This window comes from Acinetobacter sp. TUM15071 (assembly GCF_008980925.1).
GTDB classification, from domain to species: Bacteria; Pseudomonadota; Gammaproteobacteria; order Pseudomonadales; family Moraxellaceae; genus Acinetobacter; species Acinetobacter dispersus.
Window position 1 is genome coordinate 57,672 of record NZ_BKGB01000012.1, and the last position, 57,671, is coordinate 115,342.

Genomic DNA, 57,671 nt, shown 5'->3' on the forward strand with positions numbered 1-57,671 from the left:
AGAGAGAGCTTTAATTGTTGGTTCATTTGATTATAGGCTAAAGAATATAAATCACCTTTTTTTACAGATTTGTACAGTTCAGTAATTTGGTTTAATACAGAGTCGTTAGCAAAATTGCTAATATTTTTTTTAAGATAATAGTTGGCTGCTTTTTTGAATGCCCATTCTGGAATATTTTGGTCGTAAGAAAAATCTAATTGAATATTTTGACGTTCCCAATTCTGATGGCAATTGTCCGCATAGTAGCTGACAGTGCCTACTGTTTTTGCAGTAACGACTAAAGGTGCTGTTTTACATTTCTGCATATTTGCATAGGCTGGATTAGAATTTAATATCAGTAATAAAAAAATACATCCCAATTGCATAAAATAATTATTCATTTTTTTCACCTAGATGCTAATGTTTAGTCAGTCTGTTTTATTTCTATATACAGAGTCATATTTAATAAGTGTAGAAGTTCAGACCACGTTCAATCCTTTGAATTTCATAGCTTGCATAGCCTAAATTGGTTTGAGTACGGTCTAAAATTGCATAGAGGAAAACACTATGGTTGGTTTCTAGTGGCGTAATAATGTGGTATTGATGATCCGTACTCATGAGCACACTTTCTAGAAAATCATGAGGACTAATTTCATCCATTAACTTTTTCTGGTAGTTGAATAGATTCACACCTTCAGACACCACGAAATCAAAATTAAAAAACTCTTCACCTATAGTTTCTAAAATAGAACCATCAAAAGCATCGACTAAGGCCAAGATAATTAAACCTTCAATCTTATTTAATTGTTCTAATAACGAAATATTGTTCATAGTTTATTCTGCACTTATTTGCGTAAATCTTAGACTATTTCTTAAAGGGGAGAAGCAAAGAATAGCCTGCTCCGATATATGGAACAGAGCGATATAAACCATTCGCTGGGTCCCAATAGTCTTGTTGAAATATGATGAGATGTTCAGCATTCACTTTGATTTGGCTAATGCCATAGGAAGACATTGTTTTTATTCGACCAAACATTTTAAAATCATAGGTCATTTGCCAATGAATATAAGCAGAGTCATTTTTATGGGTTGCACTAATTAATTTTACCGATACCTTACTGACATGTTTATTCATTCCCTCAAAATGCTTCATCAGCTCTTTTTTAGTTGAGAATTGAGAGAGTGTGTCATTTATGTATAAATTATCAGCATAGAGTTGGCTTGCATTTTTTACAAAATTTACTGTGCCCATACTATTAAATGCGGAAACAAAATCCTGACCAATCATTTGAGCTTGTGCATCACTTAAGGGGATTCCACGGATTTGTTGATTTGCTTTCTCATAATCAGCGGTATAACTCGATATGCTTTTACAAGCAACTAAGGAGAGTAAGCTCAGTGTTGAGATAGCCAGTGTTTTTATAACATTCATATTGATGATCTCACTCCTTTTAAAATTATAATAAAATTTGGAATGTGAACCAGATGTGAAATCACGCATTGATCTGGTATGAATAGCTTTTTTATTTTTCAAACAATAAAAAAGGAAATCATTAGATTTCCTTTTTTCAGTATCAATTTAAGAGCCTTATAGTTTGGCTTGACGTTGTGCAATGTATTTTTCGTTAAAGAAGCCACCAAATGGAATAAAGGCAAGCACAAATAATCGAAACAATTCTACGCCAGACCAAAGTGAAGCAGTACGGACTAAGTTCCAAAGATAGAATAAAAATGCCAGACCATGAATCGGCCCCATGATCTTTGTCGCTATCGGTAAATCAAATGCGTACTTGAGTGGAATCGCCACGAGGAATAGCAACAATAAAGTGACGGCTTCAAGCACAGAAGCAAACCGCATCTGTTGCAACTTCTTTGTCATTGCGCTCATAAAATAGCTCCAGGAGATTGATAAAAGAATAAAAATTAACGAAGCATATCATCTTTAAGAGCCAGCGCATTGATATTGTTGGTAACGATTCTTATTTGATGATATCGATAAAAGGGAGATCATATGGCAGCAAAAGAAAAGAATTTGCTACATATTCATGGCATGACCATGAGAGGCAAGAATCATTGCTGATTAAAATCAAGTTCGGTAAAAATATAATATATTGATATTTAATTAAATAATATGTTTTTCCCATTCAACTGCTTAGTCATTTTACTTACTAAGCAGTCGTGAATGTAAAGTTTATGCAACTTGTTGCATAAAAACTTTTATCTAGATATGATGAAGTGAATTTTAAAAAAGTGAAATGCTTCTTATTTCTAAAAAAGGCTTTATCTATTTGAAATAATGAGTATCTAAAGGATAAAATTAATGTCAAAAATTCCAGAATTAATGAAAAACCTGAGACTCCCTGTAATTGGTTCACCGTTATTTATTATTAGCACGCCCAAGTTGGTGCTGGCTCAATGTAAAGCAGGTGTCATTGGTTCGATGCCAGCATTGAATGCACGACCTGCCGAAAAGCTTGAAGAATGGTTAAAAGAGATTACCGAAGGTATCGCTGAACATAATGCCTTACACCCAGACCGACCGGCGGCACCTTTTGCAATCAACCAGATCGTGCATAAAAGCAATAATCGTCTGGAACATGACATGGAACTAATCGTCAAATACAAAGTACCGATTGTGATCACATCTCTAGGTGCACGGACAGAGATCAATGATGCGACACATAGTTATGGTGGTGTCGTTTTGCATGATGTCATCAATAATACCTTTGCCAAGAAAGCGATTGACAAAGGGGCAGATGGTTTGATTGCAGTGGCTGCAGGTGCTGGTGGTCATGCAGGCGTCAAAAGTCCATTTCCATTAATTCAGGAAATTCGTGAATGGTTTGATGGACCTTTGGCTTTGTCGGGTGCAATTTCTACTGGTGATGCAGTTCTTGCGGCACAGGCGATGGGAGCAGACTTTGCTTATATTGGTTCTGCATTTATTGCCACACATGAAGCCAATGCCGAGGATGCTTATAAGCAGGCGATTGTCGATCATAATTCAGATGAAATTGTCTATTCCAATCTATTTACAGGTGTACATGGTAACTATCTGGCACCAAGTATTCGTGCAGCGGGGCTTGATCCATCCAATTTACCCGAAGGTAATCTGAAAGATATGGATTTCAGTACACCGAATGAAGATGGTACACAGCATAAGGTCAAACCATGGCGTGACATCTGGGGATGTGGTCAAGGTTTAAATGCAATCAAAGCCACTACTTCAGTCGAAGAACTCGTGAGCCGACTTGAAAAAGAGTATCTCGCAGCAAGAAAACGTCTCATGCTTTAAGGTTTAAAATCAGGCCTTAATTTCTAAGGCCTGATGAGTTTTATGATGCTGTTTTTAACAATGAGTATTCACTTATTGAAACGTTTCCCTCAGAAAGTCGAGTTAAAAACAGAAGATTTTAAACCTGCTCAAAAGTAAGCCCAGCATGTTTTGTTAAACGTTGAATAAATCGATCATCAAACATGGTCGCAGGTGTCCAAAAGCCACCTTGAGCAGTCGATTTTTTGCCATCTTTGGCATGGTCAATGGCAAGACTCAGCGCTGCTTGTCCCAACATCTTTCCTGTAGAACCATAACCAGGATCACGATCACCAGTCACTTTGACTTTTAGACTTTGTCCTGCATCGGTTTTACCCACAAAACGTAAGTCAAATCGTCCTGCCAATTGTTGCTCTGGCGTAGGGCCTTCTCCCGGCTTTGGTAATAGGTAACGTTCCATCACTTGGCTAATCGGTTTACTGACCGCAGCGAGCATAAATGCCCCCAGACCAGAGACCACAGCTAAGGCTTTTAAACGTCCTTTGAACCCTTCACCTGTCAAAATCGCTTCGTTGTAGCGAAAGTTGTTGCCATAGGCATTACCCGATAAAGCATTAGAACGCTGTACCACACGTTCATTTACAGCAGCCATGACAAAAGGCGCAATCCATGCATTAAAATCAGGGTCGAATTTGGCGCTTTTGATATAAATCTGTCTTTGGGTATTGCCATGACCTGCGGGGCAGAGAATATATGGATTAAGTAGATCTTTACGCAATGCAGGATCAGCCGCAGCTTCTTGAATCACATTGATCAAACTCGCGACTGTACCGCCAGATGCACCACCTTTTAAGGTTTTAACCCGCATGGAAACTTGAGTGGCAGGTGCATTAAACTGCTGTTGGGCTTGTTGTTGCAGGTAATAAACGCCCATATCGGATGGAACTGAATCAAATCCACAGCAATGCACAATACGCGCACCTGATTGCTGTGCTTGCGCTTCATACTTGGTGATCATGTGTTTAATCCACTGGGTTTCTCCAGTTAGATCACAATAATCTGTTCCGTTATTCACACAGGCTTGAATTAGCGGTTCACCATACAAAGCATATGGACCAACCGTTGAGACGACCACACGTGTTTGTGTACAGAGCGCATCGAGTTCGGTTTGATTATTGGCATCGGCAACCAAGATCGGAACAGCCTGTCCAGCAGGGCCAAGCACATCTTTGACTTGTTGTAATTTCTGCTGGGAACGTCCAGCAATTGCCCAGCGGATCTGTTCTTTTTGAGTGGCAAAATATTTGGCCAAATACTGGGTTAGAATCTGGCCGACGAAGCTAGTCGCACCAAAGACCACAAGATCATAATTTAATTTTGTCATTACTTGTTTTTCCTTAACGATTTGATGAGTTGAATATTAAAGTGCTTTGGGCAAATGGAGAATAACTTGTGTGTCTTGAACCACGTCTAAAAGAAGAATCTTCGACGCACCAAGTTCATTTAATAATTGACTTAAAGGACCACCATGACGGACTAATTTGACTTTTCTAGGCAGAAGTTTTTGTCCAAAAGATAAGAGATTAGATTGAACCAAGGTTTGCTGCCATTTGCCATCCACCAGATGTAACATCATCGCTTGACTCATACGTGATTCAGATTTTACCTGCTTTAAGTGAGGTGTTGGTGCAATCAGGCTTAAATCGATTTTGCCCGTTGTATCCTTTAGGCTCGCATTCACGTCTTTGGAGCTGATATCGACCTTAATTTCAGTGAGCCATTTAGGAAGTTGGTAACCATAAACACCACGGACCCTCGCAATTTCTGTATCTACAGGTAGTGCTAAAACATGTGCGTAAAAATGGCGTTGACGAATCGAGTTGATGAGCTCTAAAGCATGAGAACCATGTGCATTAGGCTTACGGACCACAATTGTGACAGAGACTTCATTATATGGATCATTATCACAAACCGAGTATGTAAAGAAGGTAAGGGCGACCAGCCCATAGCCAGGAAAGGCCTGTAAAGGTTCTAAAGGCGCGGGTAATTTTTTCTTGAGCTGTTTAAGTGGGGCTAACATCAGCACTTGTACATTGCCACTACGATAATAAAAATTGGGTGCCCAAACAGGACCAACTCTCGATTCAACCCATTGTTTAGGCGTTTTACGGAAAAAATCAATATTGCCAGCGGCAGGATCCTGTGCAACTTGATCTAAATCGGGATTCATTCTAAACCGATCATAATATCCATCTTTGAGAACATTGACTTTATGTTGTCCAAACTCAACTTCAGTAAACTGTTTATTGCTTTGCATATTCGTAAACCTTTGATTGACCAAGTCATTCAAAATGCCTGCCAATGACAAGAACATTTCTTATATCTGAGTTCACTATAAGATTAAAGTGAACTTTAATGTCAAGCAGCAAAATTTGATATTTGATAAGTACAAAGCTGGTTCGTTGAAACAATGTAAAGAAAATAAGTGCTGAAAACATTTAACTTTGTGAAAAAAATCATTGATCTCAATGAGTAAGTCTATTGATCATTCGTTTATTTTTAATCATTAAATTACATTTTTATTATCAGAATAGGACTAAAAGCATTGACCTTAAAGCGAACTTTAATCTTAGTATAGAAGCACTATCCACACGGATGGTACTTAAAAAATGTAGTTATAAGTGAATTAATTAGAACATAGATCATGAATCGACAGTGTAAATCTTACACAGGAGAAACAAAGATGGCATTCGTTACGACAAAAGATGGTGTAGATATTTTTTATAAAGATTGGGGACCTCGCGATGCACAGGTCTTATTTTTTCATCATGGTTGGCCACTCAGCTCAGATGATTGGGATGCCCAACTATTATTCTTTTTAAATGAAGGTTTCCGTGTTGTCGCATATGACCGTCGCGGGCATGGTCGTTCCAGTCAAGTCTGGGATGGGCACGATATGGACCATTATGCAGATGATGTTGCAGCCGTGGTACAGCATCTTGGGATTAAAAACGCGATTCATATCGGCCATTCAACAGGTGGTGGTGAGGTGGCTCACTATATCGCACGTCATGGCGAAGCGAATGTTGCCAAGGCTGTTTTAGTGAGTGCGGTGCCACCTATTATGGTCAAAACAGCGAATAATCCTGATGGTCTGCCTAAAGAAGTGTTTGATGGCTTGCAAAATCAGTTATTTAAAAACCGCTCGCAATTTTACTATGATTTACCAGCGGGGCCTTTCTATGGTTTTAACCGTCCAGATGCAAATCCGTCTGAACCTGTGATCTGGAATTGGTGGCGTCAGGGCATGATGGGTGGCGCAAAAGCACATTATGATGGCATTGTGGCTTTTTCTCAGACCGATTTTACTGAAGACTTGAAAAAAATTTCAGTCCCTGTACTTGTTATGCATGGTGACGATGATCAGGTGGTACCGTATGAAAATTCTGGGGCACTATCTGCCAAATTAGTACAAAACGGGACTTTAAAAACCTATAAAGGTTTTTCTCATGGCATGTTAACCGTAAATGCAGATGTCATTAATCCAGACCTATTGGCATTTATTCGCTCATAAGCTGTATTGATTTGATTAAAAATCCTATTCAAGAATAGAGGCATATTTGCCTCTATTTTTTATTTAAGGATTTTTTTGATATTGGTATCACTTGTTAAGTTTATGATTTTATTTCGATGATTTGAAAATATTAATAAAGTGCAATCAAACCTATTGACATTAAAGTTTACTTTAATCTTAAAGTAAACCCATACTCAATGAGGTAATCAAAATGAAAGTCTTTGAACAATTATTTTTCCCGAATGGTTCACACATCCCCAATCGCATTGCAAAAGCAGCAATGGAAGAAAATATGGCAGACTTAAATCATGCGCCATCTGAAGAGCTGATGCGGTTATACCAAGCTTGGGCGGATGGAGGTGTAGGTTTGATTATCACAGGTAATGTCATGGTAGATCGTCGTGCCATGACAGGGCCAGGTGGGGTTGTACTGGAAGATGAAAAATATTTGGATACCTTCAAACGCTGGGCACAAATCGGTCGTTCGAAGGGTGCGCAAGTGTGGTTGCAAATCAATCACCCAGGCCGTCAAATGCAATCTAATTTAGGACAAGAGACTTGGGCACCATCAGCGGTCGCTTTAGATCTAGGCAAAATGTCAGATCGTTTTAATACCCCGATTGAAATGAACCAAGACATGATTAATGAAGTGATCCAACGTTTTGCCAACACCGCACGTCTAGGAGAAAAAGCAGGCTTTACTGGTGTTGAAATCCATGCGGCGCATGGTTATTTACTCAGTCAGTTTCTTTCGCCACTCAGTAATAAGCGCCAAGATCAATGGGGTGGCTCTTTGGAAAATCGTGCACGTATTTTGATTGAGATTGTTAAAGCGGTACGTGCTGTGGTTTCAGACAGATTTACAGTGGCGGTGAAGCTGAACTCGGCTGACTTCCAACGCGGTGGTTTTAGTGCTGAAGATGCACAGCAAGTGGTTATGATGCTTAACGAACTGGCTGTTGATCTGGTTGAGTTATCTGGCGGTAGCTATGAAGCACCAGCAATGCAAGGTCAGGCACGCGATGGACGTACCTTGGCGCGAGAAGCTTACTTCTTAGAGTTTGCTCAAGAAATTGGTAAAGTGGCCAAGATGCCTGTGATGGTGACGGGAGGAATCCGTCGCAAACAAGTGGCTGAACAGGTCATTGAAAGTGGTGTTGATATGGTTGGAATTGCTACAGCTTTGGCAATTGATCCAAATCTCCCAAATGAGTGGAAACAAGGGCAAAATACGGCACCAGAGTTGAAAGCAATTACTTGGGAAAATAAAACTTTAGCGTCGCTTGCCAATATGGCTATAGTGAAGTTCCAGTTACGTAAACTCAGTCTTGGTAAATCGACCAATCCAAAAGTTTCTCCGCTTTGGGCGTTGATTTTGCAACAATCAGCAATGACATGTCGTACACGCCAATATAAAAATCGGATGCGTACATATTCATTTGCATCTTAAGCTGAGCAACAAGTTGCCAATACTTAGCTAATAGATTGAACAACAGCCAATTGCAGAACAATCTGTAATTGGCTTTTTTATGGGCAAGCAATTAAAAACATTGGAAAGGAAAAAGTGGTTTCTGATCATAAAAAATCCGCTTTATTCAGAAAGCGGATTTTTTTCTCATATATCTATTTTGTATTTTCTTTAGCTTGATCTAATGCAGGAAAAGGAACGGGCATATTAAGTGCTAATTGAGCATCTTTTACTACATCTAAACGTAATATCTTGTTTGCACCTAAGTCATCAAGTAATTTGCTCAGCGGGCCGCCGCTGCGAACAAGTTGCACATTTTTAGGAAATAGCTTCTGTCCAAATGCAAGGGTATTCGATTCCACAGAAGTGCTGTGCCATTTACCATCAACCAACTGATACATAGTTTTGGTTTCAATTCGTGATTGCGGCTTTACCGTTTTTATTTTAGGTAGAGGCGCTGTCAGACTTAAATCAGGTTTGCCATCGGTATTAAAAATGTGGGCTTGCAGCTCATGGCTACCAATTTTCATATCAATTGGGGTTAACCACTTAGGTAGTTGATAACCATAAACGCCACGAACACGGGCGATTTCTGTATCAACAGGCAAGGCCAGTACATGTCCATAATAAGTATGATTTCGCATAGAGCTTAACAATTCAATGCTATTAAAGTGATGTGCACCAGGCTGACGAACCACAATGGCAACAGAAACCTCATCGTAGGGATCGACATCCCCCACGGCATAAGAGAAGAAAGTCAGTGAAACCAAGCCATAACCAGGAAGTGGCTGTAAAGGTTGAAGTGGAGCGGGGAGCTTAGCTTTTAATTTTGCAATAGGCGCTAACATCAATACTTGAAGATTACTGGTCCGATAATAAAAATTAGGTGACCAGACTTTACCTACTCGGGTATCAACCAGCTTTTTAGGAATTGTACGGAAGTAATCAATATTGCCTGCTGCAGGATCTTTTGCAACTTCATCTAAGTTTGGGTTCATACGGAAGCGATCATAATAGCCACCTTTAGGTACGGCGACTTTATAAGGTCCAAATTCAACGACAGTCGTTTGCTTTGCATTTGGAGCAGTAATATTACTCGTGGTGGCATTGATTGGGGCCTCAGCTGCATAGCTTGCTGTGCCGAGTAATAAGCCGATGGATATCGTAACGATGTTACGAGTTAAAGCAAAATTGTTGAACATGTTGATGTTCCTCCTATTAACCTACATGAAATGCTAAGATTAAAGCTAACTTTAAGGTCAAGCGTTTTCAGAGGAAGAAAATCAATCAACAGAGGAAGCTGAATGGATCAGATATTCAATTGAGGGCAAAAGAGGGTTTTAGGTCAATTTAATTTGATAAAAAGACCAGCTGTTTTGAGCTGGCTTTTTATTAACGATTTTAATTCAAAGTTTTTAACCGTTTGACAACAGCTTCAGCAATTTCTTTACTGGATTGTGGATTTTGCCCAGTGATAATTCGATCATCAGCGATCACAAAAGAAGTAAATGGAAAGAAAGCTCGTTTATATGTTGCTCCTCGTTGTACTAATCCATCTTGCAACGAGAAAGGCACTTGAGACTTAATTCCTGATAAAGTCTCTTCAATATTGGCAAAACCTGTAACAGTACGACCTGCAATGAGTGCTTTACCCGTTGGGGTTTGAAGCGGCAATAACCCACCTACACCGTGACATACTGCAGATACAACACCCCCTTGCTGATAAATCTTTTCGCTGATCTGCTTTAGGCCTTGGTTGTTGGGAAAATCCCACATGGTGCCATGTCCACCCGTGTAATAAATCGCTTTATAGTGGGAAGTATCAATAGCATTGGGTGCTAGTGTATTGCTTAAACGTTGCATGAATTGGGGATCAGCCAAGTGTTTTTTTGCTGATTGATCAACATAAATCGGCTTAAGACTACGTTCATCTAGCGGTACAGCACCACCTTGTGGACTGACAAAATCCATGTCATAGCCAGCCGCTTGCGCTACATCATAAAAATGGGTGAGTTCAGTCAGCCACAATCCTGTCGTATCTGATCGAGTTGGATAAGCTGAGTGGTTGGTCATCACCACCAAAATTTTGCCTTTTGGCTTGGCTTGTATATGTTGTTGAGCAGCTTCGGTTGCATAGGTCATATTACTGATGAATATGAGCATAAAAATGCCAATCAACCACTTTGCAAAGTTCCAAACTTTAAACATGACAGGTTCCTCATTTGATACCTGAAGTTGATGCTATGTTTAAAGTGAGGTTTAAGGTCAAGTACTTTTGCGCATTTCTTGATGAGTTGTCTTTGTGATTGCAACTTAAAAACTGATAATTGACGTATTAGACTTTGTCGTTGGTATAGTACAGATTGAGCAAACGCTGTGCATTTTCTTCGCAGGTAATTTCATCTGGTTTGCTATTGATCGCCACAATCATCATTTGCAGATTTTGCTTACTCACTGCCAGTTTTTGCTCTAGTTCTTCAATATCTTTGATCTTGCTTTCGAGCAAGCCAATGAGAATGTCATGATTCCATGAAGAGACATTCGATGGTAAGAACGCTTTAATTTCTGTCAGAGAAAAGCCGACTTGCTGTGCTTGTTGGATCAGGAATAGCTGTTTGAGATCATTTTCACTATATTCCCGATAGCCATTTGATTTGCGTTTAGCCTTCGGTAATAGCTTGATTTGCTCATAATAACGAATGGTTGGGGTGCTTAAACCACTTTGTTTAGATAATTCACTGATATTCATTACTGATTTTCTCTTGACATTAAAGCAAACTTTAAGCTTATAGTGATGCAAAAGCAAGATTAAAAATAAATCAAAAAGCAGAGGTGAAAGATGTCAAAACGTATTCTCCATGTGGTAACTAACATCTCTAAATATGAGGGTATTGATCGTCCAACTGGATTATGGTTAGGGGAACTGACGCATGCCTATGATGAGTTTGAAAAGCAACATTATATTCAAGATATTGTTAGCCCAAACGGAGGTTATTCGCCGATAGAACCAAAATCATTAGAGCGTTTTGTTGCCGATGCTTCTGTGCTTAAACGTAAAAATGATCCTGCTTTTATGCAGTTATTGGAAACCACCCAAAAGCCCTCTGAGATTAACTGGCAAGATTATGACGCCATCTATTACACTGGTGGGCATGGGGTCATGTGGGACTTCCTAGACAATGCTGAATTGCAGAACATCACCAAAAATATTTATGAACATGGTGGCATTGTTGCCAGTGTCTGTCATGGTTATTGTGGATTGCTCAATGTTCAGTTATCAAATGGACAATATTTAATTCAAGGGAAAAAGCTGACAGGTTTTACATGGTGTGAAGAAGTATTGGCTGGTGTGGCAAAGAAAGTACCTTATAACGCTGAAGAACTGGCAAAACAACGTGGCGCACTTTATCAAAGAAAATTCATTCCATTTCTACCCAATGTCGTGCGTGATGCGAACCTGATTACAGGACAGAATCCATTTTCTGCACGTGTTACCGCATTTGCGATAATTGATGCTTTAGAAGCTAAAGCATGAATTTTTCATTAGTGAAAAAAGTTAAAGAGAACATGGATAAAGTGATCTATAAGAATCACGCTATCCATTAATCTTCTACTTATTTTAGATGTCGAAATTATTCATATTCCATATGCAACGCGCTGTTCCGTTGCTGAAAAAGTGCTAGTTTTGTTGCGAGTGTTTCTGCTTGATTCAATGCATTGTCTAAAGATTTTTGATGTCTAATATCTGCAAATTCCTGATATTCAGATGCAATTTCATCAATATGCTCAACCCCTAAATATTTGCTTAAAGTACGTAAATGCGGCACAAGATGGCTTTGATTGGCACGAATACCATCGGCATCAAAACCAAATTCTCCACTTGACGTGATAATCACCAAGCGTTTACCTGACAGTAAAGGTTGGAGTGGAAAGTCTCCACGCGCAAGGTCAAAGTCAAAGGTTTTATTAATACGGATAATTTGATCAAACCACGCTTTTAATTGTGCAGGCATACCATAGTTATACATCGGTGATGAAATCACGATAAGATCGGCTGCTGCAACTTCGGCAATCAATTGATCAGATAAGGCTAAGATTTCCTTTTGCGCGGTTGTTCTTTTTTCTTCAGGGCTAAACACAGCACCAATCCAGTCTTGATTAATAAAAGCGGTTGGATTCATGCCTACATCACGATAAATATACTCATCTATCACTTGTTGCTGTTGTAAAGTCTCAATAAAGCGTTTTGCGATATTTTTGGAAATGGAATTATGACTTGGATTCGGATTGAAAGCTGCTCGAACACTGGCATCAATATGTAATAGGGTTGTCATGATGAGTCACTCTAGAAATTAAAAGATAAATTCATCTTAAGAGATCATAACTGGCTGGACAAACCAGTAAATTGCAGCTATGAATGAGTTAAATTCATCTATAAAACTTATTTATGGAGTGTTGAAAATGCAGGTTTCTTTACAAGCATTGAAAGCATTTGAATCTGCTGCTCGTTTAGGCAGTTTTAAATTGGCTGCGGAGGAATTGTCTTTGACACCAACTGCCATTTCTCATCACGTCAGCAATTTGGAAAGCCGCTTAAATGTGGATTTGTTTTATCGACAGGTTCGAAAAATCAGCTTAACAGAGACTGGCGAAAAATTAGCGATCGCAATATCTAAAGGATTTCGGACTATTGAAGATGCTTTAGAAGAGGTGAGTACCGCCAGCCGAGTGATTAAGATCACCACAACGTCATCCTTGGCAGCAATGATTTTGATTCCAGCCATGCAGACCTTTTCACAACTCCATCCAGAAATCGAGCTTGAGATCTCTACAGGTGAAAGTTTGGAAAATCATCTGTATGCACTGCCAATTCGCTATGGGGCTGTTGCATCGGTTTCCACTACAGACATTATTAAACATGAGTCATTTAATGTATTTGCAGCCGCAGAGCTATATACAGAGGATTGGGCTGAACAATCGATTACGCTGTTTAACACTGAATGGAAAAATAAGAATTTGCCTAAACCGCCATTGCAAACATGGCTTGAGAAAAATAGTTTTGAGGGCAAAAACATAACTGTGCATCACTTTGACCAAGAAATTTTTGGTATTCAAGAAGCCCTGATGGCCAATGGATTGGTATTTTGCTCAAACACATTGGTCAGTCGACTAATACAGGCAAAATTGATGCAATCATTAGCAACTGAAAGTGTGCAATCCGAATTATGTTATTACATTCCAGACAAAGAACAATTAAAGCGTAGAAATCGGCATATGAATGAACTGATTTTGTGGATAGAAGCACTGTTAAATCAATAAATTATTGCTTGTTACTGTATTCTAAGAGCAGTGGAATATTGAACTTGTGCTTATAAAAATAACAGTCAACTAAAGTTTGTGCGATTCTTTCTTGATTTTATAAATGATAATAATTATCATTTAATCACACTTTGTTTTGAGTCAAATGATTGTGAACAAAACCCCTATGCTTGTAGATCAGTTATACAGAAACCATAGAGGCTGGCTTCATCAATGGTTGAGACAAAAAATAGGCAACACTGAGCAAGCCGCTGATCTGGTGCAAGACACCTTTATCAAATTACTGCAAACACGGGATGAACTGCTGGGCATTAAAGAACCTCGCGCTTATCTTACTTCAATAGCAAAAAACTTACTCATCGACCAAGTCCGCCGCAAACGAATTGAACAGGCTTATTTAGATGGCTTGAGCCAGATGGAATACATGCTGGATACGGTTGCTTCGCCAGAAGATCAAATGCAGATTATTCAGGCGTTGGACCAGCTTTGTAAAGCCTTAGAAGATGTCTCTGCTAAAGCACAACAAGCATTTATATTGCATTACCTTGAAGGTTATACCCATAAGGAAACGGCCGAACGATTGGGTGTTTCAACCAAAATGATTCAGAAATATCTAGCAAACTGTCTGGCGCGCTGCTATCTGATTCGTTTAGAAATGGATGTCAGCATTTAAATGGCAATCGATAAACAAGATCATCATCAACTGGTTGAGGAGGCTGCATTATGGATTGTGCAGTTAAGTTCAGATGATGAGTCGACCCGAAAAAATGCACAATTGCAGTTTAATCAATGGAAACATAACAGCCAGCAACATCAAAAAATTGCAGCTGATATCGAGCAGTGTATTCGCTCAATCCAAAAAGTATCTCAAACGGCACAGCATAAAAAAGTGGTTCAATCAGCACTTAAAGCAGGTTTGGGGTCTGCAAAAGCATATAAGCATGTTCGTGCGGGGAGTGCATTTGCGATTGCATTCGTTATCATCAGTGGCAGTTTCCTTTATATGTCTGATACTTCTATGGCCTATATCAGCGCAGATATTCAAAGCGATTCGGCGCAGTGGACAACACAAACCTTACAAGATGGTTCGCGCTTAATTCTGCGCGGCAAGAGTGCAGTCAATATTGATTTTCAGGCAAAGCAAAGAGTAGTCGAATTGGTTCAAGGGCAGATTTATGTTGATGTTGCCAAAGACCCAAATCGCCCATTTTTAGTCAAAACCAAACATGGGCAGATTCAAGCGCTTGGAACGGCATTTAGTGTGACTTTTAGGCCTTCGGCAACAGAGTTAAAAATGTTGCATTCGCGAGTTCGTGTACAAGCCGCAGCGAATGAATATGCCAACCAGCAAGTGATTGTAAGCGCGGGACAAGCCGTCAGTATGAATCAAAATGGCGTACAGTCACTGCCCGCACTAAATATTTATAATGAACAACAAAAATGGAATAAGCATCAATTGATGGTAGAAGATTTACCGCTCGATCAGGTGTTAAAAGAATTAGATCAAAACTATAAAGGCAAAATCTTGTTTAATGGCGAAGCATTGCGAGATATCCAAGTAAATGCGGTGTTGCCATTAGACCAAACACAAGATGCACTTAAATTATTAGCAACAGTATTTCCCAACTTAAAGGTATATCAAATTACACCTTATCTCATTGTTATTTCATTAAAAAATAGTCGGTATATGCATGTCAAATGAACGCATTTTAAAAAAGTTTTTATTTTTTTAAAATTTAGGTTCCACTTTTTTTAAAGCTGTTCGTCATAGTAAGTAGAGGCAATAAATTTGGGATCATTTTATTCTAACAAGTTTAATGATTCTTATTTACATTTACTGGGGTGGCAAAATGAAGAACGTTGGAAAGGGTCAAATGCGTAATCGGAACTTATTTCGATTTTCAACACTCGCATTTGCAATACATACAGTTTGTATTGGTAGTCTGACTTTACCTTTACAATCGGCTTATGCAGAAACAGTTGGAACAAAAGCCTACAATATCCCAGCGGGAACCTTAGCCAATGTATTGAATCAATTTGCTGAACAATCTGGGACTTCAATTGCAATTGATGCACAACAATTAAAAGGTCAATACAGTTCTGGATTAAAAGGCAATTATGCATTAGAGCAAGGCTTTGAACATATATTAGTATCTTCAGCATTCTATGCAGTCAAAGTCGGACAGGGTTATACACTGACGAAAAAGACCACTCAAAATGCCAATACCGCGTCTGTTACTGCGAATGCAGTAGTGAACAAGACAGCATCTGCGCAGACTTTGGATGACGAAGTTTCAGTCCGTTTGACACCGCTTGTGGTCTATGGTCAACAAGATCGCGATACTCAGGGCAGCAATAGAGTTTATGATGCCAATCGGTCTTCTGTCTATGCAGGAAAAGACTATATTGAGCGCTTTAAAGGCACCAATCCAGCCGATGTTTTACAAGGGATGGTGGGTGTTTATAGTGGCGATGCCCGTAATAGTGGTGCTTTAGATCCAAGTGTTCGTGGCGTGCAGGGTGTAGGTCGAGTACCTTTAACCATCGATGGAACTGAACAGTCGATTGCAGTATGGCGTGGCTATAATGGCGTAAATAACCGAAACTATATCGATCTGAATCTGATCGCGGGCATTGAGGTCATTAAAGGGCCATCATTAGAAAGAAATACTACTACCTCAGTCGGCGGTGGTGTGGTGGTCAAGACTTTAGAAGCAGATGATATTGTTCGTCCAGGTCAAACCTTTGGTGCAGAATTAAAAGTAGAAGGCTCAACCAACTCTATTGATCCATCGTTACCAGATATGAGCAAGGTCGGCAAGAATTATAATGATACAACACCTTGGAATGATGTGGAGGGTAAAAAGTATGATCCCGACATATACAAGAAGAATCGAACTAAAAATGATAATTCTAACTTCTCGGGGGATGACCTAGCAGGTCGACTGGCGTTGGCAATGAAGCAGGATAAATTTGATTTATTGGCAGTTTATGCTGTTCGTGAACGTGGCAACTATTTTTCGGGTACACACGGTTCGGGCTATTATAAACGAGCAGAACCGAGCAATAGCCTCGATTTTATTCCTTATTTTGCGCATTCCTATAAACCTGGTGATGAAGTTCCGAATACCTCTAGTCAAATGGAGTCTTGGTTATTTAAAGCAAACTATCGACCAACTGATGAGCAAGCCCTAAAACTAACTTATCGAGACACCAAAAATAGATTTGGTGAGATCATGCCTTCACGGATTGAGTGGGGTTTGACACCTGAAATTGGTGTACCGCAGTGGCCTCTTAGTGATATTCGTTCCAAGGCCTATAGCTTGGAATATAAGTTCAAACCCGAAACTAATCAGTGGGTCGATTTCTACGCCAATATTTGGCAGACCGATACAGAAAGCCAGACCTATACACGCGGTGGTTGGCCAACGACCATCGATTTTCGAGACAATCGCATTATTAATACGGCCATTAGCCATTCTGACAACCGACGTCAAGGTATTAATATCAGCAATAAAGCCCTATTAACAGACCAACTTAATTTAACCTTGGGCGGAAGCTTCTTAAAAGAAAAACTGACCTCTGATGATGTCTATGGTGAATATGGCCCAATGTATAGCCTATTTCAGGCTTTACCGCGTGCAGGCCGCCGTGAAGAAAAAACCTTTGATTTTAATTTTAACTATCGACCAGCCTCTTGGCTAAGCTTTGATGCGGGTATGCGCTATCGCTCATACTGGGCTTTTGATGATTTCTTAAATAAATCTCTAAGAGATGGGGTCGATCCTGCATTAAACCCATTATTTACCAAGAAAAGTAAACTCAAAGAATATAGCTTTGAATATGTAACAATGCCTGAAAGTTACAATGCTCAGCAGCAGCGTATGTTAGATCGGTTCTCACAGCGCTATGCCACCAAAAATCCAGATTGGGATGGAAAGTTAGAAAGTGTTCCTGCATCGGAAACACAGTTGTATAACCTCATTTGGACACAGAAGAATACGCTCACCTGGAAAGCAGATGAAAATGGTCATTTGGCTTTGGCTGATAATGTATTAGATCGACTGAATGCCTTAGGTCAAAAATATGTAATTACTGGCAATGGCAATCTTAGCCCTGCGGTGATTGAACAGGTTCCAATTGAGTTAGCGCAGAAAGTAAGAGACAGTGGTTGGGCACCTCAACTCGGTGCATCCATTCACTTAACTGATAATAATCGGCTTTATGTCCGTTATGCAGAAGAGTATCGATTACCCAGCTTATTTGAAAGTACGGTCGGTTTCTCTGCGATGATGCCATATCAAGCGATTAAACCCGAACATGCGTTTAATTATGAAGTGGGTTATGTCTATGACATGCGTGATTGGTTAAGCTCAGCACGAAATGCCGATATTAAACTGGCGTATTACTACAACAAAACCAAAAACGTGATTGAGCGAAATCAAAATCTGATTTTCACCAATATGGATGAGCAAAAGCTTTCTGGTTTAGAACTGCAAAGCCGTTTTGATAATGGTGCTTTCTTTAGCGATTTGAGTTTGGCTTATAACCTCAAAAATGAAGTCTGTGATACCAATAGTGCTATCGATAAAATGATTAACAGTGGAACGGTACAAACGGATCAAGGCATCCAATTCCGTGATGCTTATCAACGGTGTGTTGATGATGGTTTTCCTAATGGTTATCTCGTCACCATGTCGACACCTGAACTCAGCGCACATGCATTATTGGGCGCACGTTTTCTAGATGAAAGACTGGAACTCGGCGCACGAGCAACATTCTACAAAGGCTACGAAAGCCCTCTACGTAAAAATAACGATGCGGGTATCAATAAAGGCTACTACCTCAACGTACCATTAGCTTGGGATGATACGTGGATTTTTGATGCTTATGCACGCTATCAAGTTGACACCTATAACACGGTTGAATTTGTCGGAAATAACCTTTCAAACCAATTCTATATCGATCCACTCACTCGGAGTGCAATGGCTGCACCAGGCCGCACACTGAAAGTCAGCTGGACCACTAAGTTTTAACACAGAATTTAATTTCCTCTTTTAAAAAGCGGGAATTAGATGGGCGTAAATAATTAATTTGAATGATTATTATTTACAAAACTAAAGAGCAGTTATAGATCCCAGCTGCTCATACAACTAAAAAGATAACGATATCGTTATCTTCATTGAAACAATAACTTAGTTTTAGAAAAATGGAGTAACAATAAATGAAAATCTCTCAACTGTTCATCGGTCTCGTTGCATGTTCTGCTGTATTTGCTCATGCAGGTATTGAAGGTGCTTCTAGCAATGAAGCAAATATCAAAGTCGGTGCGGCAGCAAGTACCAGTCATCCAGGTGGTGCAGCTGCAGTTTCTGTGCAGGCTGCAGGTGCGCCATATAACGCTTTTACAGGCTTTAGTTCACTAAAAGGTTTAGCGCAAGCATTTTCTGCGCAAGGCACAAGTAATACTAATGTCACTGTTGGTACCAAGACATTTAATATCTCCCATATTCCTGTATCTGCAATGCCGCCTTCACACAGTGCTTTAGGTAATTTTAATTTTGGTCAAGTCGGCACACAGGAAGTTTATTTCGGTGAATGGTGGAAAGCAGGTGATACACCTGCAAGCGCAAGCCATACGGTTTATTACGCTGGTGACAATACCAATACCACAGTACCAACTGCAGGTACTGCAACATATACCGTTGCAGGGATTAATGGCTCAGCAACTAATCTGCTAAGTGGTAATTTCACTGCGAACTTTGGTGCAGGTACTTTGGAAGGTTCATTAGCTGGAACAGGTACAACCGTTTCAAACGTAACACTTGATGGTGTGACGTTTAATCCAGGTTCAGCTGCATTTAGTGGATTTGCAATTGCAAATGGTACAGCTGGCTTGAATGACTCAGGTATTGTTCAGGGGCATTTCTTTGGTGCAAATGCGGCTGCTTTAGCAGGTATCGCGAAATTTGACAATATTTCTTATAACACTGCATTTGGCGGTGCGAAGAACTAATTATGGCAAAAGGAATCTACAACTGTAGATTCCTTTTTCTTGTTTAAGACTTGATGATTTTATTTTGTGTTTTACGGTTTTTATGAAAAGAACATTGCTGTGTTGTCTGATTTTTTTAGCTGGTTCATCACTCTATGCAGATGATGATACTCAACTTCGTCTGAATCAAAACTTAGATCAAAACGTATTACAACAACAGCATCAACTACAACAACAAGGGGCAATTCGGAGCACCGATGAACTACCCAATATTGTGATTAATGGTCAAGTATTTAAAGTTGAAAAAAATCAAGATGACCTCGCAAAGGCCTTATATTTGGCGGTTATGCAAAAACAATGGGGCAATGCTGCGGTTTATTTAAAACATTATCAGCAATATCAAGGCCATGATGAGGCTTTAACGGATTTTGCCGAAGGTGCGTTAGCACGTGCTCAGGGACAGCTCAAATTAGCAGAGCAAAAATTTCAAAGCAGTCTCAATAAACAACCGAATAATCTGATTTGTGAACTAGAGTTAGCGCGCGTGCTGTTTGAACAGCAGAAGAACAAACAAGCAGCACGCCTTTTTACATCAATTCAGAGCAAGCTAGGACAAAGCTATCGTGCGGTGATACCACCAGAAGTAGAACAAACAGTTAATCTGTTCGTCAAAGCACTGGATCAACGGGACTCATGGCAAGGCAGTGTTGCGATAGGTCCATCCTATGCCACGAATCTGAATAGTTCTTCTGAACAAAGCAAAACATGGACCTTGTATGGCATTGATGACAAGGGCAATGCGACCCCCATTCAAGAAATTAGACGTGGCAGCCCAAAAGCAGCATCAGCAACGGGTATGGATTATGAAGCCAGTTTGATCAAACGCTTTTCTCTCTATGGCAACCATGGCGTTTCCTTACGTGGTTTAGCCTATGGGCAATCCTACGATGATCATGCTGACTATAATGAATCCACCCTAAATATTAATGCAGGCTATAGTTTTTTCGATTTAAAAAATCAGATCAGTATTGCACCACTGTTTGAACATAAACGTTATGCCAATGATGGTTTATACAATGCATGGGGGGCACGTGCTGAATGGATGCGATTTATTGCTGCAGACAAAGCATTCAAGCTAGAAGCTGAAATCAAAGATCTGGACTATCAAAAATATAAAACGCTAGATGGTAAAGAAAGCTCAGCGATGTTCACGTTTTGGAAGATTCTACCTAAGCAATGGACATTATTTAGTGGACTGGATGTACTAGATCATGACACGCAAGAAAAATACATGGCGGCCTATCAACAACAAGGCATACGCTTCGGGTTGAGCAAGTCTTGGAATGCTGGGTTGAATACTACCTTGTTCAGTTCATATCGCTGGCGGCAGTTTGATCGGTATGCCGAAAGTCTAGAAGCCCGTCGTCATGATTTTGAACAAAATTATACATTCGTGGTGCAGATGCCCCGATTTAAATTTTATGGTGTGACGCCAAATCTGACTTATCGTTATAACCACAACAGTAGTAATGTTGACTGGCTGTATTCCTATGATAAACACAATGTCAGCTTAAAGCTTGAACATCGTTTTTAGGGGGATGACGATGAAATCAAAGCTCCAGTATCCACTTTATGAATTGATAGCAAAACCACCATCTATTGTGGTTTTTGCACATTCCCATCATAAGTCAGTCGTAGTATTGCTAGTCATTGTGCTTCATCTAGTTGGATTATGGTTTCTGAGTCATATTATTGAGCCTTATACTTTGGCCACTTCGCCGAAAGTAAATGCCCTTAAAGTACGCTTTGTATCATTAGCACCAGCAGAACATGTATCTCCCCAAACAACAGCCCAGAGTGCTATTACTCATCCCCCAAAACAACAGCCCTTACAAAAAGAATCTGAACTTTCTGCTTCACAACAAAGTGCTGAGACCATAGAGCAAAAGATATTCATCAGTCAAAATGCAACGAATACCGTACAACAAAAACAACCGAGTCAAAAAGATCACTCCGTCGCATCACAGCCAAACCAAACTGTTGCAACTCAATCTGTAGAAAAAAAAGAACCCAAAAAACAAATACAGGCTGATCAACAATCTACTGCTGTCAATGAAAACCAGCAAATGCAGAAAGAGCGATTTGGAGAAAACCAATCATTCTCTGGTGGCGTAAAAGTACCCGCAGCACAACAGGAACTAAGCCGAGCCCCTGAAAGTCAGGTTGAGCGTGATGAACCTGTTCAAGTCAGTAGTGTTGATGTGCTGAGTTTTGGAAAGTTTAGCTACGATGATCGGGAACTGAGACAACAAAATCGCATGGTGGAGTTGCGTTTACGTATCAATGAAAACGGGCAGCCTATCGATATCCAATTAAAACAAAGTTCAGGTATTTCCAGCTTAGATGAACGTGTTCTAAACGCAGCGCAACACTCCAAATTTAAACCCTACAAAGTCAATGGCCAAGCAGTGGCTATTGTCGTTGATTTCCCAGTGCAACTTAAACTCAGTCGGAGTCGATAGCCGATGAGTAATATTCTTTTTTAGGAGAATGATGATGAACGCAGCAACAGAACAAATGGTTGCCAATAGCCTTTCTCAACGCTTAAAGCAAGAAACGGCGGCGGAGCATGAAAGAATGCATCGCTTAATGGCACAGGCGGATGTATTTGCAAGCAAAGAAAAATATGCGCAATTCACTTTGTCTCAATACTATTTTCAACAGGAAATTGAGCATCTTTTTGAACAAGACGGTGTCTCTGGATTAATTCCTGATCTTGGTATCCGTGGTCGTTCTCAGCAAGCTTTTGCAGATTTACAAGATTTGGGCATTCAGCCAGCAGGACAACCGTTGCAAAGCACAGAGGTTAAATTACCTGAGGCATTGGGCTGGATTTATGTTTCTGAAGGATCAACCTTGGGGGCTGCTTTTTTATTTAAACAAGCTCAAAAAAGCTTAGGGTTCTCTGAAACATTTGCTGCACGTAACCTTGCTGCTTATCCAGAAGGACGAGCCAAGGTGTGGAAACGTTTCGTTGAAGCACTCGATGATGCTGCTTTTGATCAAGTCTTACAAGATCGCGTTGTGCAAGGTGCTTTAGATGCATTTGGTTATTTTGGTAAAGCATTAACTCAACTCGATGAGTTGAAATAATCCATTAAGCACGAAAGGCATAATTCGGTATGGAGGTCATTAATCGCATGGATAATGAGATGAAAACAGATATTTTGTCACAACCGCCACAGCCAGCAAGCAAATTAGCACGCTCAGTTTGGTGGCGATTCTTATTTATCTGCCTCGCCTGGTTATGCATTGGTCTCGGCATACTTGGAATTTTTATTCCAGGTTTACCAACTGTTGACTTTATTTTATTGGCTGTTTTCTTTGCTGCAAGAGGATCAGAAAAGCTGCATCAATGGTTTCTGAATCATCGTTTTATTGGCCCAATTATCAAAGAATGGCAAGAAAATAGACGTATTCCCAAAAAAGCAAAATACATGTCCACGCTCAGTATGAGTGTCGCTGCGGGGATTATGATCTGGACCATTCCACATCCTTGGGTCGTTTATCCTCTTGTGGCGTGTATGGCAGTCGTATTGATCTGGATGTGGATGAGAGATAAAGACTGAAAGTGATTTAACACCAAGATAACGATTATTGAGCAGGCCTAAACGGCTTGCTCTTTTATCTATCGGTATAATAAAATTATTTCACTATTTGCTTCGGTTGTAAGATTACTCAGATGTATAAGGCTATATTCTTTGATATTGACGATACTTTGCTTGATTTTAGCGTAGCCAACCGCTCTGCATTTGTTAAATCGTTTGGGCAATTTAACTTACAGCATGATGATTTGACTTATTCTACCTATAAAAATATTAATCATCAGCTATGGGAAAAACAGAAGTTAGGTCAAATTACAGTACAGAATGTGATTGATTATCGATTTAAAGAATTATTTTTGGCTTTGAATATTGAATTAGATCATGATCATTTTCGGGATACCTTCCAAGGCAATTTAGCCAAAGAGCATACCCTTGAAGATGGGGCAACTGAAGCAATTCAATACCTGAGCCAAAAATATAAGTTATTTGCGGCATCTAATAGTTTTCTGAATCAACAAAAATCACGTTTGGGCTTGGCTGGTCTGTTATCACATTTTTCTGATTTATATATTTCAGATGACATCGGCTATGAGAAGCCTGATCAACGTTTTTTCGAAACCTGTCTGCGTAGAAGTAACATTGCGAAAGAAGAAGTCTTATTCATTGGCGATAGCTTAGAAGCTGATATGAAAGGAGCTGCTTCCTGTGAAATTTCGACCTGTTGGTACAACCCTAAAAATTTACCCAATCAATTGCAATTAAATATCACACATACCATTCAGCATTTATCTGATTTAGTAAAGATTTTATAAATCGATGCTATCTGGCTGATGGGATTTTAGATGAATCAAAATCAGCCAGTAACAGACCGCTGGGATGAGAGCAATAAACAAGGAAAAAATATCCGCATAAACCAGCCACCATTGCTTTGGGAGTTGGCCTGTATGAGCCCAAGCTAAAAGAGTAAAAAAAGGTGCCGCAACGACGAATGAGCTTAAGCAGATTGTCAGAAAATTCAGATACTGATAGCGGTTTAAGACAAGCGAGAACATGAATGAAAATGGAACAGTTAAAAGGCAATAAGCCAAATAAACCAGAAGATGCCCGACAATAACTGCAAATATTGAACCGAGTTTAAACTCATTGTTCATGACACAGTACAGCCATAAAACAGAGTAAGGGAATTGGAGCCAATAGCAGCGATTTTAAAATGATCTTTTTCTGATATTTCAAATCAAATCCCTCAAACCACGAAATTATGAATTGCATAATTTTAATACATATTGCGTAACTATATTCGCTCTGCTAGTCTTTTTAGCGACTTTAAAGGATATTTAAATCTATATTTGGAATTTTAGATCGATAAACTGGAAGAATCAAAAAAGGGAAGATAACAATGTTAAAAGAGACCAATATAGAGGAAGGCACTTCAAAACAAGCAATCGTGATTACACTCATCCTATGTTTCATTTTTGCTATTATTGAAGGGTTTGATCTGCAATCTATGGGTGTTGCTGCGCCACGGATGAAAGCAGAAATGCTGTTAAACAGTACCGAGATGGGCTGGGTGTTCAGTGCTGCGGTTCTAGGCACATTGCCAGGTGCGTTGATCGCTGGACGAATTGCTGATTCGATTGGTCGCAAAAAAGTATTTATCACTTCGATTGCAATTTTTGGGCTGATGTCCTTACTGACGCCATTTACCAAAGATCTGAACTCCTTACTTTTAGTTCGCTTTCTGACTGGACTCGGTATGGGTGGAGCTTTACCCATCGTGATTACCATGGTTTCTGAAGCGGTACCTGAAAAGTATAAAGCGACGGCTGTCAGTGCGATGTATTGCGGTATGCCGATAGGCGGTGTTTTGACTTCCTTGGTTGCCTTGTCTTTGACAGCAGATCATGAATGGCGACATATCTTTTATATAGGCGGAATTGCGCCTTTAATTTTAGTTCCTATTCTTATTTTATTTTTACCTGAATCAAAAGCTTATTTAAATAAAATTCCTCAGGCCACTACACAAAAACCAAGTGTGTTAAACGTCCTTTTTGCCAAACCACGTGTCGTGGTGACGTCTAGTCTATGGCTCAGCTTTTTTGGTACCTTGTTGGTTTTAGCATTGTTTCAGAACTGGTTACCGACGTTAATCTCAGGACTAGGACTCGATAAGCAACAAGCCAGTTATATTCAGATTGGTTTTAATTTAGGTGGTTCGATTGGAGTATTGATTTTAGGTTTGATGTTGGATCGACTAAATAAATTCTTTATCGTTGCCAGTGTTTATACGGGCATTCTGGTTTCATTGATTGGTTTGGCCTATTCCAATAGCGCGTCGAGTTTTATCTTGTTTGCTACATGTTGTGGTATGTTCGTGATTGGTTGCCAGTCAATTTTATACACCTTGGCAGCCAAGTATTATCCTACTGAAATGCGAGGCACGGGAGTGGGGGCTGCGGTTGCTGTAGGACGCTTAGGTGCTTTTGCAGGGCCTTTAGTTGCAGGTTATCTACTCGGAACTGGGCAAAGTGAGATTGTTGTAATTGCCTCTAGTATTCCTATGATCTTATTGGCCGCAATCTCTGCATTAATTTTACTACGCAAGCCAGAGCATTCAATTACTCGAAAAGAACCTCTAGGCACAGTGACATCTTCACTTTAAACATAGCGTAAACCTTGACGGTAAGAACTAAACCGTCAAGGAGTGCATAAACAACATTAAAATTTTAGTTTTTTCAGACCACGGTTGATACCATTTTGTAGTGCCGCCTTAATAATTGGACCAATCAAAGGAACACGGCCTTTAAAGCTAATGGTGTAATCCAAGCGAGTGCGATCACCGCCTAAATCTGTAAATTTCATAACACCACGATGCGCTTTAATTGGACTAATGCCACTGGTAATCGCATATTCAATCAATTCATTTTCTTGGTAAACCAAGTTTGTTTCAACAAATGACGGAGCTAAGGGAATAGAAAGTTTACGCGCAGAGCCAACGCCGTTTCGAGCATCTTTACCATTATTAATGCGTGTGATTTTTGCGGGTGCAAATATTTTGTTGAGATTTTCATGTTCACTGAGAACTGCAAAGACCTTGTCTATCGGTGCATTGAATTCTTGTATTATCTTGACCTGTTGTGTTTTTAACATATTGGAACCCTTCCAAACAAATTGACATAATGAATTGTCAGTATTTGGATGTTAGCATGCTTTTTGTCCATTCTGAATTTACCTTTATCGGAAATTCACATGCTTTTTTATACAGCTCAGTCATGTCGATTTTCAGATTGAGCATAGTCGCAAGATTTTATTGGAATTGACTTGGCACGATAGCTGTCCAACGTTTATAAACTTGGGAAAACGTAGATAAATCAGAGAAACCAAATTGTTCTTTGAACTGTGTGAGACTAAATTTCCTGATGCCAATAAAAAACTATACCGAGGTATAGTTTTTTATTGGAAGAAAAAAGTTCAGCCTAATAAGCAAGTTTTAACAATACTCTAAAGAACATCGCGATCACCAATAAACCTAAAAAACCAGCGAGCCAAAGTACGATAAACCATTGTGTTTTAGACAGTTTCATTACATCGTCTCCTAGTGATAACCCGTATCTCCAACCCGTACTTTATCTCTAAATACCCAGTACGATAGGATGGTGTAGCCGATAATGATCGGGATCAGAATTACAGCCCCGACCAGTGCGAATTTCTGACTAGAATATGGTGCAGCAGCTTGCCAAATGGTGACAGAAGGCGGAATGATATTCGGCCAAAGGCTGATCACGAAACCCGTAAATGCCAAGAACACAAGTGCTAAGGTATAAATAAAGGGCTTTAATTCCTGACGTTGTTTACAAGCTTTTAAAATCAAAAATGTAAAGAGTAAGACCAAGATGGGTACAGGGCTAAAATACAGTAGATTTGGCAAACCAAACCAACGTGCTGCAATTTCAGGATGGGTCAGTGGGGTATAGAGACTGACACCAGCAAAGACCACAAATAGCAAGATGATCAGTTTAGGCATTAGTGCATACATTTGATCTTGTAGTTCATGATCGGTTTTCATAATCAGCCAACCACAACCTAATGCAGCATACATGGCAACCACGCCCAGTCCGGTAAATAAGGCGAAAGGAGTGAACCAATCTAAGCCTGAACCAGAGAAAATACCATTGGTGGTTTGGATGCCTTGAATATAAGCGCCTAAAATCACGCCTTGCAGAAAGCTGGATAGAATTGAACCCCAGATAAAGGCCTGATCCCATAAATGCTTGGTGCGATTCGCCTTAAAACGAAACTCAAAGGCAACACCACGAAAAATCAGTGCAATTACCATGAGGGTAATCGGCATATATAAGGCTGATAATACTGTTGAATAAACCAAAGGGAAAGCTGCAAATAAACCTGCACCACCAAGTACCATCCATGTTTCATTGCCATCCCAGACAGGCGCGACGGTATTCATCATCACGTCACGTTCTTCACGGCTTTTGATGAAAGGGAACAGAATTCCGATCCCTAAATCAAAGCCATCTAGAATGACATAGATCAGCACACCGAGACCGATAATACCGACCCAAATCAGAGATAAATCAATCATGGTGTTTCTCCTTATTTGGGTCTTGCTGATCAATGCTTTCATCGACCGCACTTAAAGGACGCATCGGCGTTTTGAAATGCCCATGGCCTGCTGGTTCAAGATCCACAGCTTCAACAAATTGCGGGCCTTTATGCATCAGTTTCAGCATGTAATAGATCCCGATTCCAAACACTACACAGTACACCACTACAAAGATAATCAAGGTAAGACCCACTTGTTCGGCTGAAACAGGAGAAAGTGCATCTTTGGTCCGCATCACGCCATAGACCACCCAAGGTTGACGACCAACTTCTGTCGTAAACCAACCTGCCAGTACCGCGATAAATCCTGATGGCCCCATGACTAAAGCAAAGCGGTGAAACCATTTGCTTTCAAAAAGCTTTCCAGTTTTTCTTAGCCAAGCACCGGCGAAGGCAAGTAAAAGCATGAGCATACCTAAGCCAACCATGACACGGAAACTCCAGAATACAATGGTAGAGTTTGGCCGATCTTCAGGTGCGAAGTCTTTTAAGCCTTTAACTGTACCATCCATAGAATGAGTCAAGATCAGACTACCAAGATTTGGAATCGCGATCGCATATTTGGTACGTTCTTCTTGCATATCAGGAACACCGAATAGGTAGAGTGGCATACCTTCATCATAATTGGTCTCCCAATGTCCCTCCATCGCGGCAAGTTTTGCTGGTTGATGCTCTAAAGTATTCAAACCATGTGCATCCCCAACAAAAACTTGTAAGGGTGCTAAGACAAGAATAAGCCACATCGCCATAGAGAATGAGGTCTTGACCAAGGCATCACGGCGACCCTTGAGCAAATGCCAGGCAGCAGTTGCCGCAACCAATAAAGCTGCAACCATAAAGGCTGCAATCGCCATATGTACCAGTCGATAAGGGAAAGATGGGTTAAAGACGATTGCCCACCAGTCTGTCGGTACAATAATGCCATTTTCAATGCTAAAACCTTGTGGCGTTTGCATCCAACTATTGGAAGACAGAATCCAGAACATGGAAATACAAGTACCAATTGCGACCATCAAGGTGGCAAAGAAATGGGCTTTGGGACTAACACGGCCCCAGCCAAACAGCATGATGCCTAAGAAACCCGCTTCCAAAAAGAATGCACTCAATACTTCATAGGTGAGTAGAGGACCTGTAACGCTCCCCGCGATTCGGGAAAACTCACTCCAGTTGGTTCCAAACTGATAGCTCATGACGACGCCGGAAACCACGCCCATACCAAAGGCCACAGCAAAGATTTTGACCCAATACTTAAACAGGTCCTTATAAATTGGATCTTTAGTCCGTAACCAACGCCACTCTAAAACAGCCAAGAAGCTGGCCAAACCGATAGAAATCGCAGGGAAAATAATATGGAAGGAGACGGTAAAAGCGAATTGTATTCTTGCCAATTCGAGTGCAGTAAAACCTAAAGTCATGACCGCACCTCATCTTGTTTTTGATGAGATAAACAGAGGGCTGATAAAGCCTCTACCCAACGAAGAGTATGATTAGAAATAGAAAACATGACTATAATCTCTTGAATATAAGTTTTTCAAAACTAAAAAGTTTTGAGCTTCAAGTCAGAATGATAGTAATAGTGGTGGTGCTCGACCTTGAGGAGTGAGAAAGAGTTGCTGAAGCTGAAAGAAAATATGAAAATAGTTTTCAATAAAAGCCAGAAAACGAACCTGAATCCTGACCAGAATGTGTTTTAGATCAACATCTGGTAAAGGTAGTACATGGCTATACACCACACAGTATTGACACTGATGGTTTGCATCATGGTGATGGTGGCTGGATGTCGTCTTCGCTTCAGTTGAAAGAGTTGGATGTTTATGCTCTATCACATCATGTTGTGGACTAAGCACATTATGGTGCGAAGTAGTCAAATGATGATCATGGAATGAAGAAGAGCTGTGAGGAGCTTGCAACAAAACTTGGGCAATAGTTTCACATACTGGAGAAACTTGATATTTCTCTGGCAGTAATGGCTGTAAGAACACAGCGATTTGTAAAAAGATTGCATAGAAGGCTAGCAATCTTCCAATCATCAACACCCGATTGATCTCTTTCTGGAAATCATTGGAGAAATACTATAACAAAGAAATCTCTTTTTTAAAGATATAATTAACGTTTTAATGAAAATACCTGTACTTGTGTACATTTTAAATACTTATCGAGAATATGATCTTAAATTTTTGTGTTTTACTCATACTTTAAAATTGAAATCAGAACCAGAGTTAAATACTCGAGAATAAATAACACAAATAATCTAGGTATGTTAGGCTGATGAGTTTTTCTTAAGAAACAGCTGCTATGACGTATGAACGGAAATCTAAGGCAGGGAAGTTTCAATGGTCATTTCTACGACCGAAATATTGGGCAATATGGGTCGCTTTAATTATTTTAATGATATTTTCAATCCTTCCATGGGCAATACAATGGAGAATTGCGGACATTCTGTCTAAATTGGCTTGGAAATCTCTCAAATCTAGACGTAAAACCACAATTAGAAACCTAGAAATCTGCTTTCCAGAAAAAAGTGAAGCCCAAATACAAAAAGAAGCGAAGCAGGTATTCTTTAATATGATGTTGGGCTTATTTGAAGCATTAAATGCTTGGTACAAACCACATTGGTTTAAAAATAGAATACACATCAAAGGTTTGGAACACCTTAAGACTTCAGAAGGCAAGGGAATAATACTTTTAGGCACACACACCACGCTATTAGATGCTGGCGGTTTTGTATGTGGTCGTTTTTTCGACTTAGATGTTGTTTACCGCCCTCAAAACAACCCGCTGCTTGATATGCTGATTTATAGATGTAGAGCTACAATTTATCAAAATCAGATTGCTAAAGATGATATGAAAGGATTAATTTCAAATCTAAAAAATAGACATGCAATTTGGTATAGCCCAGATCAAGATTTTGGGTTAAAGCAAGGGGTGATGGCACCTTTTTTTGGAATAGAGGCTGCAACAGTCACGGCCCACAGAAGATTGATTAAAATAACAAAAGCTTCGGCAATTCCTTTGTTTTTCTATCGTGATGGCGATATAAGAAACCCTCAATATCATGTTTTACTCGAACCGGCTTTAGAAAACTTTCCAAGTCTTGATGAAGTTGAAGATGCTACGCGAGTCAATTTAGCGATTGAAAATCAGATAAAAATGTACCCGACACAATATATGTGGTTCCATCGTCGTTTTAAAACGAGACCTGCTGGGTATGAAAAAATCTATTAAATCCGTCTTTGATAAATAACAGCCCTATTTTAAAAATCTATAATTATCTGAATGCATTAGCAAATAACGTATTGGTAGATCTAAGCAGTAATAGGGTTCACAAGTTAAGTTTAATCCGATCTTTGTGTCTGTTTTGAAGACACAAAGATCGGATTAATTGTGACTATTTTCTTTCTATTCTGTTTACATCCAAACTTTAAAAAAGCCAAAACCTGTAAAGTACGATCAAACTAAACAGGCATATCTAAATCATCAAAACTTTCTAAGGTTTTTCCTGCATCAAGATGTCTTTGATAATATTCGAGTCGGACTTCATCCAATACTGTACTGGAAAGACCGATGTTCCAATAACCAGTGACTTGTACATCTTTTTTAGGCAGCGATTTTTCTTCTATAAAAAACTGGCGAATTGCTCTGGCTTCATTGCGTTCACATGCAGCCCAAACGGTAATGTTATTCACCTGTTTTAATTGATAGGCCGCTTTAAGCAGCAGACCCATTTTCCCAGCTTGGTCTTGGCGTTCGCGGAGTAATAAATGTATCTGTACCTTTAAGCACTTAGGAAGGTATGCCAAGATCTGCGGCTCAGAACTCTCAATAAAAATATCTGCACTGCTCTCATCTGGCCAAAATTTTAGAATTGAATAAAGTGCTGGAAGGGCCGTTTCATCTGCAAACATGACAACATGTTTTTTCTCATTAAAATTTGGGACGAAGTGTGGTCTTGGCCCAATTAATTGAGTTTTTGTGCCTATTTTTGCCGTATGTACCCACTGCATAGCAGGACTTTCATCCTCATGTTCAATCAGATCTATTTCAACTTCATATTTGTCTCGATCAAATGAACGAATTGTATAAACACGGGTTAAGAGGGTGCTGTCAGCAGTTTGAGAAACTCCTAAGCGAACAGCTAAATTCGGCTTATCCCATAAATCAGGTTGATCAGTATCAATTTTTCCATGAACACGTAGGATGCTCGGGAACGGTCTTGATATGGCTGTAATGGTCATTTCAATCTGTTCCAGATTTCTCATATGGTCATTTTGTTTCAATATTTTTTTATCATTCGAGATCTGATTTTGCGTCGTCATTATCAATTTACTCAACATTATTAAGTGAAATTTCACTAATTATGCATGATAATGATAACTATTTGCAATTAAGTGATAAAAACAACTTAGAACTAGAGAACTTGTTTGTTCTCTAGCTCAAGTATGCAATCCGTTAAGACTAAAACTTTTCCCGTATCCAACCATATGCCGCAGCGAAGGGCAAAGCTGTTCTTGCTAAATAAGGAACATGCCAAAGTCCACCATGATTAGCATTTTCCATAATGAGCTCCAGAGGGTGATCCAATGGCTTTTCTGGATTGGTTGCGCTATCAGGATTGTTTAAGTCATGTACCCAGAGGGCGGCCATAATGGCATTGGTGGTTTCAGGGCTAAAAGTTTCGACCTTAAACAAATCCGCTCCAGAGAATGCTGCCTTAAGGATTGGATTTTTCACAACAGAATGGGTCGTGGTTGAAGGGGCGATATTAATCACCGTCTTTTGACCTCGTGCTCGTGTACTGATAGCAAACCACTGTTGTAGCCGCTTAGCCAATGCATAATTTGGCCCTTGTTCAATCACCATACAATCAGAAATACCGTACTGTTGACCATTATCTGATTCAATCAGCTGCTTGGTATTGGATTTGAAAAAATTGGATAAGGAAATATTGTGAATAGATCGGGTCAGTAACTTTTCTAAAATAGGACGTTGTTCAATTTTTTGTTGTATCGATTGCACCACAGCTTTGGGAATCGCATAGATATCTGTAGGTGTGAGCATGAACATAATGCTGCTGTCTGATTTTTTGCGACTCACTTGCTCCATGATGCTAATCATGGCGATCGAAACACGCACATGTTTTTCACCGTCTAAATATGCGATACCCGCTAAATCTAAAGTTTCAGTAAAGGTATTTAGCCAATTTGCAATCTCAGGTGTTTGAGTCAATAAATTCGCACCGAGCTGCTTTTCACCATTTGCCAAAGTGACTTGTGGCGCAATTAATGTGGCATTGCCTTGCTGAATGGTTTCAGTAATTTTGTCCCAGATTTTAGGTTGGGGTAAATCAATGGCAACAATATTGGCACGCCATTTTGCCAGCCAACTGAGTGGGCCTGCTTCAGATGCAGCACCGAATAGCACCATAGTCCGTGTAGATAGATCAAACCATTCTGGATGAGCTTGTAGCAACCGCAATGCTTTTGCATGGCTAGGCTCAATAATTCGTTGTGTTTCCCAACGATCGATTTGATCCAATAATGCTTGTCCCTGTAATTTTTTGCCATCAAAAGGAATGAACCATGGCTCAACAGTTGAAGGACCAGAACCTTTTAACACATAGTTTTCAAAAGGCTGATCAGTAATATTTAGCATCGCCTGTTCTAAAGAAGACTGTTGTGTCTCTCGATTGAACCTAAACAGTTCTTTCGCGCTAGCTAATCCATTTTGGGCAATCAATAAAGGGTGATGTACCGATGTAATTCCAGATTTAACCAACTCTTCAAAGTAAACTGGATATTTCTTTCTCCAATTTTTTTCAGCACTAAGTTGAGATGCATACGGAGAATCCACACTTTTAAGTGCGGCATATAAAATTTTCTTTGCTGTGTCCGTGGTACTAGGCTTATTTTTGCCAGATTTAATGGGGAATTGTATTCCATCAATTTTAGACTGTGATTTATTGCTCAATTCATTGCTCCCATTTTCTGAATAAAAAATTCAAAAACTAGCGTGGCTCTATGCTTTATTTAGTTTAAATTTCAGGATAAAGCGAAACAATGAAATACAAAATAGCGAAAAAACTGCAATTTTTAATGTTTTTAATATTGAGAGTAGGATATCAAAAAATGAGATAAATTATAAAAAACTAATAAATACAATTAACTATATTTTGTTTTTAGCTTTTCTTTCATTTTCCTAGATAGGTAAAATATTACTTCATGCACACTTAAGTTGTGTTAAACAAGCGTTATGACTCACGTAATAATGTCCATATAATTCTAAGTTTTTAGCAGCTAAAAACTTAAAATCAGTTTAAAGGATGATCCTTAAATAGCTGGACAATCCATTCAATAAAGACTTTTTGTCGTGGTGAAACCAGTGTCTTTGAAGGGTAGAGCAGAGAAACAGGCAGTGATGGCACAGCATAATTTTCAAGAATTTGACATAACGTTCCTTGCTTTAACTCTGGCGCTTGAGCGTATTGCGGGACTTGAATAATACCAAAATACTGTTTAGCTGCTGAGGTATACGTATGTGCTCCATTCACTTGAATCATATAAGGCAAATCATATAATTCGGTTTGCTGTTGAACAATGAATTCAAGTGGTAATGGTTTCTGTCGAGCTGTTGAGTAGAAGCCAATCATGAAATGATCTTTGAGTTCTGATAAAGATTGTGGTGTGCCATATTTTTCTAAATATTCTGGGCTTGCCAAGGTAATTTGTTCAATATCTCCAAGATGCCTGACAATTAAATCACTGTTGTTGAGATGTCCAATACGGATCACGCAATCAATTCCTTCTTTTATCACATCGACATAACGGTCGCTTTCAGTCAGTTGCAACTGTATTTGAGGAAACTCACTGAGAAATTCATGCAGTTTGGGGATAATAAAATAGCTGGCAAAAATACCATGTACTTCTATTTTTAACGTTCCTTTGGGTTTTGCATGTAGAAAATCATGATCCGATTCATTGATATAAGCGAGGATGTATTTACACCGCTCATAGTAAATTTCCCCTTCATCCGTGAGTCTAACCTGACGCGTAGTTCGAAATAACAAACGGGTATTCAACTGAATTTCTAATTGTTTAATGGCATCAGTTAAGGTAGAGCGAGGTGAATTCAGAATTTGAGCTGCCTTGGTAAAACTCTTCTGTTCTACAACCTGTATAAAAGCAGACATCGCATTTAATTTATCCATCACGCTTGCATCCTTTGTTCGGTTTATTCGGATAAAGATTTCAGAATTAGCTAGATTATCCAGACATATCTGAACAGTACCATACAACTCACTAGATGCTAAATTTCATTCAATGAGGCCATAAATGAGTACAACAGTTCATGCAAATCAGAAAAAAGTGATTTTAATTACCGGTGCTTCTCGAGGGATTGGTGCGTTTACTGCAAACCTATTAGCGCAGCAGGGTCATACCATCATCGTTAATTATGCCAATAATCATCAAGAGGCCAATGCTGTAGTCGCAAAGATCCTAGCATTTGATGGAACAGCATCTTGCTTTAAAGCAAATATCAGTCAATCAAATGAAGTGACAAGACTATTTGATTATGCAGTTCAAACTTATGGACGAGTAGATGTATTGATTAATAATGCAGGAATTATGCAATTAAATAGAATTGAGCAGATTGATGATGAAAGCATTGACCAAATTTTGGCAATCAATCTTAAAGGTCCTGTATATGCCATGCGAGAAGCTGCAAAGCGACTGACTCATGGCGGTAAAATTATTAATTTATCCAGTAGTGTTGTTGGAATGAAACTTGAAGGCTACGGCATGTATACCGCTTCAAAAGCAGCAATTGAATCGTTAACGGCTATTTTGGCCAAAGAGTTAAGGGGTAAAAATATTACTGTAAATGCAATTGCGCCTGGACCGACGGTAACAGAACTTTTTCTTGAAGGTAAAAGTGATGAGTTGCTTGCTCAACTGAGTAAAGCCGCACCGTTAGAACGTCTAGGTAGTGTGGAGGATATTGCTGCAGTTTTGGATTTTGCGGTCAACGAAGGAAGTAACTGGGTGAATGCCCAAGTGCTTCGAGTAAATGGTGGGATTATATAAATTGAATTCATTTAGCCGAAACTTAATGCTCTTATGCTTCGGCTAAATTATTTATTAGATGTATAAATCCGTCAATAGACGGAAGAATGGCGGCTAATCCATTATTTTAGAAGCAACAATAGCAGAGCTAGCTGCAATATTTATAGGAAAAAGAACAAGACAAGGCTCGAGTTAAAGAGCACTTCTCAAAATATAAAATAATGAAATGACACAATGCCTTTCCACAATGATGGGTTCAACTAAAAATATCGCAGATATGTTGTAGAAATGCTTGTTCAATCTGTGAAAATTGGGAATACTCAAGCCCGTAAAATTCGGACTGTAAAATTATCTTTTGGGGTTAGGCAACTATTGTGAAAACGTATCCATTTTCTCGTTTACAAAAAGCATTATTGGCGGTTGGTTCATTTTCATATTTAGGACTAAGTCCTGTATTTTTACATGCTGAGGAACCTCAAAGGCTTGAAACAATCACTGTAACCGCTGAAACCATACCAACGATCTATTATCAACCCCAAATAAACTTATCGGGTTTTACGCAACAACAGCTTGCTGACTTTCCAGCATCGATCAGCACAGTAACTGCTGCACGGATTGCAGATCAACATGCTAAAACATTAACGGACATTATCAAGAATGATGCAGCGGCAGGTGATGGCTATGCACCAATTGGTTATTACCCAAATATTGTCATGCGTGGTTTTGCCCTTAACTTGGGATCAAGTTATTTACTGAATGGTAACTTGCTGCGCGGTGAGCAAAATGTTGCGCTTGAAAACAAAGAACAAGTTGAAATTTTAAAAGGTATCAGCGCAATTCAAAGTGGTATGTCTACTCCGGGTGGTGTCGTCAACTATGTAAGCAAGCGACCAAAAGATATTCGTTCACTGACGCTTGAAGTAGACAGTCATGGTGGTAATCGCGTAGCAACCGACCTTGGCGGTTTATTTGGTGAAGATCAGCAGTATGGCTATCGTATCAATCTGGCCAATGAAGAAATCCATCCCTATGTTGAACATGCAGATGGAAAACGTTTGTTTGGTTCTTTGGCTTTAGATTGGAAAATTTCAGATCGTTCAAAACTCGAATTTGATCTCGAGTCTCAACGTCAACGCCAACGATCAGTACCGGGTTACCAGTTACTAGATGGTAAAACTGTGCCTACAGGTGTTGACTGGAATCGTTTGCTTGGTTATCAAAGCTGGAGCAAACCCGTCACCAATGAAAGCCTAAATGCAGGCTTAAAATATACCTATCAAATCAATAATAACTGGGCGACCAATCTCAGCGCTTCTCAAAGTCGAGTCGTGGTCGATGATTATTCTTCATTCGCATGGGGATGTTATACAGATGCATGCCAAACCAAAGGGAGTACTTTTGACGAAAATGGTAACTACGATATTTATGACTATATAAATCCTGACGATAGCTATTTAACCAACCAATTTAAAGCTGGACTAAATGGCACATTTAATACAGGAGCTTGGCAGCATAAGCTCATTTTAGAATTATCACATAGCTACAAACGTCATGCGCAATATGATGCTATATTCCGAGACCCGGAATTAACAGGAAATATTTATAATGATCCTGAATCATATACACCAAGTGAAAAAGCTTTAGGCAATCATTACACATCATTAAAGAGCCAACAAACGGCCTTAAATTTACTCGACCAAATTGATTTTAATCACGAATGGTCAGTTATTGCTGGTGGGAAATTACTGCATTTAAATGAAGATGCTTATGATGCTGAAGGGCATAAAATTAGAGATACTAATTTTAATCGCTTCTTGCCACAGTTTGCATTGATGTATCAACCTTGGGAACTTACGCATGTGTATGCATCTTACGCCAAAGGTTTAAGCGATGGAACTCAAGCACCTGCTTATGCTATAGGCAATCCTGATAAAGGGATTGAAGGCAATGCTTATGCAACTCTGGCTCCGTTGCATTCAACTCAGTATGAAATAGGGATTAAACAGCAGTGGAAAAATTTACTTTTCACGGCAGCCGTATTTGATTTAAAACAAGACAACCAATATACCAATTCAGATAATTACTATCTTACAGATGGCAAGCGACATAATCTTGGCTTAGAGCTTGGGGCACAGGGTCGTATAGGACAAAGTTTAGATATTACATCGACTTTAGCCCTCACACGATCACGTTTAAAAGATATACAGGTTAACGAATATCAAGGTCATCAAACTCAAAATACACCTGCTGTGCGTTTTGCGAGTTATCTGTCTTACCAACTTCCACAAGTTGATGGCTTACGTTTATTGGGGGGGATGCAATACAGCAGTAGTAAATATGCAGAGAAAACAGGCACCGTGAAAGTGTCTGGTTATACTGTATTTAATGTAGGTACGGCGTATAATTTCCGTGCTAATGGTTATGATAATACACTCAGACTGAACGTAGATAACTTATTTAATAAAAAATACTGGCGAGATGTTGGTAATTTTGCTGGGGATGATTACTTATTTCTTGGTGCACCTCGCACGGCACAGTTGTCATGGAGCGTTAATTTCTAACTTACTATAAAATATAGATATTCTCTTTATCTATTAAAGATAAACCGAATATTTTGAAAAGACCAGTTAAGCTATTAGCTGGTCTTTTTCTTTAATGCTATACAAAAATAATCTTTATCAGTGTTTCAATAAGTATGAAATATAACGTAAATTCAATATTTTTGTTTTATAAATAGAACAATTCGTCTTAATAATACTGCTGTGTTCCTTTTCTTAATTTGCAATATTAATCCTGTGTTCAGAAAACATCGATAAACAAGGAAATTCAATATGAGCCATTCAAATTTAGAACTATTGACTGCACAAAACTGCCAAATTATTTTTATCGACCATCAGCCGCAAATGGCATTCGGCGTACAGTCGATTGATCGTCAAGTACTAAAAAACAATACAGTTGGTTTAGCAAAGGCCGCTAAAGTTTTTAATATTCCAAGCATCATTACGACTGTTGAAACAGAAAGCTTTTCAGGCCATACCTATCCCGAACTCTTAGATGTATTTCCTCAAGCACCATTATTAGAACGTACTTCAATGAACTCTTGGGATGATCAGAAAGTGCGTGATGCCTTAGCAAATAATAAACGCAAAAAAGTAATTGTTTCAGGCTTATGGACAGAGGTATGTAATAACTCATTTGCTTTAAGTGCGATGCTCGAAGGAGGTTATGAAATTTACATGGTTGCAGATGCTTCGGGTGGTACCAGCAAAGAAGCACATGACTATGCAATGCAACGAATGATCCAAGCGGGTGTCATTCCAGTGACATGGCAACAAGTTTTACTTGAATGGCAACGTGATTGGGCAAAACGTGATACTTATAATGCAGTAATGGATATTGTTCGGGAACATTCAGGTGCCTACGGGATGGGTGTCGACTATGCATATACCATGGTACATAAAGCAGCAGAACGGACCACTTCACCACACGAAGTATTAGCGCCGATTGCAGCGAAATAATTAAAAATGGTGGAGGCATGATATGCCTCCACGACCTAAAACTGAAAATAATAAGGCTAGGCTCGGAGGGAATGACGGATGTCAGACGTTCAATTGATTTTAAGAAATGCCAAAATAACCACCCTTGATGAACAGAGTTCAGAGGCGCAAGCGATTGCAATTGCTGATGGAAAAGTTGTAAAAACGGGCAGTGATGATGACATCATGCGCTTATCAAACAGTACAACCAAAGTGATTGATTTAAATGGCCGTCGAGTAATTCCAGGTTTAAATGATAGCCACTTGCATATTATTAGAGGTGGTTTGAACTACAACATGGAGTTGCGTTGGGAAGGTGTTCCTTCACTTTCAGATGCATTAAGACTGTTAAAAGAGCAAGCAGAGAATACACCAGCACCACAATGGGTTAGAGTCGTGGGCGGTTGGACTGAATTTCAGTTTGTGGAAAAAAGAATGCCAACACTGGAAGAGTTGAATCGCGCAGCGCCAGATACCCCCGTATTTGTCTTACATCTTTATGCCAGCGCTATGTTGAATCGCGCAGCACTTGATGTGCTGGGCTTTAATAAAGATACACCAGACCCACCAGGTGGAAAAATTGAGAGAAATGAGAGGGGTGAGCCGACAGGACTACTTCTCGCGACACCATCCGCAATGATTCTCTATTCTACTTTAGGAAAGGCACCAAAACTGCCGCTTGAAGATCAGGTCAATTCTACACGTCATTTTATGCGTGAACTCAATCGTTTAGGCATTACCTCCGCAATTGATGCGGGAGGTGGTGGTCAAAATTATCCTGATGATTATGAAGTGATTCAGTCTCTGCATAATAATGATCAAATGACAGTTCGGATTGCTTATAACCTATTTGCGCAAAAAGCAGGAGAAGAACTTGATGATTATAAAAAATGGACGGAGATGACATTCCCTGGTGATGGCGATGAATTACTGAAGGTAAATGGCGCAGGGGAAAATCTGACATGGTCAGCAGGAGACTTTGAAAATTTCTATGAACCACGACCAGATTTACCTGAAAAGATGGAAGCTGAACTAGAAAGCATTGTTGAGTTGTTGGCTGAAAAGAAATGGCCATTTCGCATTCACGCCACCTATGATGAAAGTATTAATCGTTTATTGAATGTCTTCGAACGCGTCAACGGTAGACAGCCTTTTGCGACGCGTTTCATTATCGACCATGCTGAAACTGTTTCAGATCGAAATATTGAGCGGATTGGTGCTTTGGGTGGTGGTATTGCGATTCAACATCGTATGGCCTATCAAGGAGAGATCTTTGTTCAGCGTTATGGTTTGGACGCTGCAAAATCGACTCCACCTGTGAAAAGAATGCTGGAGTTAGGCGTGCCTGTTGGTGCAGGTACCGATGCTACACGTGTTGCTTCATATAATCCGTGGGTCTGTTTAAGTTGGTTAAGTACAGGCAAAACAGTGGGTGGTTTACCACTTTATGATGAACAAAATCTATTAGACAGAAAAACAGCGTTAAAGCTCTGGACCAAAGGCTCTGCATGGTTCTCTGGAGAACATCAGCATAAAGGTGCGTTAAGTTCAGGTGAGCTTGCCGACCTGATAGTGCTTTCAGATGACTACTTTGCTGTGGACGATGATGAAATTCAGTGGATTGAGTCTGTTATGACGGTGATGAATGGCAAAATTGTCTATGCAGGGGCAGAGTTTAAGGATCAAGATCCATCGATTCCACCAGCATCACCAGATTGGTCACCAGTCAAACGTTTTGGTGGGCAATGGCGACGGTCAGAAAATCGCAATGCACCTTCGTTATCACCGTTACAAAGTAGCTCGGCAGCGTGTGCGTGTTCTAGTAGTTGTGGTATGCATGGGCATAGCCATGCATGGATGCTGGATGTGCCCATTAATGACAAAGACAAAAAGTCTTTTTGGGGTGCATTGGGCTGCTCTTGTTTCGCTTTTTAACTTGGATCCGCAGATAGATTTCACTTTATTTTAAGTGAAATCTAGGGAAAAGCACGATGAAAATGTATTTGATCTCTTTAGCTGCTGGGCTTTTGGTCGGTGTCATATATTACTTGTTGAATGTTAAGTCACCAGCACCACCGTTAGTGGCATTGTGTGGCCTGTTAGGAATGGTGATCGGTGAACAATTACTTCCTGCGCTAAGAAATTTAATCAGTTGAAATTTAGCCGAATATAGGCTTGTTTTTTAGGAATTAGAAGATGGATGAGATTATAAAAAAACAGCCCTTGAGCTTATGGGATAGTTGTCGAGATCCTGTATTACTCACTGTCGTAGGCGGTGCAATCGATACCATAGGTTTTATTGCACTATTCGGCTTTTTCACTGCACATGTAACAGGAAACTTGGTACTGGCTGGGGCAGCATGGGTGAGTGGTGGGTCGGGTATCTGGATTAAACTTGCTGCGATCCCATTGTTCATTGTGACAGTGGCGATCACCAAATATTGTATCGATCGTAGTGCTCAAAAGAGTAAGACGCTGAGTTATCTATTTCTTGGTGAAGCCATTTTTTTAACGGGCTTTATGCTCTCTGGGCTTTATTTCGAGCCGTTCAACAATGCAAATAGTCTCACAGTCGCACTTACAGGCGGTCTGGGTTTAATTGCCTTGGCAATTCGAAACACATCAAGTAAAACGCTAATTAAACACATTAGTCCAAGTACAATGATGACAGGAAATACCACCCAGTTAGGGATCGATATTTCAAATTATATGAGACAGACCAGTCCTGAAAATAAACGGAAATTGTTGCAAAGTTTAAGCATTGTTGTTGGTTTTATTGTGGGTGCATTTTTGGGGGCGATTCTTTATGTTTACCTCGATTTTTGGAGTGTCGTTTTCTTTATCATTCCTGTGCTTTATTTGGCTTATCTTGCAGCTCATCATCGTTTTGTTCAACCTGAAACATAAACGGACAGAGTTAGATATATATTCAGTGCTTTGTTGTTGAATCGTGATGAATGAGGTTGTATCGCATGGTAATCAATAGAAAAACGCTAATAAAGGGCATTGTTTTGCTTTGTCTCTTTTACAGCTTATCTGCCTGTCAGCTCGTCAAACTTCAACAACGAAGCTTAAGTGCATCCTTAACCGATAAAACTCAAAGCATCTTAACGAGACCTCAATTAAGTGATTCCTCACAAAATACCTTGCTTCTGGCTGGTATTCCAGCCAATGAATGTATCAATCAGCCCGATAGATGTGTACAGACTTTAGAAAAAAAACTAACTGATAATAATGAACAACGTTATGCTGCAGCCAGTGAAGTGTATTTGGCTCAGGCTTTACGGTTAAGTGAAGAAAAAAAATGTCATGTATCGTTATTGGAAAGACAGCATTTAACGAAACAAAATCAGTGTTTAGATCAAGTACTGACTTTACTTGATCAAAGTATCCGTTTTAGCTATGCCTATTTATTCGAAACGCAACATACACCCCAACAACGTATTTTTGATCAGAGGCAAACGCAGGTTCGGCTTTTTTATAACGTGGCACTTTCACGATTGATCACGACGGCTTATTTACGCTATCAATTCACTCAGTTTCCAAAACAATTACTCATTAATCAGCATCGTTACTCTTTCAATTTCGATGATTATCCAGAATTAGCAACGACAGATATTCAATTACTGCAGTCGAGCTACAATATGCGTTTTTCTGGATTTTACAGTGTCAATCGTCGAGATGGCTTTGGTTCTGAATTTGTGTTGGTTGCAAAGAATAAGCAGCCATTCAACTCAGATTATGTTTATGATCCAGAAACCTTTTATGCCGCTCAGGAAAATCCATATATTCACACAGCAAGATATTTATCTGTTACTGCTGTAGCACAACCATTGAAACAGACCCAAGTTGAAGATTTACTTCGAGATGCCGCATTAGAAATCAAGCTGATTGATCCTTTTCGCCATGATGAGGTTCAGGTCGCGGGTGGGAATTATTTATTAACAGCGAATTATTCAGCACCATATGGTCTTTGGTTAGCAGAAAATAACTTAGGTGGTACAGGCTACAAGAGCTTGATCGATCGTAAAGAACAGTTGAGCATGCCACATTTATTCATGTTGGAGCCGTATCAAGCGAATAAAAAAATTATTATCTTTGTCCATGGCTTAGCAAGTAGTCCCGAAGCATGGATTACTCTGACGAATGATATTTTAGGGGATGATAACTTACGTAAGCAATATCAGGTTTGGCAGGTTTTCTACTCTACCAACATGCCGATTTTAGAAAGCCGTGCCCAGATTTATGCTTTGTTGAAACAGGCATTTTCAATGCATGATCCTAAAGATGCTGCAATGTCTGACGCTGTTCTGATTGGACATAGTATGGGTGGTATTATTAGTCGTCTGATCATGGGGCAGGGTGATATCCGTCAGCAGGCTGTTGAAGCCATCAATAATGATAAAGCACATGATTTTATTTTCTCACCTGCCGTCAGTAAGCGCTTTATCTTCCGTCCAATTGATCAAATTAACCGTGTGATTTTTATTGCAACACCGCATAAAGGTACTGCCTATGCAGATCGCTGGTTTACACTCGCGTTACGCAAAGTTATTCATTTACCCAGCAAGTTTTTAACTGCAGCCGAGGTTACGGTCAAAGAAAAGAAGATTGATTTACATCAGATGAAAAATAATCTTTCCTCAGGCATCATTGAAAATGGACCAAGTGATTTAAGCTATCAGTCCAAATTTATGAAAATGAGTCAGGATGTTCAACCAATAAAGGGTTTAGCGTACCATTCAATCATTGGTAATCTCACGCAAAGCCAAGACCCCAAAAAAATGACAGATGGGATTGTGCCATATACCAGCTCACATTTAGAGGGTGCATTATCTGAAAAAATTATCCAAGGTGGACATTCGATTCAGGAAAAACCAGAAGCGATTTTGGAGTTAAGACGAATTTTAAAATTACATGCGAAACAGCATCCCTTGCCACAATGATGATTTAGAGTCCAACAATTTGATGATGGGAACTGTAGTCTCTAAATTTTAGTTATCTCTTAAGATTGCTTCCCCTGTGCGCGGATTGGTGAGGGTCACATTTTCTAAAGCACGAATCAACCAAGATCCGTTCTGTTTGCATAGCACAGCAAGAATTAAAGTATCTACCTGATGTACACCAGCAGGGTGAGCTAGACCTGCTGTTAATCTGCTCCAAAAATGGATAATCACCACTTCATCGGTGATTGGACTCAACTCTATGATTTCATTCTGAAGCGTCGAATCTCGATAGATGGTTTCATGAATAGGACGATGTAAGGCAACAATTTCTTCTATACCTTTTACATAGTGCCCAAAGCGATTTACAAAACTTGCATCCTCACAAAATAGCGAGGCAAACCCAGCCATATCGTGCTCATTCCAAGCCATTTGAAATAAATATGGGATTTGTTCAGGGGCAGTTGCTTTAGTCATGATCTTTTCCTTAGCTCAATCCCTTGATCAACGCACTGATCGTCATTTCTTTTAAGATATTCGGATTTCCCCAAGGATATTCTGGAATACCAATCAGACTTAAGGTGATACCTAGCATACTACAGAGTAGAACGTTCTTGATTTCGTTCGCATCACCTGCATGTATTTCACCACGGGCTTGTGCTTCCTTAATCGCACGCGTGTAAATTTCTAATTGCGGAACTGCTTGTGAAGCATCGACAAAATAATGTTCCTCAGCATTTTGTGGATGATCTTCAATGAGGAAAATTGCTCTGCAATCATTTGGTCGATTTAACCAAAAATCAACTTGAGCAGTACACAGCTTTTCGAGTCGTTCTGATTCAGGACTGTTGTTGTAGCATTCTTCCAGCTCAAGCATTAAATCTAAAAAAATCACTTCCCAAATATGGTGCAGTAACTGTCTTTTACTCGGAAATAAGGTGTAGAGCGTTGCAGGTAAACAGTCTGCTTGGGCTGCAATTTTACGCATAGATACACCTTCGTATCCATGTGCTGCAAATAGGTCTCTGGCCGCCTGAATAATTACATTTCGATTGGCTTCGATTTGTTCCTGACTGCGCGGTGGACGTCCACGGCGGGGTGCTTTTATTTGATTATTTTCCATAGCTATTGATTTTAGTGAACGTGTTCCATAAAATCAAATTTAATTTTAATGAACGCGTTCATTAAAATATGGATGATAATTTTAAAAGTAGGAAATAATGATGGATACTCAAACAACTGAAAAAATGTGGGATGTAATTGTGGTCGGTGCTGGTTTAGCAGGTTTAAAAGCAGCATTGGAATTAAAGAAAGCGGGCAAAGATGTATTACTTTTAGAAGCGCGTGATCGTGTCGGTGGGCGCTCAAAAGCAGGTAAAATCTATGGAGAAACCATTGATCTAGGTGGGCAGTGGGTTGGTCCGCAACAAAAACTGTTATTGGCACAGGCACAAGAACTAGGTGTCAAAACCTATCCTCAATTTATCAAAGGCGCGAGCTTGGTTAGTCGTAATGGTTTAGTCAAATCATATCGCTCCAATATCCCCAAGCTCCCAATTGCTTCACTGCTTGAAATCGCACTACTTGAACGTCGCTGGAATAAAGAAGCTCAAACATTGCCGAATGGTGAACCTTGGTTAGCAGCACATGCAAAGCAATGGGATGCGGAGTCGGTTGAAAGTTGGTTGTTAAAGCATGTACGTACAGACGGTGCGCGAGAATTTATGCGAACCATCGTAGGGGCACTCTTCTGTTGTAATACCTCTCAATTGTCCTATCTGTTTTTCCTCGAATATTTTAGACAAGGGCATGGACTTGAAGTTCTTATTTCAACTGAAGGTGGGGCACAGCAAGATAAATTCATCGGTGGTGCATGGCAAATTTCCAGACTGATTGCAGATCAATTACAAGACCATTTAATCTTAAATTCACCCGTTTTAGCTGTTGAGCAGCATGTAGATCATGTAAAAGTTGTGTGTAAAACCCAAAGCTATAAGGCAAAAAATATCATCATTGCCACACCGCCTGTACTCGCATCCAAAATTCATTACACACCACCGCTACCTACAAAGCGTGAACGCTTATTACAAAGTATGACCATGGGTGCTGTGATCAAAGTCCATTTGGCCTATAGCAACGCTTTTTGGAAGCAACAAAACTTAAATGGTGCTGTGGTTGCGACAGATCGAGCTGTCAGCGTTGTGTTTGATCAATCTCCAGAAGGGGCAAATCATGGTGTTTTACTAGGCTTGATCGAAGGTGATTATGCAATTGAGTTAAGTTCGCTGGATGTTGAAGCACGTCGTCAACGGGTCATTGCAGATTTTGTTTATTACTTTGGTCAACAAGCAGCACATCCTTTGGAGTATATAGAACAAGACTGGCTCACCGAAGAGTGGTCTCAAGGGGGATATGTTGCACATATGCCACCAGGGGTGATGACCACTTATGGCGATTGTATCAGACAGCCTGTCGATCGAATTCATTGGGCGGGCACAGAAACAGCAACCGAATGGAGTGGCTATCTAGATGGTGCTTTACAGTCAGGTATACGCGCTGCCAAAGAAATTATTCACAAACAGACCTTAAGTCTGTGATTATTCAGTAGACACCTTGAATTACATGACCTTCATTCTGATGAGTAAGGAATAAATATGCGGTCTCAACAGTTTCTAAATGGAATTCACTATGAATTGCAAAATCGTGCTTTTGCGCTTAGCGCAATTGTACGTATCGCCAATCGCGTACAGGGAACACAAGAATATATTTTCTGGAGTGCCTATGAAAAGTTAGAACGATTCAATACACCACATTATTTTGCATATGCAGAGAAGTTAGGCCTCGATGCAACACCATCTTTTTTGACCAAGGCAAAAGCATCAATGATTAGTTCAACGCCATCATTCTTATTGGATGAATTACTTAAGCTGGTTTATGCAAAAACTAAAGTTTATATGGAGGATTTAAAACAAGTCCATGCTTTAGGAGCAGATGCAGATCGTGAGTTTCTAGACTATATGCTTGCACAAGAGCAAGTCCAAATTGAATTGATGGAACTAGCAATCAAGAAACAATATCGTAAAATTCCGCCTAAAATTGAGCAGTTTATCCAGCATTAGCGAGACAAGAAATTGGTTTAGAGCGTGTTTTATTCTTATGAATTGAAAGTAAATCGTCCTATAGCTGCATCGATATAGGACGATTAAACAAATAAAATGGCTAAGTCATTAAACGCACATAATTATTTAGATTCGGACTTTATCATATATCCTTTTCGCAGCTGATGTGATCGCTAACATATGAATAACCCCATGAATCATGCCTTCTAACAAATGGAAGTTCACATTAACGCCAACAGCTTGCAATCTCTCTGCGTACTTTTCACCATCATGTCGAAGTGGATCATATTCACAAACAAAAATTGTGGCATCAGGCAAGTCTTGTAATGAATGGGCAAGCAAAGGGCTGACAAGCTCATTTACTTTGTCTGCCTCAGCATTAACATATTGATCCCAACAATAAGCCATAGTTGCCGTCGTTAAGCCATAGCCCTGTGCATATGTTTGATAAGAAGCGTTACTCATGGTGGCATCTAATGCTGGGTAGAACAGCAGTTGATGAATGATTTTAATATCAGGATGTTGTTTTGCCAGTAGGCAGGCCGCTGCTGCAATATTTGCTCCAGCACTGTCTCCACCCACTGCAATACGATTTTTATCAAGACCAAATACCGAAGCATTTTCCTGAATATAAGACAGTGCCGTAAAAAAATCGGTTAATGGTATTGGGAATTTAACTTCTGGCGCTAAACGATAGTCGACGGAGAATATCACTTGCACCGTTGATTCAGCCAATAAACGACAAGCACGGTCCCATGCATCTAGGCTGCCAAGACACCATCCACCACCGTGAGCAAACACCATCGCTGGACGTTGTTGCACATGTTCTAAAACATAAGGAACATAAACACGAACTTCAATTTCTGCTTGATCCTCGGTCATCACCCTAAAACTATGTTGATAAGATGAGTCCCGTTCAACGCCTTGTTGTTGGATAATCGATTGATTTACCTGTGCTCTCAGTTCATCCAATGTGTTTGCAGCGGGTAATGCAGACTGAGACTTAAGCCAATTTTCGATTTCAATATCTAAAGTCATCTTGCTTTTTCCTGCTGTAAAAAATTAAGAATCAATGAACAAAATACTTCTGGTTGTTCTTCCATAATGAAATGACCACAATCTTGGACAATCGCACTGGATAACTGAGTACTCACTTTTTTCATGGTTTCATAAGGTGCATCACTTGTTGCATGCTCTGCACCGATTGCGAATACGGGCATGTTTAAAGTTTTGGTTTCCCTAATTTTATTCTGACGAATAGTTTCAGGGATGGCGCGATAGTAATTAAAACCTGCTGTTATATGCCCTGAAACCTTATAAGCCTCTATATAGGTTTCAGCGGCAACTTTATCTCGATGCCATGACCATTTATCAAAAATATAATTGAGATAAGTTTCTTCCCGCCCCATCACTAAAGCTTCAGGCAAATCGCTAATCTGATTAAACATAAAATGCCAGAGAAAAATATTCTGTTCAGGTGGAACAAAAATTGGGGGCGGTGGAGCCAACCCAGGAATTACAGCTTCTGTGACCGCAAGATGAGTGACTGATTCTGGAAAGTCGCAGGCGAGTGCATAGCCAACCCACATTCCAATATCATGCCCAATAACGGCATAGCGATGATGTCCAAGTTCGGACATCAGACTCGATAAAATGGCTGCAATATGTCCAGTATCATAATGACCATTCAGTGGAGCTGAATATCCCGTTCCAGGTGGATCAACCGCAATCGCTTGATAACCATGTCGAGCCAACTCAGCCATGACGTGTCGCCATGCATACCATGTTTGTGGCCACCCCGAAATCAGTAAAACAGCGGGCCCATTGCCTACAGATACATAATGTAATTTTTTACCTTCAATATTCATGTAGTGATGATTAAATTGATTTAATAATTTTTCAGTGTGCGTCGTCATCATTATTTCTCGTTCTACGCTTAAATGCCCAATAATTGGTTGATTTGTGATTGATTTACGGGCGCAGCAGCAAAGTCATCAAATATTTTATCGGTCACATGGATAATATTTTGTCTAATAAATTCAGCGCCTTCGCGTGCACCATCATCTTTATTTTTTAGACAACATTCCCATTCCAAAGTTGCCCAACCCTGATAGTCGTTATGTGCTAATTTTGAGAAAATCGATTTAAAATCAACTTGACCATCACCTGTAGACCGGAAGCGGCCAGCTCGATCGCCCCAATTTTGATAGCCACCGTACATGCCTTGACGACCTGTCGGTGTGAACTCGGCATCTTTTACATGGAACATACGAATGAAGTCTTTGTAGATATCTAAGTATTCTAAGTAGTTCAGTTGTTGAAGAATAAAATGGCTCGGATCAAACAAGATCTGACAACGCGGGTGATGATTGGTACGTTCTAAAAACATTTCAAAGCTAATACCATCATGCAGATCTTCACCAGGATGAATTTCATAGCATAGATTGACATCGTATTCATCACAGGAATTTAAGATCGGAGTCCAACGGCGAGCAAGTTCATCAAAAGCTGTTTCAATCAGCCCTTCAGGACGTTGTGGGAAGGGAAAGATATAAGGCCATGCAAGAGAACCGGAGAAAGTTCCCATATCATGTAGCCCTAAACGTGCCGATGCTTGGATTGAGGCAAGCATCTGCTGTTCAGCCCATCGCGTTCTTTCTTCTGGCTTGCCATGTAGGTCAGCAGGTGCAAAGCCATCGCACAAAGCATCGTAAGCGGGGTGGACCGCCATTAATTGACCAAAAATATGCGTGGTTAATTCACTTATTTCTAAGCCATTGTTATGGAGTGTAGCTTTAATTTCATCGCAGTAGTCTTGGCTTTCTGCGGCTAAATTCACATCAAAGAATCGCTTATCCCAAGCAGGCAGTTGAACAGCCTTGAAGCCATTGTCCGCAACCCATGCTGCAATACTTGCTAAATTGTTGAATGGAAAAACATTATCACTGAACTGCGCGAGATGAATACTTGGCCCTTTGATTGTTTGCATCTTTGAAACCCAATTAGTTGTCGATCAACAAACAATAGGCTGAATATTATTTAAAAACAACTTATTTTTTCAAATGAATGTCGATAATTGGGTTTGGATACAACAAATCATATTGATTTATTTGCGAAAAATATTTTTCCGATTAATAATAAAAAACACTAAATTTGAAAAAAGAAGCACTATGGCGGGTCGACCAAGAGAGTTTGATAGAGAAAAAGCGTTGGTCAAAGCACGGGATTTTTTCTGGCAACATGGCTATGAAGGAACATCCATGTCGGATTTAGTTGATGTTTTGGGTATTGCTTCGGCACGTATTTACAAAGCCTTTGGTTCAAAAGAAGCTTTATTTAGAGAAGCCGTTAAACATTATGAAGAACATGAAGGCGGATTTGCTGTCCAAGCATTGCAACAACAAGATATTAAAGCGGCCATCAATCAATTATTTCAAGATGCGATAAAACTTTATACGCAAGTGAACCACGCTTATGGCTGTATGGTTGTCTCTGCAGCAAGTGTATTAAGTGAAGAAAATCAAGATCTTCTCGTGTGGATGAAACAGCAGCGAATTGAGCGTATTGACGGTCTGATTCAACGTTTTGAGCAAGCTAAACTGGATGGCCAATTGCGTGAGGATGCCGATCCTGAACAATTAGGGCAATATTATGGGTTGGTTTTACATGGCTTATCTGTACAGGCAAGAGATGGTTATTCAGAACAAGTGCTATTATCAAACATCAGCTTTGCGCTTAAAAATCTAGATCAATATTTGGTAAAACCTTAGCAAATTAATAGCAGTCTATACTCGCCGTCTTTCTCAGCAGGTGCTCGGTGCACACATGGTGGGACTTGTTGCGTTGGATGATCAACTGCTAAACGCCAAAGATGTCCTACGCCTAAATTCACTGGGTTTACATCTGGCTTAGGTTGATAATGCAAATCAAAGAAATACTCTGAGAGGAACGTTTCAAACTCAGCATCTGGACCATTATATAATTTCTTGAGTTTGTCTCTTATTTCTGGGATCAAAATCTTTTGCTCAACTTGATCATGAGCTAGAATATCACTTGCAGGACCATAATACGTACATAAAAAAGTATCTGTTTCGATAGGTGATCGATCCACATGATATGAATATACATCGGTTGAAATGAAATCGAGGTCTTCGTCACGCTCATAACTTTTAAGTAAATTTAGGCACGGCGATGCGCCTAAATCAGTCAGTAGCTGTATATCAGTTAATATCCTTTCTCTTGCTAAACCTCCTTTTTCTGAAAGTTGTAATGCCAAAAGATTCTCAACAGAAACCTCTGTAATATTCTCTTTTAATTCAAGTTTATTCACAACTTCTTCAAAATCACCAACCAAATTTCTATACCAGCAAAGGGCATTCATATCACCTTGAAAATGGCTATTGATAAGCTCAGAAAAACTAGAAACCGTTTTAATTTGGGTATTGTCAGAAAAGGGATTTTTCATATCAGAATTAAAAATAGATCATAGCTCATTATACAAGTAACTTTAGAGAAATGTCGTATGTACATTTATATTCAGTAAGCTTAACTCTTATTTAATGGTTTTGATTTATGCTATTGATTTTTTTAATAATTTATTTTGGTAAGTGATTTTATATATATTCTAGATAATTGAATAAACAAATGGGATTTTCATTAATCTGCAATGTAATCGGCACAAAATAAACAATGGAAAAATTTACGTCTAATCGCGTATTAGAAAAATCACTTTTTATAAAATATAGAGTAACTCATGACTTCTATGCATGCACTAACAAATGGTCAGGAACACTGTTTGGAAACTTATATAAATCGAGAGTTATCATTATTAGAGTTTCATAAACGAGTGCTTGCACAGGCAAAAGATGATGGGCATCCACTACTAGAACGCCTTAATTTCTTAATTATTTTTTCTCGCAATCTGGATGAGTTTTTTGAAATCCGTGTTGCAAGCCTAATACAACAAATGAATTTGTCGACTCAGACGGTAGGGCCCGAAGGAACCACTCTCACAGACGTATTACAACAAATTTCTAAAGTCGTTCATGAGGCAGTTGAACAACAATACAAAATATTGAACCATTCCATTCTCCCTCAATTGCAAGGTCATGGAGTTCATTACATCCAATATGCTGACATCCTAGAAAAGCATAAGGCATGGATTAAAGATTATTTTTTTAATGAAGTACAACCCGTTGTCACACCGATTAGTTTAGATCCTGCACATCCATTTCCTCGATTGGTTAATAAAAGTCTGAATTTTATAGTGACCTTAGAAGGAAAAGATGCATTTGGACGAGAAATTGATTTAGCCATCGTACCAGCGCCGAGATCTTTACCTAGATTGGTCAAATTACCACATCAAATTTCAGGTAATTCAGAACATTACATTTTACTCTCTGCGATTATTCAGGAACATATAGCAGATTTGTTCCCGGGGATGAAAGCAACGGGATGCTATCAATTTCGTGTGACACGTAATGCTGATTTAACCGTATCAGAAGATGTTGAAGACTTGGCGATTGCGCTCAAAGGAGAATTATCAGCACGTCGTTTTGGTCGCGCCGTTCGATTGGAAGTCAATAAAAACTGTCCTGAGCATATCGCTGATTATTTGTTGGAACAATTTGAGTTAGAAAAAGAACATTTATATTTTGTTGACGGTCCTGTCAATTTGGCTCGTTTCATTTCCAATTTTGACTTACCAGAATTACGATTCCAACCCTACCAACAAAAAATCCCAAAAGCACTCTATACCAAAAAGCCAATTTTTGATGTGCTGCAAGCAGGCGATGTGTTGTTACACCATCCATTTGATAGCTTTGCTCCAGTGATCAAACTGCTCAGAGATGCAGCCTATGATCCCAACGTACTTGCGATTAAACAAACGCTGTATCGGAGCGGTGCAGACTCTGAGATCGTCAAAATTCTTGCAGAAGCAGCAAGAAATGGCAAAGAAGTAACAGCCGTTATTGAATTAAGAGCGCGTTTTGATGAGGAGTCAAATATTGAAGTAGCCAATGTACTTCAAGAAGCGGGGGCCGTTGTTGTATACGGAATTGTTGGTTATAAAACCCATGCCAAAATGATTCTGGTGGTACGCAGAGAACAAGATAGAATCAAACGATATGTGCATTTAGGTACTGGAAACTATCACGCGACCAATGCAAAAATTTATACCGATTATGGTCTATTAACCAGTGATGATGAAATTTGTGAGGATGTACATAAAGTCTTTCAGGAGTTAACAGGAATGGGGAAAATGGCAAAATTAAAAAAACTTTTCCATGCTCCATTTACCTTACATTCCCAACTTATCGAATTAATACAACAGGAAATTGAAAATAGTAAAGCGGGTAAAAAAGCGCAGATCATAATCAAGGTAAATGCCTTGACTGAACCTCAACTGATTAATGCGCTTTATAAAGCATCGCAGGCAGGTGTGCAGATTGATTTGATTATTCGTTCAATTTGTTGTTTAAGACCACAAGTGAAAGGGCTTTCAGAAAATATTAGAGTCCGCTCAATCGTGGGACGTTATTTAGAACATACCCGTGTTTATTATTTTTACAATGATGGTGAAGTTAAGTTGTACTGTGCCAGTGCCGACTGGATGGGGCGTAATCTGTTTTCTCGAATTGAATGTTGTTTCCCAATTGAAGATAAAAAGCTAAAAAAACTCATTATTGAAGATGGCTTGAAAAATTATTTGAAAGACAATTGCCGAGCATGGGAGCTTCAAGCAGATGGAACGTGGTTACAATGCCAGCCTAAACAAGATCAATCAGTGCATATCGCGCAAAGATATTTGATGGATAGAGAGGTTGGCTGAGTATTACTGAATTGTGATGAAGCTAATTTAAAAACAACTGGCAAGAGCGCATAAGCACCTATATCCGATCGATTCAAATTTTAGTCAGATAACGATATATCGATTGGATAATGGCGTTTCTTAGCTCTTGCAGCTTCACATTGACTGGGGGTTCAAGCACTGCTGCATGAATGAGTGACTCTAATAATTGTAAGATCATCCAAACAATGAGCGGTTTATTTTTTTCCACGATCTCATCTTGATGTAATTCAACTAAACGGAAGATTTCTTGTCGAATCCCAGTTTCATCTTCAACTCTATTGATATCAAAGAAAGGGAGTTTCTTTTCAAGCAATTTGTGCAACTCAGGTTCAAATGAATGGGCAGCAATAACACCATCAACCAAAGACTCGATTCGCTGTTTTAAAGTTTGGGCATTTTGGCTATCAATCACAGTCCGCAGAATATCTCCAATATGCTGCGTATGCTTTTTATGTAACGCTACAATGAGTGAGTCTTTATTGGGAAAGTATTGATATAATGACCCGATACTAATACCAGCGCGCTCTGCAACTAAATTCGTATTAAATTTTGCATAATTCATTTCTTTCAAAATTTCTGCCGCACTTTGTAAAATTGCATCGACAGTCACTCTGGATCGACCTTGGCTGGGTGCTTTTCTCGGTTTGAGTGCTGATTTCATGATCATAAGTAGACAGCCTAAATGTGAGCATTAACTCACTTTTATTAGTAACGATCAATATAATTGTTATCTAAAAATATGAGTAATATCGAAATTACCTACAAATACACAATAGAGATAAATTCTATTTAATTGATTTTATTTAATTTACCTTCAGATTTTCGACCACGGCTAAATGCGAGTATCTAATGTGAGCTTTTACTCATATTATGAATTCATCCTATGACTTCTTCAAATTATTGAGGAAACTGAAACAATGAAGATCAAACAATTTCTCACTTTTTCCCTCATAGCATTAAGCGGTTTTAATGCTTATGCAAATAGCAATCAGATTACAGAGAGTCGTACTCAGTACCAGCTCACGGCTGCACCAATTGTCCAAGTAGAAAAGAAACATCAAATTGCCTCTGGGGTATGGCTTATCCCAGACCCATATATTAATTATGTACCTAACATAGGAATCATTGAGGGAAAGGATGCCATCCTCGTTATTGATACAGGTATGGGCCAAAGTAATGGTCAAAATGTCTATCAAGTGGCGAAAGACATGGCTAAAAACCGAAAGATTTATCTTACAACCACCCATTTTCATCCAGAGCATCAGTTTGGAGCTTCTGAATTCAAAGACGTGACTTATATTATTAACAAGAAACAAAATGATGAGTTGATCGATAAAGGGGAAGACTATCTAAAAATATTTCGAGCTTTTGGGCAAATCGAAAAAAATGCACTTGAAAATGTAAAGCTCCGTTATGCAGATCAAACTTACACAAATCAGCAAGTCCTAGATTTAGGAGGCAGACTGGTTACGCTACAAGAGATGCCTGCACACACTCGTGGTGATCAAATCATTTATGATCAGCGTTCTGGTGTCGTTTTTATGGGAGATCTATACGAGAGAGAGTTCTATCCGATCATGCCGGATGAAGACTCGAAAGGGAGTCAATGGATTAAGGTGATTCGAAAAACAATTGATATGAAGCCAAAGATTGTTGTACCTGGCCACGGCAAGCTTTCAACAGTTAAGGATTTACAAGAATTTAAGCAACATATGCTTCGAGTAAAGAGCTTGGTCAAACAGCAAATTGATTTAGGGCTTAACCAAAATCAGATTATTAAAAAGATATCACCTACGATTTATAGAGAATATCCTCAGTGGAATAATAGGGTGTTTCTCCCATTCCAGATTGCAAATTTTTATGCCGAGCTTACAAAACAATCAATCGTGTTGCCTAGCTTAGTTAACGAACTTCAATCTGATCCTGCTAAATAATTTTGGGAGTATGGCATGGAATTAAATTTAGAAAACTTTCCGATAGTAGAAGTGAGTCATCTTCAGCAAGGTAGTTTAGCTGAATTTATACAGCAGTTAGATCAGTTGCTGCAGCGCAATCAACCTTTCGTATTAATTCGAGATCTAAAATCCAAATTCAATGAACCATCACCATCACAAGCGCAATGGAAACAGACCATTCAGTGGATCAAAGCAAATACGCAAGCACTATCCATCGTCAAAGGGTGGATTGAGATTGCGGAAGAAAAAGTTGATCCCATGTTTTTAGATCGGGATCAAAAAATCTGGAAAATATCGTTCTACCAAGTCCAAACGCAAGAAGAAGCAATCCTGCTGAGTCAGAAGTTATTGTCTTCAACGTTTTAGAATGATTTCTAGAAAAAGACCAAGAAAGATAACTAAATTCTTCTCTTGGTCTAAATGTCTCATTTAGTTTTCAATAATATTCTTTAGCCATTCACGAACGCCACTTTCAATGTCTGGTGGCATTTGGTCTTTAATCTCTACTTCTAGATCTTCAATAATGACATTACATTTATGAAAACATTCGACTCCACTTTCAGTCAGTTCTAATTGCTGAACTTTTTTATTCGTCGGGTGTTTCTTCTTTATTAATAAATTTTGCGACTCTAACTTAGAAATAATTTGATTGACCGTCTGCGGCGTAAGTAAAGATAGACGAGCAATTTCTGCATTTGATAAGCCAGGACAATTATAAATAATTGAAAGTATAGCGAATTGAGCTGAAGTAACTTTCAATTCTAATAAAACACGTTCCATTTTTAAGCGATACGCACCAGCCGCTTTCCGCAATAGATATCCCAAATAGCCATCATCATAGCCAAACATTTCGTTACTTTTAGTTACATTCATAGATAAAGGAATCCTTTGCCGACAAGAAATATTATCAGTGCACTGATAATCCTGATTGGAGCTGCATCTGAGCAGAACAATCATATCTTATTGTATAGAGGTGTTTCAAACGATGAGACGAGGTGCTTTGGCAGAGGTTTTTCCCGCAGTTGGGAGTACGAATTATAAAAATATCTTTAATGTGATTGTGATCCAGTTTACCCGCTTGAAAATCAGGATTATTCACACTAAGGCATTAATCATTAATAGGAAATTAAAGGTAATTAATACAAATTTTAATGGCGTTGTTCAGAATTCTGGTCGTTAAAATTTGTATTAATTGAATATCTCATTCAAATTTCTATCGTGAGTTAAATATGAAATTATCTAAATTATCTCTTTGCACGCTGTTTACATTATCAATAACAGCGACCCATGCTTATGAATTATCAGATATCGTTGATACATCAAATGGGCAGATTCAAGGTGTTGCAGAAAGCAACTTAGTACGATTTCAAGGTA

General features: G+C 39.4%; 55 protein-coding genes and 1 pseudogene (2 of these 56 cut by a window edge). 30 read left to right on the forward strand and 26 right to left on the reverse strand.

All coding sequences use genetic code 11. The features are described from left to right. The 4 genes from GBI66_RS12520 to GBI66_RS12535 all read right to left on the reverse strand — a co-directional run. Positions 1 to 380: the 5' portion of a chalcone isomerase family protein gene (locus GBI66_RS12520; RefSeq protein ID WP_151716329.1), read on the reverse strand. The gene continues 115 nt to the left of window position 1, outside the view; the window shows 380 of its 495 coding nt (coding positions 1–380); the start codon lies at positions 378 to 380; its stop codon lies off the left edge, out of view. A gap of 61 nt (positions 381 to 441) precedes the next feature. Next, positions 442 to 810 carry a roadblock/LC7 domain-containing protein gene (locus GBI66_RS12525; protein ID WP_151716330.1) on the reverse strand — a complete coding sequence of 123 codons (369 nt, stop codon included), beginning with the start codon at positions 808 to 810 and terminating at the stop codon, positions 442 to 444. 34 nt (positions 811 to 844) lie between these two features. Beyond that, complete coding sequence (locus GBI66_RS12530; RefSeq protein WP_151716331.1) at positions 845 to 1,411, reverse strand: nuclear transport factor 2 family protein; 567 nt, start codon at positions 1,409 to 1,411, stop codon at positions 845 to 847. A gap of 156 nt (positions 1,412 to 1,567) precedes the next feature. Continuing rightward, positions 1,568 to 1,867: a DUF3817 domain-containing protein gene (locus GBI66_RS12535; protein ID WP_151716332.1), complete on the reverse strand. Its 300-nt coding sequence runs from the start codon at positions 1,865 to 1,867 to the stop codon at positions 1,568 to 1,570. A gap of 432 nt (positions 1,868 to 2,299) precedes the next feature. On the opposite strand from GBI66_RS12535, the gene GBI66_RS12540 reads away from it, so the two are divergent. Beyond that, positions 2,300 to 3,274: a nitronate monooxygenase family protein gene (locus GBI66_RS12540; protein WP_151716333.1), complete on the forward strand. Its 975-nt coding sequence runs from the start codon at positions 2,300 to 2,302 to the stop codon at positions 3,272 to 3,274. A 118-nt stretch (positions 3,275 to 3,392) separates the two neighbouring features. On the opposite strand, the gene GBI66_RS12545 is transcribed toward GBI66_RS12540, so the two are convergent. Further along, positions 3,393 to 4,637, reverse strand: a complete 1,245-nt coding sequence (locus GBI66_RS12545) for a trans-acting enoyl reductase family protein (protein ID WP_151716334.1) — start codon at positions 4,635 to 4,637, stop codon at positions 3,393 to 3,395. 36 nt (positions 4,638 to 4,673) lie between these two features. Then, positions 4,674 to 5,570 (reverse strand): acetoacetate decarboxylase family protein, encoded by an 897-nt coding sequence (locus tag GBI66_RS12550; RefSeq protein ID WP_151716335.1) that lies wholly within the window; start codon positions 5,568 to 5,570, stop codon positions 4,674 to 4,676. Positions 5,571 to 5,996: 426 nt separating this feature from the next. On the opposite strand from GBI66_RS12550, the gene GBI66_RS12555 reads away from it, so the two are divergent. Then, the gene (locus GBI66_RS12555; protein ID WP_151716336.1) at positions 5,997 to 6,827 is read left to right on the forward strand and encodes an alpha/beta fold hydrolase; all 831 of its coding nucleotides are present in this window, start codon (positions 5,997 to 5,999) and stop codon (positions 6,825 to 6,827) included. A 211-nt stretch (positions 6,828 to 7,038) separates the two neighbouring features. Then, on the forward strand, positions 7,039 to 8,277 hold the full coding sequence (locus tag GBI66_RS12560; protein WP_151716337.1) for an NADH:flavin oxidoreductase/NADH oxidase family protein: 1,239 nt from the start codon (positions 7,039 to 7,041) through the stop codon (positions 8,275 to 8,277). Between the two features lie 173 nt (positions 8,278 to 8,450). Here the strand turns inward: GBI66_RS12560 and GBI66_RS12565 are convergent, their stop codons facing one another. The 3 genes from GBI66_RS12565 to GBI66_RS12575 form a co-directional block, all read right to left on the reverse strand. Then, positions 8,451 to 9,497 carry an acetoacetate decarboxylase gene (locus GBI66_RS12565; RefSeq protein WP_151716338.1) on the reverse strand — a complete coding sequence of 349 codons (1,047 nt, stop codon included), beginning with the start codon at positions 9,495 to 9,497 and terminating at the stop codon, positions 8,451 to 8,453. Positions 9,498 to 9,696: 199 nt separating this feature from the next. Continuing rightward, entirely contained in the window at positions 9,697 to 10,503 is an 807-nt protein-coding gene (locus tag GBI66_RS12570) for a type 1 glutamine amidotransferase domain-containing protein (RefSeq protein ID WP_151716339.1), read from the reverse strand. A gap of 127 nt (positions 10,504 to 10,630) precedes the next feature. After that, the gene (locus tag GBI66_RS12575) at positions 10,631 to 11,044 is read right to left on the reverse strand and encodes a MerR family transcriptional regulator (RefSeq protein ID WP_005188404.1); all 414 of its coding nucleotides are present in this window, start codon (positions 11,042 to 11,044) and stop codon (positions 10,631 to 10,633) included. Between the two features lie 90 nt (positions 11,045 to 11,134). Between GBI66_RS12575 and GBI66_RS12580 the strand changes: the two genes are divergently transcribed. Then, positions 11,135 to 11,830, forward strand: coding sequence for a type 1 glutamine amidotransferase domain-containing protein (locus GBI66_RS12580; RefSeq protein ID WP_151716340.1), 696 nt, complete (start codon positions 11,135 to 11,137; stop codon positions 11,828 to 11,830). Between the two features lie 97 nt (positions 11,831 to 11,927). On the opposite strand, the gene GBI66_RS12585 is transcribed toward GBI66_RS12580, so the two are convergent. Continuing rightward, positions 11,928 to 12,629, reverse strand: a complete 702-nt coding sequence (locus GBI66_RS12585; RefSeq protein WP_151716341.1) for an FMN-dependent NADH-azoreductase — start codon at positions 12,627 to 12,629, stop codon at positions 11,928 to 11,930. Positions 12,630 to 12,756: 127 nt separating this feature from the next. Here GBI66_RS12585 and GBI66_RS12590 point away from each other — a divergent pair, with 127 nt between their 5' ends. The 10 genes from GBI66_RS12590 (at position 12,757) to GBI66_RS12635 (ending at position 24,026) form a co-directional block, all read left to right on the forward strand. After that, positions 12,757 to 13,614 carry a LysR family transcriptional regulator gene (locus GBI66_RS12590; RefSeq protein WP_151716342.1) on the forward strand — a complete coding sequence of 286 codons (858 nt, stop codon included), beginning with the start codon at positions 12,757 to 12,759 and terminating at the stop codon, positions 13,612 to 13,614. Positions 13,615 to 13,765: 151 nt separating this feature from the next. After that, positions 13,766 to 14,287: a sigma-70 family RNA polymerase sigma factor gene (locus GBI66_RS12595; protein ID WP_171494307.1), complete on the forward strand. Its 522-nt coding sequence runs from the start codon at positions 13,766 to 13,768 to the stop codon at positions 14,285 to 14,287. Continuing rightward, positions 14,288 to 15,316: a FecR family protein gene (locus tag GBI66_RS12600; protein WP_151716344.1), complete on the forward strand. Its 1,029-nt coding sequence runs from the start codon at positions 14,288 to 14,290 to the stop codon at positions 15,314 to 15,316. A 148-nt stretch (positions 15,317 to 15,464) separates the two neighbouring features. Continuing rightward, positions 15,465 to 18,650 carry a TonB-dependent receptor gene (locus GBI66_RS12605; RefSeq protein ID WP_151716345.1) on the forward strand — a complete coding sequence of 1,062 codons (3,186 nt, stop codon included), beginning with the start codon at positions 15,465 to 15,467 and terminating at the stop codon, positions 18,648 to 18,650. A gap of 188 nt (positions 18,651 to 18,838) precedes the next feature. Continuing rightward, positions 18,839 to 19,630 (forward strand): Slam-dependent surface lipoprotein, encoded by a 792-nt coding sequence (locus tag GBI66_RS12610; RefSeq protein ID WP_151716346.1) that lies wholly within the window; start codon positions 18,839 to 18,841, stop codon positions 19,628 to 19,630. Positions 19,631 to 19,712: 82 nt separating this feature from the next. After that, positions 19,713 to 21,203 carry a surface lipoprotein assembly modifier gene (locus GBI66_RS12615; RefSeq protein ID WP_151716347.1) on the forward strand — a complete coding sequence of 497 codons (1,491 nt, stop codon included), beginning with the start codon at positions 19,713 to 19,715 and terminating at the stop codon, positions 21,201 to 21,203. 10 nt (positions 21,204 to 21,213) lie between these two features. Continuing rightward, positions 21,214 to 22,131, forward strand: a complete 918-nt coding sequence (locus tag GBI66_RS12620) for an energy transducer TonB (protein ID WP_151716348.1) — start codon at positions 21,214 to 21,216, stop codon at positions 22,129 to 22,131. 31 nt (positions 22,132 to 22,162) lie between these two features. Continuing rightward, positions 22,163 to 22,762, forward strand: coding sequence for a biliverdin-producing heme oxygenase (locus GBI66_RS12625; RefSeq protein WP_151716349.1), 600 nt, complete (start codon positions 22,163 to 22,165; stop codon positions 22,760 to 22,762). Between the two features lie 29 nt (positions 22,763 to 22,791). Further along, positions 22,792 to 23,238 (forward strand): YbaN family protein, encoded by a 447-nt coding sequence (locus tag GBI66_RS12630; RefSeq protein WP_151716350.1) that lies wholly within the window; start codon positions 22,792 to 22,794, stop codon positions 23,236 to 23,238. Positions 23,239 to 23,351: 113 nt separating this feature from the next. After that, positions 23,352 to 24,026 carry a YjjG family noncanonical pyrimidine nucleotidase gene (locus GBI66_RS12635; protein WP_151716351.1) on the forward strand — a complete coding sequence of 225 codons (675 nt, stop codon included), beginning with the start codon at positions 23,352 to 23,354 and terminating at the stop codon, positions 24,024 to 24,026. On the opposite strand, the pseudogene GBI66_RS12640 reads toward GBI66_RS12635, so the two are convergent. Then, a pseudogene (locus tag GBI66_RS12640) lies at positions 24,021 to 24,447 on the reverse strand (hypothetical protein). The gene GBI66_RS12635 and the pseudogene GBI66_RS12640 overlap by 6 nt on opposite strands. Positions 24,448 to 24,610: 163 nt before the next feature. Here GBI66_RS12640 and mhpT point away from each other — a divergent pair. Beyond that, positions 24,611 to 25,873 (forward strand): 3-(3-hydroxy-phenyl)propionate transporter MhpT, encoded by a 1,263-nt coding sequence (gene mhpT, locus GBI66_RS12645; RefSeq protein ID WP_151716352.1) that lies wholly within the window; start codon positions 24,611 to 24,613, stop codon positions 25,871 to 25,873. A gap of 56 nt (positions 25,874 to 25,929) precedes the next feature. On the opposite strand, the gene GBI66_RS12650 is transcribed toward mhpT, so the two are convergent. The 4 genes from GBI66_RS12650 to GBI66_RS12670 form a co-directional block, all read right to left on the reverse strand. Further along, entirely contained in the window at positions 25,930 to 26,361 is a 432-nt protein-coding gene (locus GBI66_RS12650) for an SRPBCC family protein (protein ID WP_005188446.1), read from the reverse strand. 445 nt (positions 26,362 to 26,806) lie between these two features. After that, positions 26,807 to 27,811: a cytochrome d ubiquinol oxidase subunit II gene (gene cydB, locus GBI66_RS12660; RefSeq protein ID WP_151716353.1), complete on the reverse strand. Its 1,005-nt coding sequence runs from the start codon at positions 27,809 to 27,811 to the stop codon at positions 26,807 to 26,809. Beyond that, entirely contained in the window at positions 27,804 to 29,246 is a 1,443-nt protein-coding gene (locus GBI66_RS12665) for a cytochrome ubiquinol oxidase subunit I (RefSeq protein WP_151716354.1), read from the reverse strand. The genes cydB and GBI66_RS12665 overlap by 8 nt, the downstream gene beginning before the upstream one ends. 144 nt (positions 29,247 to 29,390) lie before the next feature. Then, positions 29,391 to 29,861, reverse strand: a complete 471-nt coding sequence (locus GBI66_RS12670; RefSeq protein ID WP_151716355.1) for a DUF2946 family protein — start codon at positions 29,859 to 29,861, stop codon at positions 29,391 to 29,393. 265 nt (positions 29,862 to 30,126) lie between these two features. Here GBI66_RS12670 and GBI66_RS12675 point away from each other — a divergent pair, with 265 nt between their 5' ends. Next, a complete protein-coding gene (locus tag GBI66_RS12675) occupies positions 30,127 to 31,056 on the forward strand; it encodes a lauroyl acyltransferase (protein WP_151716356.1) in 930 nt (309 codons plus the stop codon). A 230-nt stretch (positions 31,057 to 31,286) separates the two neighbouring features. Here the strand turns inward: GBI66_RS12675 and GBI66_RS12680 are convergent, their stop codons facing one another. The 3 genes from GBI66_RS12680 to GBI66_RS12690 all read right to left on the reverse strand — a co-directional run bounded on the left by GBI66_RS12680 (position 31,287) and on the right by GBI66_RS12690 (position 35,035). Beyond that, positions 31,287 to 32,147, reverse strand: a complete 861-nt coding sequence (locus tag GBI66_RS12680) for a siderophore-interacting protein (RefSeq protein ID WP_151716357.1) — start codon at positions 32,145 to 32,147, stop codon at positions 31,287 to 31,289. A 139-nt stretch (positions 32,148 to 32,286) separates the two neighbouring features. Further along, complete coding sequence (locus tag GBI66_RS12685) at positions 32,287 to 33,798, reverse strand: hypothetical protein (protein WP_151716358.1); 1,512 nt, start codon at positions 33,796 to 33,798, stop codon at positions 32,287 to 32,289. A 340-nt stretch (positions 33,799 to 34,138) separates the two neighbouring features. Next, positions 34,139 to 35,035 (reverse strand): LysR family transcriptional regulator, encoded by an 897-nt coding sequence (locus GBI66_RS12690; RefSeq protein ID WP_151716400.1) that lies wholly within the window; start codon positions 35,033 to 35,035, stop codon positions 34,139 to 34,141. Between the two features lie 124 nt (positions 35,036 to 35,159). Between GBI66_RS12690 and GBI66_RS12695 the strand changes: the two genes are divergently transcribed. From GBI66_RS12695 to GBI66_RS12725, 7 genes are all read left to right on the forward strand, one after another. Further along, positions 35,160 to 35,912: an SDR family oxidoreductase gene (locus tag GBI66_RS12695; RefSeq protein ID WP_151716359.1), complete on the forward strand. Its 753-nt coding sequence runs from the start codon at positions 35,160 to 35,162 to the stop codon at positions 35,910 to 35,912. 353 nt (positions 35,913 to 36,265) lie between these two features. Beyond that, entirely contained in the window at positions 36,266 to 38,452 is a 2,187-nt protein-coding gene (locus GBI66_RS12700) for a TonB-dependent siderophore receptor (RefSeq protein ID WP_151716360.1), read from the forward strand. Positions 38,453 to 38,722: 270 nt separating this feature from the next. Then, positions 38,723 to 39,409 (forward strand): hydrolase, encoded by a 687-nt coding sequence (locus tag GBI66_RS12705; protein ID WP_005188475.1) that lies wholly within the window; start codon positions 38,723 to 38,725, stop codon positions 39,407 to 39,409. 78 nt (positions 39,410 to 39,487) lie between these two features. Then, the gene (locus GBI66_RS12710; RefSeq protein ID WP_151716361.1) at positions 39,488 to 41,362 is read left to right on the forward strand and encodes an amidohydrolase; all 1,875 of its coding nucleotides are present in this window, start codon (positions 39,488 to 39,490) and stop codon (positions 41,360 to 41,362) included. Between the two features lie 56 nt (positions 41,363 to 41,418). Next, entirely contained in the window at positions 41,419 to 41,583 is a 165-nt protein-coding gene (locus GBI66_RS12715) for a DUF1427 family protein (RefSeq protein ID WP_004653475.1), read from the forward strand. 40 nt (positions 41,584 to 41,623) lie between these two features. Next, positions 41,624 to 42,334 carry a YoaK family protein gene (locus GBI66_RS12720; RefSeq protein WP_151716362.1) on the forward strand — a complete coding sequence of 237 codons (711 nt, stop codon included), beginning with the start codon at positions 41,624 to 41,626 and terminating at the stop codon, positions 42,332 to 42,334. A 65-nt stretch (positions 42,335 to 42,399) separates the two neighbouring features. Next, entirely contained in the window at positions 42,400 to 44,373 is a 1,974-nt protein-coding gene (locus GBI66_RS12725; RefSeq protein WP_151716363.1) for a triacylglycerol lipase, read from the forward strand. Between the two features lie 48 nt (positions 44,374 to 44,421). Here the strand turns inward: GBI66_RS12725 and GBI66_RS12730 are convergent, their stop codons facing one another. Together GBI66_RS12730 and GBI66_RS12735 are read right to left on the reverse strand one after the other, a co-directional pair. Further along, positions 44,422 to 44,847, reverse strand: coding sequence for an SgcJ/EcaC family oxidoreductase (locus GBI66_RS12730; protein WP_151716364.1), 426 nt, complete (start codon positions 44,845 to 44,847; stop codon positions 44,422 to 44,424). A 10-nt stretch (positions 44,848 to 44,857) separates the two neighbouring features. Further along, positions 44,858 to 45,493: a TetR/AcrR family transcriptional regulator gene (locus tag GBI66_RS12735; protein ID WP_151716365.1), complete on the reverse strand. Its 636-nt coding sequence runs from the start codon at positions 45,491 to 45,493 to the stop codon at positions 44,858 to 44,860. A gap of 100 nt (positions 45,494 to 45,593) precedes the next feature. Between GBI66_RS12735 and GBI66_RS12740 the strand changes: the two genes are divergently transcribed. Continuing rightward, on the forward strand, positions 45,594 to 46,967 hold the full coding sequence (locus GBI66_RS12740) for a flavin monoamine oxidase family protein (protein WP_151716366.1): 1,374 nt from the start codon (positions 45,594 to 45,596) through the stop codon (positions 46,965 to 46,967). A gap of 57 nt (positions 46,968 to 47,024) precedes the next feature. After that, a complete protein-coding gene (locus GBI66_RS12745) occupies positions 47,025 to 47,489 on the forward strand; it encodes a hypothetical protein (protein WP_151716367.1) in 465 nt (154 codons plus the stop codon). Between the two features lie 126 nt (positions 47,490 to 47,615). Here GBI66_RS12745 and GBI66_RS12750 read toward each other — a convergent pair whose 3' ends face one another. From GBI66_RS12750 to GBI66_RS12760, 3 genes are read right to left on the reverse strand one after another with little or no spacing between them, the layout of a single operon-like run. Next, a complete protein-coding gene (locus tag GBI66_RS12750) occupies positions 47,616 to 48,527 on the reverse strand; it encodes an alpha/beta hydrolase (protein WP_151716368.1) in 912 nt (303 codons plus the stop codon). Beyond that, on the reverse strand, positions 48,524 to 49,408 hold the full coding sequence (locus GBI66_RS12755; RefSeq protein ID WP_151716369.1) for an alpha/beta fold hydrolase: 885 nt from the start codon (positions 49,406 to 49,408) through the stop codon (positions 48,524 to 48,526). The genes GBI66_RS12750 and GBI66_RS12755 overlap by 4 nt, the downstream gene beginning before the upstream one ends. Positions 49,409 to 49,425: 17 nt before the next feature. After that, entirely contained in the window at positions 49,426 to 50,478 is a 1,053-nt protein-coding gene (locus tag GBI66_RS12760; protein WP_151716370.1) for a sugar phosphate isomerase/epimerase, read from the reverse strand. Positions 50,479 to 50,659: 181 nt separating this feature from the next. On the opposite strand from GBI66_RS12760, the gene GBI66_RS12765 reads away from it, so the two are divergent. After that, entirely contained in the window at positions 50,660 to 51,259 is a 600-nt protein-coding gene (locus GBI66_RS12765) for a TetR/AcrR family transcriptional regulator (RefSeq protein ID WP_151716371.1), read from the forward strand. Here the strand turns inward: GBI66_RS12765 and GBI66_RS12770 are convergent. Next, positions 51,256 to 51,954 (reverse strand): DUF1826 domain-containing protein, encoded by a 699-nt coding sequence (locus GBI66_RS12770; RefSeq protein ID WP_151716372.1) that lies wholly within the window; start codon positions 51,952 to 51,954, stop codon positions 51,256 to 51,258. The two genes, GBI66_RS12765 and GBI66_RS12770, sit on opposite strands and share 4 nt — an antisense overlap. Positions 51,955 to 52,242: 288 nt before the next feature. Here GBI66_RS12770 and ppk1 point away from each other — a divergent pair, with 288 nt between their 5' ends. After that, positions 52,243 to 54,321 carry a polyphosphate kinase 1 gene (gene ppk1 / locus GBI66_RS12775; RefSeq protein WP_151716373.1) on the forward strand — a complete coding sequence of 693 codons (2,079 nt, stop codon included), beginning with the start codon at positions 52,243 to 52,245 and terminating at the stop codon, positions 54,319 to 54,321. A 73-nt stretch (positions 54,322 to 54,394) separates the two neighbouring features. On the opposite strand, the gene GBI66_RS12780 is transcribed toward ppk1, so the two are convergent. Then, the gene (locus GBI66_RS12780; protein ID WP_151716374.1) at positions 54,395 to 55,009 is read right to left on the reverse strand and encodes a TetR/AcrR family transcriptional regulator; all 615 of its coding nucleotides are present in this window, start codon (positions 55,007 to 55,009) and stop codon (positions 54,395 to 54,397) included. Positions 55,010 to 55,259: 250 nt separating this feature from the next. Between GBI66_RS12780 and GBI66_RS12785 the strand changes: the two genes are divergently transcribed. Both GBI66_RS12785 and GBI66_RS12790 read left to right on the forward strand, forming a co-directional pair. Next, on the forward strand, positions 55,260 to 56,276 hold the full coding sequence (locus GBI66_RS12785; RefSeq protein ID WP_151716375.1) for an MBL fold metallo-hydrolase: 1,017 nt from the start codon (positions 55,260 to 55,262) through the stop codon (positions 56,274 to 56,276). Positions 56,277 to 56,291: 15 nt separating this feature from the next. Further along, positions 56,292 to 56,663, forward strand: a complete 372-nt coding sequence (locus GBI66_RS12790; RefSeq protein ID WP_151716376.1) for a hypothetical protein — start codon at positions 56,292 to 56,294, stop codon at positions 56,661 to 56,663. 63 nt (positions 56,664 to 56,726) lie between these two features. On the opposite strand, the gene GBI66_RS12795 is transcribed toward GBI66_RS12790, so the two are convergent. After that, positions 56,727 to 57,170 carry a MarR family winged helix-turn-helix transcriptional regulator gene (locus GBI66_RS12795; RefSeq protein ID WP_004807086.1) on the reverse strand — a complete coding sequence of 148 codons (444 nt, stop codon included), beginning with the start codon at positions 57,168 to 57,170 and terminating at the stop codon, positions 56,727 to 56,729. Between the two features lie 356 nt (positions 57,171 to 57,526). Between GBI66_RS12795 and GBI66_RS12805 the strand changes: the two genes are divergently transcribed. Next, positions 57,527 to 57,671: the start of a carboxylesterase/lipase family protein gene (locus GBI66_RS12805; RefSeq protein WP_151716378.1), read on the forward strand. The gene runs 1,409 nt beyond the window's last position; the window shows 145 of its 1,554 coding nt (coding positions 1–145); its start codon is at positions 57,527 to 57,529; its stop codon lies beyond the right edge, outside the window.

Bases quoted from the DNA above. Each gene is read 5' to 3' on its own strand.
- GBI66_RS12590 (WP_151716342.1), top strand. From the start codon at position 12,757: ATGCAGGTTTCTTTACAAGCATTGAAAGCATTTGAATCTGCTGCTCGT.
- GBI66_RS12565 (WP_151716338.1), bottom strand. From the start codon at position 9,497: ATGTTCAACAATTTTGCTTTAACTCGTAACATCGTTACGATATCCATC.
- GBI66_RS12750 (WP_151716368.1), bottom strand. From the start codon at position 48,527: ATGACTTTAGATATTGAAATCGAAAATTGGCTTAAGTCTCAGTCTGCA.
- GBI66_RS12765 (WP_151716371.1), top strand. From the start codon at position 50,660: ATGGCGGGTCGACCAAGAGAGTTTGATAGAGAAAAAGCGTTGGTCAAA.
- GBI66_RS12740 (WP_151716366.1), top strand. From the start codon at position 45,594: ATGGATACTCAAACAACTGAAAAAATGTGGGATGTAATTGTGGTCGGT.
- GBI66_RS12785 (WP_151716375.1), top strand. From the start codon at position 55,260: ATGAAGATCAAACAATTTCTCACTTTTTCCCTCATAGCATTAAGCGGT.
- mhpT (WP_151716352.1), top strand. From the start codon at position 24,611: ATGTTAAAAGAGACCAATATAGAGGAAGGCACTTCAAAACAAGCAATC.
- GBI66_RS12600 (WP_151716344.1), top strand. From the start codon at position 14,288: ATGGCAATCGATAAACAAGATCATCATCAACTGGTTGAGGAGGCTGCA.
- GBI66_RS12780 (WP_151716374.1), bottom strand. From the start codon at position 55,009: ATGATCATGAAATCAGCACTCAAACCGAGAAAAGCACCCAGCCAAGGT.
- GBI66_RS12625 (WP_151716349.1), top strand. From the start codon at position 22,163: ATGATGAACGCAGCAACAGAACAAATGGTTGCCAATAGCCTTTCTCAA.
- GBI66_RS12690 (WP_151716400.1), bottom strand. From the start codon at position 35,035: ATGGATAAATTAAATGCGATGTCTGCTTTTATACAGGTTGTAGAACAG.
- GBI66_RS12725 (WP_151716363.1), top strand. From the start codon at position 42,400: ATGGTAATCAATAGAAAAACGCTAATAAAGGGCATTGTTTTGCTTTGT.
- ppk1 (WP_151716373.1), top strand. From the start codon at position 52,243: ATGACTTCTATGCATGCACTAACAAATGGTCAGGAACACTGTTTGGAA.
- GBI66_RS12575 (WP_005188404.1), bottom strand. From the start codon at position 11,044: ATGAATATCAGTGAATTATCTAAACAAAGTGGTTTAAGCACCCCAACC.
- GBI66_RS12675 (WP_151716356.1), top strand. From the start codon at position 30,127: ATGACGTATGAACGGAAATCTAAGGCAGGGAAGTTTCAATGGTCATTT.
- GBI66_RS12585 (WP_151716341.1), bottom strand. From the start codon at position 12,629: ATGACAACCCTATTACATATTGATGCCAGTGTTCGAGCAGCTTTCAAT.
- GBI66_RS12680 (WP_151716357.1), bottom strand. From the start codon at position 32,147: ATGACGACGCAAAATCAGATCTCGAATGATAAAAAAATATTGAAACAA.
- GBI66_RS12770 (WP_151716372.1), bottom strand. From the start codon at position 51,954: ATGAAAAATCCCTTTTCTGACAATACCCAAATTAAAACGGTTTCTAGT.
- GBI66_RS12710 (WP_151716361.1), top strand. From the start codon at position 39,488: ATGTCAGACGTTCAATTGATTTTAAGAAATGCCAAAATAACCACCCTT.
- GBI66_RS12665 (WP_151716354.1), bottom strand. From the start codon at position 29,246: ATGACTTTAGGTTTTACTGCACTCGAATTGGCAAGAATACAATTCGCT.
- GBI66_RS12580 (WP_151716340.1), top strand. From the start codon at position 11,135: ATGTCAAAACGTATTCTCCATGTGGTAACTAACATCTCTAAATATGAG.
- GBI66_RS12790 (WP_151716376.1), top strand. From the start codon at position 56,292: ATGGAATTAAATTTAGAAAACTTTCCGATAGTAGAAGTGAGTCATCTT.
- GBI66_RS12735 (WP_151716365.1), bottom strand. From the start codon at position 45,493: ATGGAAAATAATCAAATAAAAGCACCCCGCCGTGGACGTCCACCGCGC.
- GBI66_RS12755 (WP_151716369.1), bottom strand. From the start codon at position 49,408: ATGATGACGACGCACACTGAAAAATTATTAAATCAATTTAATCATCAC.
- GBI66_RS12635 (WP_151716351.1), top strand. From the start codon at position 23,352: ATGTATAAGGCTATATTCTTTGATATTGACGATACTTTGCTTGATTTT.
- GBI66_RS12795 (WP_004807086.1), bottom strand. From the start codon at position 57,170: ATGAATGTAACTAAAAGTAACGAAATGTTTGGCTATGATGATGGCTAT.
- GBI66_RS12670 (WP_151716355.1), bottom strand. From the start codon at position 29,861: ATGATTGGAAGATTGCTAGCCTTCTATGCAATCTTTTTACAAATCGCT.
- GBI66_RS12620 (WP_151716348.1), top strand. From the start codon at position 21,214: ATGAAATCAAAGCTCCAGTATCCACTTTATGAATTGATAGCAAAACCA.
- GBI66_RS12560 (WP_151716337.1), top strand. From the start codon at position 7,039: ATGAAAGTCTTTGAACAATTATTTTTCCCGAATGGTTCACACATCCCC.
- GBI66_RS12530 (WP_151716331.1), bottom strand. From the start codon at position 1,411: ATGAATGTTATAAAAACACTGGCTATCTCAACACTGAGCTTACTCTCC.
- GBI66_RS12535 (WP_151716332.1), bottom strand. From the start codon at position 1,867: ATGAGCGCAATGACAAAGAAGTTGCAACAGATGCGGTTTGCTTCTGTG.
- GBI66_RS12615 (WP_151716347.1), top strand. From the start codon at position 19,713: ATGAAAAGAACATTGCTGTGTTGTCTGATTTTTTTAGCTGGTTCATCA.
- GBI66_RS12745 (WP_151716367.1), top strand. From the start codon at position 47,025: ATGCGGTCTCAACAGTTTCTAAATGGAATTCACTATGAATTGCAAAAT.
- GBI66_RS12715 (WP_004653475.1), top strand. From the start codon at position 41,419: ATGAAAATGTATTTGATCTCTTTAGCTGCTGGGCTTTTGGTCGGTGTC.
- GBI66_RS12630 (WP_151716350.1), top strand. From the start codon at position 22,792: ATGGAGGTCATTAATCGCATGGATAATGAGATGAAAACAGATATTTTG.
- GBI66_RS12605 (WP_151716345.1), top strand. From the start codon at position 15,465: ATGAAGAACGTTGGAAAGGGTCAAATGCGTAATCGGAACTTATTTCGA.
- GBI66_RS12695 (WP_151716359.1), top strand. From the start codon at position 35,160: ATGAGTACAACAGTTCATGCAAATCAGAAAAAAGTGATTTTAATTACC.
- GBI66_RS12705 (WP_005188475.1), top strand. From the start codon at position 38,723: ATGAGCCATTCAAATTTAGAACTATTGACTGCACAAAACTGCCAAATT.
- GBI66_RS12730 (WP_151716364.1), bottom strand. From the start codon at position 44,847: ATGACTAAAGCAACTGCCCCTGAACAAATCCCATATTTATTTCAAATG.
- GBI66_RS12720 (WP_151716362.1), top strand. From the start codon at position 41,624: ATGGATGAGATTATAAAAAAACAGCCCTTGAGCTTATGGGATAGTTGT.
- GBI66_RS12545 (WP_151716334.1), bottom strand. From the start codon at position 4,637: ATGACAAAATTAAATTATGATCTTGTGGTCTTTGGTGCGACTAGCTTC.
- GBI66_RS12550 (WP_151716335.1), bottom strand. From the start codon at position 5,570: ATGCAAAGCAATAAACAGTTTACTGAAGTTGAGTTTGGACAACATAAA.
- GBI66_RS12570 (WP_151716339.1), bottom strand. From the start codon at position 10,503: ATGTTTAAAGTTTGGAACTTTGCAAAGTGGTTGATTGGCATTTTTATG.
- GBI66_RS12555 (WP_151716336.1), top strand. From the start codon at position 5,997: ATGGCATTCGTTACGACAAAAGATGGTGTAGATATTTTTTATAAAGAT.
- GBI66_RS12525 (WP_151716330.1), bottom strand. From the start codon at position 810: ATGAACAATATTTCGTTATTAGAACAATTAAATAAGATTGAAGGTTTA.
- GBI66_RS12650 (WP_005188446.1), bottom strand. From the start codon at position 26,361: ATGTTAAAAACACAACAGGTCAAGATAATACAAGAATTCAATGCACCG.
- GBI66_RS12760 (WP_151716370.1), bottom strand. From the start codon at position 50,478: ATGCAAACAATCAAAGGGCCAAGTATTCATCTCGCGCAGTTCAGTGAT.
- cydB (WP_151716353.1), bottom strand. From the start codon at position 27,811: ATGATTGATTTATCTCTGATTTGGGTCGGTATTATCGGTCTCGGTGTG.
- GBI66_RS12610 (WP_151716346.1), top strand. From the start codon at position 18,839: ATGAAAATCTCTCAACTGTTCATCGGTCTCGTTGCATGTTCTGCTGTA.
- GBI66_RS12540 (WP_151716333.1), top strand. From the start codon at position 2,300: ATGTCAAAAATTCCAGAATTAATGAAAAACCTGAGACTCCCTGTAATT.